This window comes from Pseudochrobactrum lubricantis, assembly GCF_041929865.1.
Taxonomy (GTDB): Bacteria; Pseudomonadota; Alphaproteobacteria; order Rhizobiales; family Rhizobiaceae; genus Pseudochrobactrum; species Pseudochrobactrum saccharolyticum.
Genome location: NZ_JBHEEE010000005.1, coordinates 57,672 through 115,342, shown reverse-complemented (window position 1 = coordinate 115,342; position 57,671 = coordinate 57,672). Strand labels below are relative to the sequence as shown.

Genomic DNA, 57,671 nt, shown 5'->3' with positions numbered 1-57,671 from the left:
TCGGTGCGGAAGGGACAATGGGGGTTGTGACCCGTGCCGTGCTGCGTCTGCGTCCGGGGATCGGCGGTGCCAATGCCGCAGTCGTTGCGCTTGAGAATTTTGAGAATGCCCTGAATTTGCTGAATTATGCGCAAAAGCGTCTTTCCGGTCGCGTCAGCGCTTTTGAAGCCATGTGGGGCGACTATTACAACATGGCTGCGAAATATGCCCGCGCACCACTCGAAGGCAGCTATCCGCTTTATGTGTTGATGGATATGCAGGGCGCTGAACCGGATGCGGAAGCGGATTTGTTCCAGTCGGTTCTGGAACATGCCTTGGAAGAGGGCTGGATTGCCGATGCTGCCATTGCTCAATCCCATCGTGAGGCCGAAGAATTCTGGACAATGCGCGATGCCATTGCGGAAATCATGACCCATGAAGGCCCGTGCATCGGTTTTGACGTGTCAGTCCCGCAAACACAGATCGGTGCAACGGTAGATGCTATTCAGGCAGCATTGCAGAACCGCTATCCGGGCATGACCAGCCTGTTTTTCGGCCATGTCGGTGATTGTAATTTCCATATTGATATTACAAAATACACGGATTTTACCGAAGATGACCGTGCGGTTGAAGATATTGTCTATGACATTATCCGCACATTTAAAGGCTCGGTTTCAGCGGAACACGGTATCGGCCTGCATAAAAAACCGTGGCTGCATTACAGCCGCAGCGCTGCCGAATTGCAGACTTTGAAAACACTGAAAGCGGCGCTTGATCCGCATAATATTCTCAATCCCGGTAAAGTTCTGGACTGATAATGAAAAAGGCCGGAGCTTCAACTCCGGCCTTTAAAATTTTACGCTCCGAAGCGTTTCTCACTCATTGAGGCCTGCATCAGCGCTTTGGTATAATCCTCACGCGGTGCATCAAAAATCTGCTCGGTCTGACCTTCTTCAACCACTTTTCCGGTTTTCATCACCAGAATATAATCGGAGAGGGCGCGTACCACTGCCAGATCATGGCTGATGAACAGATAGGACAGGCCGTATTTTTCCTGCAAATCTCGCAGCAAAGTGACGACTTGTTTTTGCACTGAGCGGTCAAGTGCACTGGTCGGCTCATCCAGCACAATCACTTTCGGCTTCAGGATCATCGTACGTGCAATCGCAATACGCTGACGCTGGCCACCGGAAAATTCATGCGGATAGCGGTTGCGCATTGAAGGCTCAAGGCCAACCTCTTTCAGCGCTTCACCCGCACGGATATCCCGCTCTTTGGCGGACAGTTCTGGCTCATGGATCAGCAGTCCTTCGGTGATAATCCGCCCTACTGTCATACGCGGGCTGAGCGAGCCGAACGGATCCTGAAACACCAGCTGCAATTCGCGGCGTTTCGGGCGCATTTCCTGCGGGTCTGTCGGTAGCTCTTTGCCGAGATAAGCAATACGCCCGTCTGATTTCAGCAGGCGCAGAATAGCACGGCCGAGTGTGGATTTGCCGGAGCCGGATTCTCCCACAATGCCGATGGTCTGCCCCTGTTTGAGATTGAGCGAAATACCATCCACCGCCCGCAGAACAGTTTGCGGTTTCAGCCAGCCTTTTGCCAGATTGAAAGTGACAGACACATCATCTGCCTCAATCAGCAAAGGGGCTGCTTCCGGTGGTGCGGCTTTGGTGCCTTCCGGCTCTGCATCAAGCAGCATTTTTGTATAGGCATGCTCGGGAGAAGAGAAAATTTTCTCCGTTGCACCGCTTTCAACCACTTCACCGGAGCGCATGACGCAGACCTGATCGGCAAAACGTTTCACAATCCCCAGATCATGGGTAATGAAAACGATGGCCATGCCAAGACGCTTCTGCAAATCGGCCAGCAGTTCCAGAATTTGCGCCTGAATGGTTACATCCAGCGCCGTTGTCGGCTCATCGGCTATCAAAATATCCGGATCATTCGCCAATGCCATGGCAATCATCACACGCTGGCGCTGACCACCTGACAACTCATAAGGATAGCTGTCGATGCGACGTTCCGGTTCGGGAATGCCGACCAGTTTCAGCAGTTCCAGAATGCGCGGACGTGCCTGCGCTTTGCTCATCCCGCGATGGAAACGCAAAGGCTCGGCCAGCTGGTCGCCGATTTTATACAGCGGATCAAGCGAAGTCATCGGCTCCTGAAAAATCATGGTGATTTTGGCACCACGGATTTTATTCAGCTCTTTGTCGGACATGCCGACCAGATCCTGACCACGATAGAGTGCCTGACCGGTCGCTTTACCATTCGACGATAGCAATCCCATGATCGCCATGGTTGTCTGGCTTTTGCCGGAACCGGATTCACCAACAATTGCGACGGTCTCGCCGGATTTCACATCAAGGCTGATACCGCGTACCGCATGAACCGGCCCGTCATTGGTTTCAAATGTTACGCGCAGATCGCGTACAGATAAGACTGTTTCTGCTGTCATCTTAACGGTCCTTCGGATCAAGGCTGTCACGCAGGCCGTCGCCCAGGAAGTTCAGCGCAAAGAGAATGAGTGTCAGGGTGACCGCAGGGAAAATCAGCTGCCATGAAGCGCCGCGCATGTTCTGCGCCCCTTCAGAGATCAGCAGGCCGAGCGATGTCATCGGGTCCTGAACACCAAGACCGAGGAAGGACAACAAGCTTTCAAGCAGAATGGCTTTCGGTACCAGCAGGGTAACGAAAACAATCACCGGCCCCAGCGCGTTCGGAATAATATGACGGGTAATAATACCGCGTCGTGTTGCACCGAGCGCTTCTGCCGCCTGCACAAATTCCTGCCGTTTGAGGCTCAGGGTCTGACCACGCACAATTCGTGCCATATCCAGCCATTCCGTTGCACCGATGGCAATGAAGATGATGATAATCGACCGCCCGAAAAACACCAGCATCAGAATGACGAAGAAGATGAAGGGCAGAGAATAGAGAATATCGACAATACGCATCATGATATTGTCGGCACGTCCGCCGAGATAACCGGAAATAGCGCCATAGCTGACGCCGAGAACAAGCGCCATAACGGAAGCCAGCAGACCGATAGCCAATGAGATACGCACCCCGATAAAGGTACGGGTCATCATATCGCGACCGAGATTATCGGTGCCGAAGAAGAAGTAATTCCGTGCCACATCCAGCGAGAGCTTGCCGCTCAGCTTGTCGGCTGCCAGTTCAAGGCTCGGATTGCTGAACAGATCGGAACGTTCGAAATAACGCAGAACGCGCTGATCCAGTTCACGTCCTGCACTTGAGGTCACGTCAATAGTGAGTTTCGAACCGGCAAGTTCCGGTTCTCCGCCTTTCAGGCGCGCGCGCGCCATTTCCCGCTCAAGGCCGGGAATAATCGTATCCGCACGCGGGTAAGCCTCAAGGCTTGGTGCCACGCGTACAAATTGCGGATAGATTTTTTCATAAGGATGCGGGCTGATCATCGGCCCGAAAATCCCGACGAGTGACAGAAAAATCAGTACAATGGCACTGGCAACAGCGGCGCGGTTGCGGCGCAGTCTGATCCATGCATCCTGCCAGAGGGAACGGCCGGCAACAGCTGTGTTGCCTTCCGGTGCACCGTGAGACGGCATATTTGTTGAGATATCAGTCATAGCGCACCCGCGGATCAAGATAAGCATAGATCAGGTCAACAACGAGGTTGAACAGCACGACAAAGACCGAGATGACGACAACAGTGCCCATCACCAATGTATAGTCGCGCCCCAATGCGCCTTGTACGAAATAGCGGCCGATACCCGGAATACCGAAAATGGTTTCCACAACGACGGAACCGGTGAGCAAAGCTGCGGCTGTCGGCCCTAGATAGGAAACAGCGGGAAGCAAAGCGGCACGCAATGCGTGAACACCAACAACAATGCGGGCAGGCAGACCATAGGCACGGGCGGTGCGCACATGATTGGCACGCAGGGCTTCAATGGTTGAGCCGCGCACTAAGCGGGCAATCACCGCCACTTGCGGCAGTGCCAGTGTGGTGATCGGCAAAATCCAATAGGTGAAATTGGCGGAAGACCAGCCACCGGCAGGCACCCAGCCGAGAATAACGCCGAAGAACAGGCTGAGCAGCGGTGCGACAACGAAATTGGGGGTGGTGATGCCGAATGTTGCAACGGCAACAATGGTATAATCCAGCCATGAATTCTGGCGCAAGGCGGCAAGCGCGCCGAGCAATGTGCCGAGAATGGCGGCAAGTGTGAGAGCCAGACCACCGAGCATGATGGAAACCGGCAAGCCGGAAGCGAACAGATCATTGACCGTAAAATCACGGCGGGCAAAGCTCGGGCCCAGATCACCTTGAAGCAGATTGCCTAAATAAATCAGATATTGCTGCCATAAAGGCGCATCCATATTATAGGCTTTTTTCAGGTTTTCGAGGATCAGCGGATCAATCGGGCGCTCAAGATCAAACGGGCCGCCCGGAACAAGCCGGATCATGAAGAAGGTCAGCGTGATGATGATAAATATCGTCGGGATCGCGCTGGCCAGCCGCCGCAGCGTATAGCTCAACATATAATTTTCCTGACTGCAACCTTCATAAAAATAATGGCTGCGGCAAAGTTAAAATAGTTTGATATGCAACAGGCTGCATAGGTGAATATGCAGCCTGCCAGTAAAAATACTTACTGTTTGAGCGACAGCCAGCGGGTTGCGTGTGCATCCATCAGATTGTCATACCAGCCTTCGATATTTTCGGAGACCAGAGCGCGTGATGAATAATACAGCACCGGAATAACGGCTGTTTCTTTGAGCAACAGACGTTCCGCATCGGCAAGAATTTCCGCGCGGGCTTTAAGATCTGTTGTGGCTTCAGCTTTAGCCATCAGAGCATCGTAGTCTTTGTTCTTCCACTTGGAATAGTTAAAGCTGACGTCACTCTGGGTCAGGAACAGGAAGTTCTGCGGATCATTATAATCGCCGATCCAGCCTGCGCGGGCGATGTCAAAAGGACCATCTTCACGCAGGAAGTTGAAATAGGTAGCACCTTCGGTTTCATTGAGCGTGGCTTTGATGCCGATATTGCTCAGCATATCCGCAATCGCGGCCATTGTGTTCTTGTGGTTCTCGGATGTGTTATAGAGCAGTTCGATTGACAGGCTGCCCGGCTCAACACCGGCTTCTTTCAAAAGCTCTTTAGCTTTATCTTCACGTTCCAACATGTCTTTGTCGGCATATTCAGCCTTCACACCGCCTTCAACATAATTGGCAATGCCCGGAGGAACCACGGAATAGGCCGGAAGCATTGTGCCCTGCCAGACCTGTTCTGCCATGAATTCACGGTCAATCGCCATGGAGATGGCTTCACGAACACGCGGGTCTTTCAGTTTACTGTCGGCAACTTTACCTTTAACCGGCAGATAATAGGAGCCGAGATAAGGGGCAATACGGAATTCTTTAGCCAGTTTGCTCTTCACATAGTCCATCTGTTCGGATGGAACGTCGGAGCAGACCTGCACTTCTTTGGCTTCAAAGCGGCGCATGCAGCTGGCGCGGTCTTCGAAAGGAATCCAGTTAACAACATCGATCTTGACCTGATCGGCGTCATAGAAGTTCGGATTCTTCTTCATGACGATTTTGTCGTTTGGTGTAAAGCTGACCAGCTGATAGGCACCATTGGTGACCATTTTGCCCGGTGTTGTGAATTTATCACCGTTTTCTTCAACGCTTTTCTTGTTCATCGGCAGACCGGTCTGGTGGGTCAGCAGCTCAAGAAAATACGGTGTCGGGCCTTTCAGCGTAATTTTGAGGGTCAGATCATCGACCGCTTCAACGCCCAGATCTTCAAGTGGTTTCTTACCACCAACCACATCTTCAGCATTTTTAATCGGGAACAGCATGCTGGCATAACCGGCAGCAGTTTTAGGATCCATAATGCGGCGGAATGTGAACAGGAAATCACCGGCAGTTACCGGATCGCCATTCGACCATTTGGCATCGTCACGCAGGTGGAATGTGTAAACCAGACCGTCTTCGGAAATATCCCAGGACTTGGCGGTGGCAGCAACAGCTTCGCCTTTGGCGCTCTGACGGACAAGGCCGTCATAGAGATCGGCCATGATGCGGCCTTCGGAAACGGTGGATGTGCGGTGATGATCCAATGTTGCCGGATCTGTGTCGTTACCACGGTTCAGAACGACTTCAGCAGATGCCGCACCGGCAAAAGCGCCGGTCAGTGTGAGTGCGCAGACACCTGCGAGCAAAATTTTACGATACATATAACCCTCCCTGTTAAAGTACTGAGACGGATTCTAGTATGAGTTTTTCAGGCAGAGTCAAACATCTATTTTCAGTTCTCAGCCGTGCGCCTTTAGTCGAAGGAGAATATTTTAAAACAAAAGAGAAACTTTGTTATTAATCGCAATATTATTGGCTAATTCTAAAATTTTATTACAAAGAACGAAACTAAAACAAATTGCCAGAAAATCATATTATTCAATGGGATAAAATATTTTATCAACACTGATAATTTAAGTAAAATACAATAAATATGGCTGATGAAAAAAAATTGCCTTTATGTGGATAAAAACCCCGCCATTTTAGCGGACAAGACCTTCATTCTGCAGGCAAATCAGCCAAATCACGAGTCAGTTTTGTAACAGCAATATGCCGGCATCTGGTTTATCGGACGATCAGCCAATAAAAAGGCCGCTGAAAGCGGCCTTCTGAAGTGCTGGTTTTGGTTATTTTTCAGAGTTCAATTCTGCCAGAATTTCCTCTGTATGCTCACCTAAACGCGGGGAGCGCAGACCTGTTTTAAGCTCTGCATTGGAGAATTTCAGCGGCGTGCGCAGTCCCGGAACACCTTGATTGTCCACTCGCATCTGGCGGGCAATAAATTGCGGATCGCTGAATACATCGGCAATGGTATTGATCGGCCCTGCCGGTACAGCGAGCTTTTCCAGTGCGGCCAACAGATCATCGCGCAGCCATGCAGATGTTTTTGCTTCAAGCTGAGCTGTCAGTTCGTCACGGTTTTGTACGCGAGCCGCATTGGTGCGGAATTTCTCATCCTCAGCCAGTTCCGACAGCTCCAGCAAACCTGCCAGTTTGGCGAATTGGCCATCATTACCGCAGGCGATGATGAAATAGCCGTCTTTCACCGGCAATGTCTGATAAGGCGCAATATTCGGATGCGCATTGCCGAGACGTTTCGGCGCTATACCGGAAGCGAGGAAATTCATTGCCTGATTGGCGAGAACGCCGGTCATGCAATCAAACAGCGACATATCAATATGCTGACCGAGACCTGTTACCTGACGATGCAGCAGCGCGGACTGAATACCGATGACACCGTAAAGACCGGTGATAATATCGACCAGTGCCACGCCGATTTTCTGCGGCTCGCCTTTCGGGTCGCCGGTAATATCCATAATGCCGCTCATGCCCTGAATCATGAAATCATAACCGGCACGCGCTGCATAAGGCCCGTCATGACCGAAACCGGTGACGGAGCAATAGATCAGACGCGGATTGACTTCCTTCAGGGTTTCATAATCAAGGCCGTATTTTTTCAGGCCGCCGAGTTTGAAATTCTCGATGACAATATCGGCATCTTTGATGAGTTTGAGAACGGTTTCACGCCCTGCATCTTCACGAAAATCGCAGATGATCGAGCGTTTACCGCGATTGCAGGCATGATAATAGGCGGCTGACTGTTCCGCACCGTCGTCAATATAAGGCGGACCCCATTTGCGGGTATCATCGCCCTCAGGGCTTTCTACTTTAATGACATCGGCACCGAGATCAGCCAATGTCTGGCCGATCCACGGCCCTGCAAGAATACGTGCCAGTTCAACGACTTTAATGCCTTCCAACGGCGCCTGCATCAGATTTGCTCCGGATATGAAAAACCCGCTTCCATCAGTTATGCCGCTGAAAAATCAGCGTCATACAGAGAGAAGCGGGCGATTATCAGTTATTAAAAGAATGCCTGAAGACCGGTCTGCGCACGGCCGAGGATCAGCGCGTGAACATCATGGGTACCTTCATAGGTATTCACTGTTTCCAGATTCTGCGAATGACGCATCACGTGATATTCGATCTGAATACCGTTGCCGCCATGCATGTCGCGAGCCTGACGGGCGATGTCGAGCGCTTTACCGCAATTGTTGCGCTTCATCAGCGAAATCATTTCCGGTGCGAATTTGTGATCGTCCATCAGACGGCCAACGCGCAGCGAGCCCTGAAGGCCGAGCGTGATTTCTGTCTGCATATCAGCCAGCTTTTTCTGGAAAAGCTGTGTCTGCGCCAGCGGGCGATTGAACTGCTTGCGATCCAGACCATATTGCAGCGCACGGTGCCAGCAATCTTCTGCCGCACCGAGAACACCCCAGGAAATACCATAGCGGGCGCGGTTGAGGCAGCCGAACGGACCTTTGAGGCCGGAAACATTTGGCAGCAGGGCATCTTCGCCGACTTCCACGCCGTCCATCACGATTTCACCGGTGACGGAAGCACGCAGGGAAAGCTTGCCGCCGATTTTCGGTGCGCTCAGACCTTTCATGCCTTTTTCAAGCACAAAACCGCGGATTTGATTGTCATGGGCAACAGATTTCGCCCAGACAACGAACACATCGGCGATCGGGGAGTTGGAAATCCACATTTTCGAGCCATGCAGCTTGTAACCGGTCGCGGTTTTTTCCGCGCGGGTTTTCATGCCTGCAGGATCGGAACCGGCATCAGGCTCGGTCAGACCAAAGCAGCCGATCAGCTCACCGGACACCAGACCCGGCAGATATTTGTCTTTCTGCTCTTCCGAACCATAGGCAAAAATCGGGTAGATCACGAGTGAGGACTGCACGCTCATCATCGAACGATAGCCGGAGTCAATGCGCTCTACTTCGCGGGCAACAAGACCGTAGGAAACATAATTGGCTTCCGCCGCGCCGTATTTTTCCGGCAATGTCACACCGAGCAGACCGGCCTGACCCATCAGGCGGAACAGTTCAGGCTGCACAGCTTCTTCAAGATAGGCTTCTTCAATGCGCGGCAGCAGTTCGCTCTTGGCAAAAGCCGCAGCGGAATCGCGGATCATGCGTTCATCATCAGACAACTGATCATCGAGCAGGAACGGATCGCTCCATGAAAATTTTGTCATGTCACTCATTTACTATCTCCCGAAAAATTTGGCTCATTCTCAGACGACTACCCCAAAACTGCAAACCCTTATTTGCACTTTAGTCATGAATTCTACGCATCAACTCGGCAATACTTAGCTTGGATATGTGCGGTTTTATCAGGCGGTTCGGGAGAAACGAGCCTGAATTTCCTGACAATAATGTCTGCCAACCCTTATCAGTGCTGAAAACGTGCGGCCAGTTCCAACCATGCACGCGCCGCATGAGGCAGATAAGCGCCGCGCCGCCAGACCCATGCCATGTCCCATGAAAGATCCGGCTCAGTGAGGGTAATATGGCGGACACCGTCGCGCACCCGTTGTTCAGCAATCAGACGCGGAAGAAAGCCGATACCAAGCCCTGCATAAACCAGCTCGATGATGAAATTAATCTGGCTGGAACGTGCGGCAATGGATGGTGTGAAACCCTGACTACGGCAGGCATTGAGAATGATCGGATTGAGCGCAAAGGCACTGTCAAACAGGATAAACGGCATATCCTGTAATTGTTTTAAGGGAATAAACGGTTGATCGGCCAGCGGGTGCGAAGCAGGGATCAGCACATCAATCGGCTCTTTGCGGACATTTTGCCAGTCAAATTCATCCGGCGCAGGCAAGAGGGATGCACCGAGATCCACTTCACCGTCGCGCACCATATCTTCGAGTTTTTTACTGCCATGTTCAACAAGATGAATATCAATGCCGGGATAAAGACGACGGTAAATCGCAAACATTGGTGCAAATAGTGCGTCACTGCCGATCGGCGGCAGCCCAAGCCGTAGCACGCCCTTGGTCAGCCCCTGTAATTCTGCCAGTTCGGTTTTCAGATCATCCTGTTCTGCCAGCATACGTAAGGCGCGTTGGAATACCACTTCACCGGCATCGGTCATCACCGATTTATGACCGTTGCGGTCGAGCAGGGTCACGCCAAGTTCGTCTTCAAGCTGACGCACGGCTTTGCTGACAGCTGATTGCGTGAGGAAAACAGTCTTGGCAGCCTGTGTGAAACCGCCTTGGCGGACAACCTCGGCGAATATCCGTAATGTGCGCAGTTCCATTGGTATTCCATTTGGGACTTAACTCTATTCAATCAATTCATTTTTATCATGAATGGGTTTGGCGTATAAAGGGGAAAATAATTTACATGAAAAGAGTGCCATAAAATGTCTCCAGCTCAAATGTCGGGAGGAGTCCGTCATTGGGTACAAAACAGCCGGATCGGCCAGATCGCTTTGATCGCCGGTTTCTGGGCTTTGGGGGAGGGTATCGCCAGAATAACGCATTTGCCTGTGCCGGGCAGTGTCATCGGCTTGTTCCTGTTATTCATACTGTTGATGACCGGCGGTATGAACCTGCTGACTGTGCGCCGTGGTGCGCAATGGTATCTGGCAGAGATGCTGCTGTTCTTTATCCCTGCAGTTCTTGCCGTACTCGATCACCATGAGTTTTTCGGTCTGCTGGGTCTGAAAATTCTCGCGGTTATTCTGCTCGGCACGGTCATTGTTATGATCTCCACCGCATTGGCGGTTGAAGCGGGTTTGCGTCTGAGCCGCTATTTGCAAAAGATGAGACATTCATCATGAGCGGGATCATGGACTATCTCACCCCCGCACTCGGAATGATGGTGCTGTGGTCTGCGGCAACGATCCTGTTCTATCTGCTGGCGAAAAAGCTTTACCGCCGCTGGCCGCGTGTCTGGTTTTCACCGCTTATTGCCGCGCCGGTTTTGCTGATTGCGGCGGTGCTGCTGATGCGCACCAGCTATGCGGAATATAATAGCGCAACACATTGGCTGGTGATGCTGCTCGGCCCTGCAACCGTTGCTTTTGCGGTGCCGATTTATGAACAACGGGCAGTGATCCGGCAATATTGGCCGGTTTTGTTGTTCGGTGTGCTGGTCGGCAGTTCTGTTGCCATTCTCTCGGCATGGGGGCTGGCTTCGCTGCTCAGTCTTGACGGCAGTTTGCGGCTCAGTCTGATCCCGCGTTCTGTGACTTCGCCTTTTGCCATGGCTTTGTCGGAAGATATTGGCGGTATTCCTAATCTGACCGCTTTGTTTGTGGTCGTGACCGGTGTGATTGGCGCAGCACTGGGCGATACAATCCTGCGTTTTCTGCCATTGAAATCCGGCCTTGCCCGGGGTGCTCTGTTCGGCATGGGCGCGCATGGTGCAGGTGTGGCCAAAGCTCAGCAACTGGGTAAAGAAGAAGGTACCATTGCCGGTCTGGTGATGGTGCTGGTCGGTCTGGTCAATGTTTTTGCCGCACCGCTGATACGCTGGATTTTGCTGTAATAAAAAAGGCCACTCTGACGAGTGGCCTTTTTAGTTTTTATACGCTTTTCTTGCGCATGAAGAAATAAATCACGCCGAGCAGGACAAACCATACCGGTGTAATCAGCAGTGCCTGTGCCGTGTCAGCCTGCTGTGCCAATGCCCAGAGGATGAAAGCAAAGAACGCAAACACCATAATGATGGCTGCATAACCGCCCGGCATTTTGAAGTTTGATTTTGCATGGAGATCAGGACGCTTACGGCGATATTGCACATAAGATGCCAGAATGATCGACCAGACAAAGATAAACAGCAGAGCCGAAATTGTGGTCACAATGGTGAAAGCTTCAATAATGCTCTGTCCTGCGTAAAGCAGCACAACACCTGCCAGCAGGAATGTGCAGGAGAAGAACAGCGCATTGACCGGCACATGACGGTGGTTCAGCTTGCCCAGTGTTTTTGGTGCCAGAGCATAGCTTGCCAGACCAAAAATCATACGCGATGTCGAGTAAATACCGGAATTGGCGCTGGAAGCCGCAGAGGTCAGTACCACGAAATTCACCACATGCGCGGCAATGCCGAGGCCTGCGAGCGAGAACATGGCGACAAACGGACTGCTCGACGGGTCAACCTGGTTCCAAGGCATCACAGTCATGATGACAAAGAGCGAACCGAGATAGAACAGCACAATACGCACAGGGATCGAGTTGATCGCCTTTGGCAGATTGCGCTCCGGATTTTCGGTTTCAGCGGCGGCGGTACCAACAAGCTCAATACCGACAAAAGCGAAAACCGCGATCTGGAAACCGGCAACAAAACCGAAGAAACCATTCGGGAAGAAGCCGCCCTGATCCCACAAATGGGTAATGGAAGCCGCAGTACCGTTTGGTGACACATAGCCGGAACTGAGCATGACAACGCCGGTAATAATCAGCGCAACAATGGCAACAATCTTAATCAGCGCGAACCAGAATTCGATTTCACCAAAATTGCGCACATTCGGCAAGTTCAGCGCAACCAGAACCACGATCAGGCCGAGTGCGGGAATCCACAAAGCCAGTTCAGGGAACCAGAACGACATATAACCGGCAACGGCTACAACATCGGCAATACCGGTAACAATCCAGCACAGCCAATAGGTCCAACCGGTAAAAAACTGCGCCCATGATCCGAGATAATCACCGGCAAAATCAGCAAAAGAGCGATAATTCAGATTGGACAGTAACAGCTCGCCTAAAGCGCGCATCACGAAAAACAGCATGAAGCCGATAATCGCATAGACCAGCAGGATTGACGGGCCTGCGAGCGAAATTGTTTTGCCCGAGCCCATGAAAAGGCCGGTACCAATAGCACCGCCGATGGCGATCAGCTGCAAATGGCGGTTTTTGAGATTACGGGCAAGATGCGGCTCTTCCTCTTGGGAATGCGGGTGCCCCGATGCAGTATCCATTCAGTATGCCTCACAATTCATCTGCCAGCGGATTTTCCCTCCTGAAATCCAAGAAAATACACTGGTTAGTTTTCTGCATGCTTCGCCGGTGCGGGATGATTCCACAGCACTGGCAAACACCCTGAGCGATTACTCCTGTGTGCTTTCAAGGGAAAGCAAAATTTGCATGAGGTTAGACTAATGTCGCATAAGGCGGTGCCGTGGTTTGTCGGACAAAAGAAAAGGCCCTGATTTTCATCAGGGCCTTTCTGATTGTTTTAGTCTGTATAAGCATCCATCGGCGGGCAGGAGCAAACCAGATTGCGGTCGCCGCCTACGTTGTCGATGCGCGATACCGGAGCCCAATATTTGGAAGCCGGATCCATATTTTTCGCAGGGAAGGCTGCTTCCTTACGGGAATACGGATGTTTCCAGTCGTCGAGCATGGTGTCTGCAACGGTGTGCGGTGCATTGGCCAGCGGATTGTCATCCTGCGGCCACTCACCGGCTTCGACCTTAGCCGCTTCCTTGGCGATGGAGATCATAGCGTCGCAAAGACGATCCACTTCAGCCTTGGATTCGGATTCGGTCGGTTCAACCATCAGCGTACCGGCAACCGGCCATGACATGGTCGGGGCGTGGAAACCGTAATCGATCAGACGCTTGGCAACATCTTCAACGGTCACACCGGCTTTGTCTTTCAACACGCGGGTGTCAACGATGCACTCATGCGCAACGCGATTGTTCGCACCGGTATAAAGGATCGGATAATGATCCTTCAGGCGCTCAGCAATGTAGTTGGCATTGAGAATGGCCACTTCCGTTGCATTTTTCAAACCGGCGCCGCCCATCATACGGATATACATCCATGTGATAACGAGGATAGACGCACTGCCGAATGGTGCAGCGGAAACCGCATTGTCGCTGCCTGCGTTCACGTGACCTGGCAGGAATGGTGTCAGATGTGCGCCAACGCCGATCGGGCCGATGCCCGGGCCGCCGCCGCCATGCGGAATGCAGAAAGTTTTATGCAGGTTCATGTGGCAAACGTCGGCACCGATATCGGCCGGACGTGCCAGACCAACGAGCGCATTGAGGTTCGCACCGTCGAAGTAAACCTGACCGCCATTCGCGTGAATGATTGTGCAGATCTCACGGATGGTTTCTTCAAACACACCGTGTGTGGACGGATAGGTGATCATCAGCGCGGACAGCGTATCGCGATACTGCTCTGCCTTGGCTTTCAGATCGGCCACATCAATGTCACCGTCTTCGAGACAGTTGACGACAACCACTTTCATGCCTGCCATCTGCGCACTGGCCGGATTGGTACCGTGTGCGGAAGACGGGATAAGGCAGATATTGCGGTTTTCGTCGCCATTGGCGCGGTGATAACGGCGGATTGCCAGAAGACCGGCATATTCGCCCTGACTACCGGCATTCGGCTGCAGGGATACAGCGTCAAAACCGGTTACTTCGCAAAGCCATGCTTCGAGATTGTCGGTCAGAACCTTGTAGCCTTCCAGATGCGCCTGTGGTGCAAAAGGATGCAGACCACCGACGGTCGGCCATGAGACGGGCATCATTTCAGCAGCAGCATTCAGCTTCATGGTGCAGGAGCCGAGCGGGATCATCGCACGGTCAAGCGCCAGATCCTTGTCTGCCAATTTGCGCAGGAAACGCATCATTTCGGTTTCTGAACGATAGCTGTGGAATGCAGCCTGTGTCAGGAAATGTTCGTCACGCGGCGCATCCGGCAACAGACGAGCCGCTTTTTCAACAGGCTGCGCACCGAACAATGCAACCAGAGCCAGATAATCATCTTCCAGCGAGGTTTCATCGAAAGTGACAGACACAGTATCAGCATCAATGACGCGGATCAGGCGATCGCCTGCCAACGCCTTGTCAGCATAATCCTGTGCTTTGCCTTTAACCGTTACAGTCACTGTATCAAACAGCTGCCCGCCAAATTTGTCACTGGCCAGTTCAAAGCCGGCAGCTTTCAGCGAGGCTGCAAAGCGGGCAGTGATCGCATGAACGGCATCAGCAATAGCCTGAAGGCCTTTCGGGCCGTGCCAGATTGCATAAGATGCAGCCATGTTGGCCAACAGTGCCTGAGCGGTACAGATATTCGATGTCGCTTTATCACGACGAATATGCTGTTCGCGGGTCTGCAGTGCCAGACGATAGGCCGGGCGGCCATGCGCATCGAGCGACTGACCAACGATACGGCCCGGAATGATACGGGTGAGGTTTTCTTTCACACCGAGATAAGCAGCGTGAGGACCACCATTACCCATTGGCACGCCGTAGCGCTGCATGGAACCGACAGCAATATCGGCACCCCATGAGCCCGGAGACTGGGTAATGGTCAGCGCCAGAGGATCGGCAACGGCGACAACCAGAGCGCCGGTCTGTTTGGCGCTGGCGATAATACGGGTGAAATCACCGTAAACGCCGCGTGTATCCGGCCAAGGAATGATCACAGCAGCGGTTGTGGTATCCACTTCGCCGCCAACTTCAATGATCATGCCATGCGGTTCTGCACGGGTGTTCAGAACATCCAGTGTCTGCGGGTGCAATTCACCGGCAATCACCATTTTCGGACGTTTTTCACGGTGATGGCGGTAAGCAATGCCAACAGCTTCAGCAACGGCGGTTGCTTCATCCAGAAGCGATGCACAGGCAACCGGCAGGCCGGTCAGTTCTGTCACCAATGTCTGGAAATTGAACAGCAGCTCAAGGCGACCCTGACTGATTTCAGCCTGATACGGTGTATAGGCTGTGTACCATGCCGGATTTTCAAAAAGGTTGCGCTGAATAACCGGCGGCACATGGGTGCCGTGATAGCCCGCACCGTAGAAGCTTTTGGCAACCACGTTGCGACCCATAATGCCGGACAGTTCACTCAGAGCTGCGGCTTCATCAAGCGGAGCAGGCAGGTTGAGTGCGCGGTCAAGACGAATTGACTGCGGCACTGCCTGACTGATGAGAGCGTCCAGCGACGGCAGACCAAGCGCCGACAGCATTTCCTGCTGTTCACTGGCGCGAGGGCCGATATGGCGCTCTACAAAAGGAAGAGATGATGATGCCATGATTTAGCCAACCAGTGCCTGATAACCGGCAGCGTCGAGCAGACCTTCGAGCTGAGCTGCATCGGAGATTTTCATCTTCCACAGCCAGCCTTCGCCTTCTGCCGCGCTGTTGACGAGCGCAGGGTTGCCATTGAGTTCTTCGTTGATTTCAATGACTTCACCGTTAAGCGGTGCATACACATCGGATGCAGCTTTTACAGACTCAACCACAACAATGGCTTCGCCTTTTTCCACAACGCGTTCAACTTCAGGCAGTTCTACGAAAACGAGGTCGCCGAGCTGTTCCTGAGCGTGGTTGGTGATGCCGACAGTTGCAATGTCGCCTTCAACGCTGAGCCATTCATGATCTTCGGTAAAAAAGATTTTAGGCATGCGATTATCCTTTGTGATAGCGAGGTTGGGTAAATGGAAGTGTATGGACGTCTACAGGCACTTTATTGCCGCGGACTTCCGCAAAAAGACGTGTGCCCGGTTCCTTCAGATCGGCTCTGACATAACCCATGGCAACAGGAAAACCGGCTGAAGGGCCGAAGCCGCCGGACGTGATTTCACCGACTTCGCTGCCGGCTTCATCAAACAGTTTGGTGCCGGCGCGAACCGGCTGACGGCCTTCAGGCTTGATGCCGACGCGGCGCTTTTCAGGGCCGTTAGCAATCAGTTCCAGAACTTTAGCGGCGGCAGGGAAAGCGGCGGTTTCACGCACAGCTTTGGTGATCGCCCATGTCAGACCCGCGGAAACCGGATCGATGGTTTCAGTGATGTCCTGACCATGCAGGCAAAGACCGGCTTCAAGGCGCAGGCTGTCGCGGGCGGCAAGGCCGATCCATGCAACGCGGGAATCGCCCAGCAGAGATTTCGCCAGTGCCTGTGCATCGCTGAGCGGTGCGGCAATTTCAAAACCATCTTCACCGGTATAACCGGAGCGGGTAACGAACCAGCCCTGTTTTGGCTCAAAACCATGCATGAATTTCAGCTCGTCAGTGCTGAAACCTAGAACAGATGCGAGGCTTTTCATAACATCAGCAGCCTGCGGGCCCTGAATGGCAAGCAGAACGCGGTCAAGCGGGGTTACTGTGCAGTTGAGATCTGCAGCACCTTTTTGGAAATGCGCAATATCAATATCGGCATTACCGGCATTGGCAACGATCATGAAACGCTCGTCACCCAGACGGGTCACGATCAGGTCATCAATGATGCCTGCGTCATTATTCATCAGGAATGTATATTTCGACTGGCCTTCATTGAGTTTGGTGACATCAATCGGGCACAGCTTTGCAAACAAAGCGGCAGCATCGCTGCCTGAAACTTCGATGAGTTTCATATGCGAGATGTCGAACAGACCAGCCTGTTCACGTGTATGAACATGCTCTTTCATCACGCCAAGCGGATAAGTCAGCGGCATGTTCCAACCGGCAAAGCCGCCGAAACGGGCACCGGATGCAATATGTAGTTCTTCCAGCGGAAGCGTTTTTAAAGAAGATGTATCGCCCATTTTTCACTCCAGAGACACACGTCCGCCTTCCGCAAAAGCGGAAAGCCATGATGTACCCCTCTGTCGGAAGCCTGAGAGACTCGCAAGCCTGTTGAGGCTTACTTACACCTTCGGCGCGGGGTTTCCCCCGACTTTCCAGAGTTGCCTTGCTTTTCTGCGGTTCTTGGTACCTGAGAGATTTCGGGCGATTTCCCCTTCGGTGGCCGTTACCGGCACTCTCCCGCAGACAAACAGGAATCAGGATATGATCCTCTCCTCGACATGCGTGCCTTTTATCGCAGCTGGCTGGTGAAGTCATCTGGAATTATTATAATGCGGCTCTTTGCGCAGTGATTGAATGTCGCGTCTTTTGAAAAAGCGGTTTTGGCAGCGACACAGAATGCACAATATAAGACGTATGGAATTTTCTGCACTGTCAAAACCACGGCTGAGAATTTTCAACAGGTGGATTCGGGTGATTCACATCTGTTTTTCATCTGCGAGGCAGCGGATTTGTGTGATTTTGAGTTGAGTGCGGGAGTTTTCAAAAGAAAATATCCTTTAAAAATCAAGGAAAATCGGGCTTTTTGAAAATAATTGCCGGTTCGCTGCATAATTTCTGTTCAGGGTGCTGGACAGGCAAAAATTTAATGCTATAAAGCGCTCACATCAGACGGACACCAACACCGTCACGCTGGCCAGATAGGCTTGCAGGGATGCCCGGATAGCTCAGTTGGTAGAGCAGCGGATTGAAAATCCGCGTGTCGGCGGTTCAAATCCGTCTCCGGGCACCACTTTAATTCTCCACTGCCTAGCTTTGAACTTGTTTAATTACCGCTTTGCCGTTCGTTTTGGCGTTCTGTGAAATCAGTGCGGTATTTTTCCGCTGAGTGCTGTGTAACACGCGATCAGCTCATGCATGGCCGCTTCCGGCTGTGCAGATGCAAAATAATAAGGGCCGATTTGCAGTTTTTTTGCTGTCGAGATCAGTTTGATCCAGTCCGCTTCCCCGCTCAGCTCAACCGTTAATGTACCAGCGAGGGGTATGGCTTCGGCTTCGATTTCGCGGCCATTGATAAAAACCGGATAGCGGCCGGTATTTTCTGGAAATTCCTGAGCAACCGACAGCATAACCGATAAACGCGGTTGTTTCTGGTCCGGTGTTGCTTTGACAACCACCATTGAAAACTCGCTCTGCTGTGTGCCTTTCAGAGAGATAAAACAGGAGCATTGTGCGGTCTGCAACGTCCATGCTTCTATCTGCTTTTCAGACAAAGCATGATCCCCGTCTTCCGCATTGCACATTTCCGGTTCTGGCGGTTTGGGAACCGAGAAATATAATGTCCACAGAATGATGACGGAGAATGTTGAGAGCATCACTTATCCGAAAATATCCCGCTGATGTGTTTGAAGCGGCAGGAACACTTCAAGCCGTCAGCAGCAGCGTAATCATCGCAATTGCGGCCAGAGGAATAATCGCCCAATAATATTCCCTGCGCAATTTTCCTGTACTGACCGACAGGGCAATAAGCATCGCGGCAACAATCGGAATAACGATAAACACAATATCAGTCAGTGACATGAGACACTCTTCAAAGGATTTGCAATTGCCGGAGCAAGCCAATCCGTAACATAAAAAAATGACAAAGCCTTATGAAAATGAAGAGGGGGAGCAAATCTGCTCCCCCTCTTGTTGTTCTGCGGCTGTGTAATCAGGCGACTTCGGCAGCAAGGCGTTTTTTCTGACGTGCCCTGCGGGCAAGTACCGCCGGAATAATTGCCACGGCAGCGGCCAGTATCCAGAGGATCAGCGAAATTTTACTCTGGAACAGGATGGAGATATCTCCGCCGCTGATGGCCAGTGCATTGCGCAGATTCACTTCCATCATATTGCCGAGCACAAAGCCCAGAATAATCGGCGCCATATCGAAGCCCGCTTTACGCAGCAGCCAGCCGACCATGCCGATGGCAAGCATCAGCAGCACTGCAAAGACAGATGCATGACTGGAATAGACACCGATAATTGAGAGGATGAGGATACCCGGCACCAGAATCCAGTTCGGCAAAGTCAGAAGACGCGCAAATATATTGACGAGCGGCAGGTTGAGCAACAGCAGCAGAATATTACCGATGAACAGGGAAGCAATCAGCCCGCCCACAATTTCAGGGCGTTCGGCAATCAGCATCGGGCCCGGCTGAATATTATAGAGCATCAACGCACCAAGCATAACGGCAGTGGTGCCTGATCCCGGTACACCCAGCGTCAGCATTGGCACAAAGGCACCGCAGGCTGTTGCATTATTCGCCGCTTCCGGTGCCGCAAGGCCGCGGACATCGCCTTTGCCGAAAGTACCCTCCGTGTCGGAGATACGTTTTTCAGTTGTATAGGAGACAGCACTGGAAACGGATGCGCCGGTGCCGGGCAAAACGCCGACGATGAAGCCGATGAAAGAACCACGCAATGTTGCGCCGGTTGAGCGCACAACATCACTCCAGCGGGCAAACATACGTCCCATATTGCGGATAACAGTATGGCCTTTGGCCTGATTTTCCAGAATGAGTAATGCTTCCGAGATTGAGAAGAGACCAATCACCAGCACAACAAATTCAATACCATCGCCGAGTTCCGGTTCATTGAAAGTGAAGCGACAGGCGCCGGAGGTGGCATCAAGGCCGACAGTTGCCAGCATCAGACCGAGTACACAGCCGATCAGTGTTTTGGCAGGTTGTGAACCGACCATGGAGCCGAGTGTGGCAAAGGCAAACACCATCAGTACAAAATATTCGGCCGGACCAAAGCCGATCGCAATGCCGGACAGCAGTGGCGCAAAAAGTGCCAGCCCTGTTGCGCCGATCATGCCGCCGACGAATGAGGCCAGTCCGGACAGCATCAGCGCTTCACCGGCACGTCCCTGACGCGCCATCGGATTTCCGTCCAGCGCAGTCATCACCGCACCGGCATCACCCGGTACATTGAGCAGGATTGAGGAAATACGACCGCCATATTCGGCACCGCAATAAATGGCTGCCAGCAGGATCATTGTGCTTTCCGGCGGCAGACCCATTGTATAGGCAATCGGCAGCAGCAGAGCGATGCCGTTAATGGGGCCGATGGCGGGCAGGGCGCCGACCATAGTGCCGATAAAAGCGCCGATCAGGCCGATGAGAAGATTTTGAGTTGTGAGGGCAACGGCAAAACCGTTCCAGAGATAATCAAGATTCATGTGAGAAATTCCTTTCGGCGGAAAAATGGCCGGCTGAGATACGGCCAATCAGCCAAAAACAATGCCCTTGGGCAGATAGACTTCGAGCAAATAGGAAAACACAAACCACCAGAGCAGGGCTTGTACTGCGCCACCTGCCAGTGCGAATTTCAGCGGTGCGCCAAACAGGGCTGCAATTACGGTAACGATGAAGAAAACAGTCAGCAGAAACCCTGCGGTTTCAAGCATGAGCACGGCCACAACCAGTGTCAGGGGTACGGCGAGTACCCGCAGCAATGTGGCTCCGCGCGGAAAATCTTCAGCCTCGCCCGGATTTCTGAGATAAAAGAAACATAGCAACCCGAGAATGATTGCCAGCATCACCGGCACGACCCTTGGTCCGAGCGGATCTGACGCAAAAGCATAGTCAATGCGACTGCCACCGATGCCGTAAACCACGGCCAGCACCAAAAAACAGGCCGCATAAATCAGTCCTGTACGTTTTGAATTGACTGAGTTTTCGGACATAAATTGCCTCCTGCATCGCCGCCGGTAAGGCGGTTGCCGCATAATTTGTTCATGGCTTTGCGAAGATGCTGATGCATATCCGGACACAGCCAGAGAAGTGTAGAAGTGAAACGGATTGATCCTGCTATACTGGCAAAAGCACAGAATGCGGGATTAGTCAGGGCCGAGAGCACCATGCAGGCGGCACGGAATGGAGGTCGCGCCACCTGCAAAGCTGCGCTTACATACCTGCTTCTTTGGCCAGTGTTTTAAAGCGTGCTACATCAGCTTTAACCTGATCGTCAAAAGCCTGCCCGATCTGAGTATAGGCATAAAGGCCGCGCGCTTCACGCTCCTGCGCAAATTCCGGTGTTTCTGCCATTTTGGCAAAAGCATCGACCCACCATTTATAATCGGTATCAGAAACGTCCTTGCCGACATAGTAACCGCGCCAGACCGGCCAGTCGATTTCAACGCCCTGTTCGCGGGCAGTTGCCACATCTTTGAGATCACCCGGCAGACGCTCCGGTGCCATCACCGCAAGAATACGCACTTTGCCTGCGGCATGATGCTTTGACATTTCTGCTGCATCACCGGCGCCGACTTTGACATGACCGCCTTCCAGAGCTGTCAGTACCGCGCCGCCGCCTTCAAGCGCGACATAGCGCATTTGTTTCGGATCCTGACCGGCATTTTTGGCCAACAGCGAACCCTTCATCCAGTCCTGCGAGCCGACTGCGCCACCGCCTGCAATGGCGAAGTCAGATGGGTTTTCTTTATAGGCGGCAATCAGTTCCTGAAGGTTTTTGTAAGGGGAATCTGCCGCCACAACCAGCACGCCGTAATCTGTACCGAGCGCACCAAGCCAGCGGACGGCACTTTCATCATATTTACCAAATTTGCCCTGTGCGATCAGCAGTGCCGAGCCGGTGGAGGCTGCTGCGATCATATTATTATCGGCTGCGCGTTTGCCGATGACATGATTATAAGCAACTGCGCCGACGCCGCCTTCCATATAGGTGACAGCCATTGGTTTATTGATTGTTTTTGTCGCCAGCAGTGCATTTGCTGCCAGACGGCAGGTCAGATCAAAACCGCCGCCTGGCTTCGCCCCCGCGAGACATTCCGGTTTTGACGGTTCAGCCTGAGCACCTGCTCCCGCAGTGAAAGTCACTCCGGCAACGGCCAATACACCGATAAATAGATGTTTCATATGCGCTCCCTCTCATCCGCTCTGCTGGCGGTTCCTCGCAATATCTGAACGACAACCGGCAGTTTTACATTGCGGTATGAAGACCGCAGCAGCCGGCATCACAGACATTCCTCCCAGTCTGTGATCGGGCGAAACTTCCATATGAACCTGTCATGAGACTGTCACCGAAAATAGATTTTCTCGTTCTTGTGCGCTGCGCTTTTCTCATGTTAACTCGGCACCATGCGCATTCTTTTGGTGGAAGACACAACTGATGTCGGGGAGGCAATCAGCCAGCGCCTGCAAAAAACCGGTCACCTGATTGACTGGCAAACAGACGGCGCTGTGGCTGCGGAAATTCTCGGCTTTACCGAATATGATCTGGTTATTCTCGACGTTATGCTGCCCGGCATGAACGGTTTCGAGATACTGAAACATATCCGTAAGACCGGTAATATGACGCCGGTGCTGATTTTGACGGCGCGTTCCGAAGTTGAAGACCGTGTAGGTGCGCTGGATATCGGCGCGGATGATTATCTGGTGAAGCCCTTTGATTTCCGCGAGCTTGAGGCGCGTATCAGGGTGCTGTTACGCCGCAAAAACGGTGGTGCCACCAATCTTATCACCTGCGGCGACCTTATTCTTGACCGGCAAAGCCGCTCGGTCTCGGTGGGTACAAAAGAAATTCAGCTGAAAAGGCGTGAAATCGCAATATTGGAATTGCTGCTCTCAAGGCCGGGACGGTTGTTCAGCAAGGGTGAGCTGATGGATCATCTCTACGGTTTTGATGAAGAGGTGAACAGCAATGCTGTTGAGCTTTATATCAGCCGTCTGAGAAAAAAGATTGAGGGCGCGCGCGTCAGGATCATTACACAGCGTGGCATCGGCTACCAGATGGTTGCAGATAATGGCACGTGAGCATTCGCTTTTTGGCAGGCTGGTTCTACGGGTCACGATCATTCTGACTATCGGCGCGGCATTGCTTATCACCGCTGCGTGGTATTATGGGCGCAGTGCTGCCAGTCAGACCTATGACCGGTTGCTGCTCGGTGCTGCTTTGCAAATGGCCGGCAGCCTGTCCATCGAAGATGGCAAGCTGAATGCCAGTCTGCCGGTTTCGGCCTTTGAATTGCTGGGATTCTCACAGGAAGACCGTATTTTTTACCGCCTGATTGATACGGAAGGGCAAACCCTGACAGGTTATCGCGATCTGGCCGGTTATATTGATTATACTGCGGCGCGGACGGGGCCGGTTTTTCTCAATGATGTTTATCGCGACACGCCTGTGCGTCTGGTGGTTGTCTCCCGTGTTTTGTCGGATCCGCCTTTATCCGGATGGGCCTATGTGCTGGTGGCGCAAACAACCGAGGCCAGAAATGCGCTGACACAGGAAATTACCAGCCGTGCTATTCTGCTCGTTATTCTGATGAGTTTTCTGGCGCTGATCGCGGGTATTCTGGCAATACGCTATTCGCTGCAACCCGTGGCGGCGCTTGGCAGCGCGCTGCATAAACGTGATCCGCAGGATCTGACCCCGCTTGATCTTGATATTCCGACCGAAATGAAGCCGTTTATCGGCTCAATCAATCATTTTATGAACCGGCTTGACCAGAGGGTAATGCTGCTGCAGCGCTTTATTGCCGATGCGGCACATCAAATACGCACGCCGCTGACAGCTTTGGCTGCACAGGCAGATATGTTGGAAACCGAAACCCTGCCGGCAAATGCACAACATTCCCTGCAACGTATGCGCGTTCGTATCACGGAATTATCAAGACTGACGGGGCAGTTGCTCAATCATGCCATGGTCATTCACAGGGCAGGAACTGTTCATCTGGAAAAGACAGATCTGGTTATTGTCGCCAGACAGGCTTTCCGCATGGCTGTGCCGGTGACAGTTAACCCTGATATTGTTGTGTCATTTGAGGCCGCGCAAAAACAAGTGCCGGTAGCGGGGGATATTGTCAGTCTGCGCGAGGCAATTGCCAATATTATCGATAATGCCCTGCGCCATGGCAGCAAGGCTGAACTTGCGGTCAGGGTTTCCGCAGAAAACAACCGTGCTCTGGTGGAGGTTTCTGATGACGGGGAGGGTATCCCGCCTGAAAAATGGCCACATGTTGTTGAGCGCTTCATGACATCGAAGCCGCATGAGGGTAATTCCGGTCTGGGTTTTGCCATCGCCTCGGAAGTCGCAACTGCCCATAGTGGTCTGATCCGCTTCAGGGAAAAAACTGCGCATAGCAATTTCTGTGTCATTCTGGATATTCCGCTGGGGCAGGACACATGATGAGCAAAGATCAGGCCGTGAGATTATCTGTGCTGGCAGTTTGGTTTGTGACTGGTTTTGCATCTCCTGTCAGCGCTTCCGAGGGGACATTCAGTCTGTTTCCTGCCCTGAAACCAGAAACAGAGCGTCTGCAAATCAGCGGGGCGATGGATACAGCGGCGATTGCGCCTTTAATCAGGGACTTTCAAAAGCAAAGACCGGATATAGCTGTTGCCTATAATGATCGTGTAACCAATGATCTTTACGAAGATGCGGATGCGGCCTGCATGGCTAAAACATCTTTTGCTGATGTTATTTTATCATCCTCTGTCGATCATCTGGTCAAACTCGCCAATGACGGATGCGCCCGATCCTATCAGTCGCAATATACGGTCAATGTTCCTGAGTGGACGCAGTGGCGCAATGAAGTTTACGGCTTCACTTTTGAACCGGCCGTTCTGGTCTATAACAGCGATTATGTGGCACCGGATGAAATGGCCGCAACACATGGCGAACTGGCTGATCTGCTGCGCAGGAAAAATGATTATTATTTCCGCCGTGTCGGAACCTATGATTTGCGGACATCCGGCATAGGCTATTTGCTTGCTTTTCTTGATGCCCAGCAGGCATCCGCGACCTACGGGCGGTTGCTGGAAAGCATGAGCCGGACAGAGAGTGCATTATATTGCTGCAATAATGATGTGCTCAGCAGGCTGGAAAGCGGCGAACTCTATATCGGCTATAATATTCTGGGCTCTTATGCCTATGCCGCGCAAAAGCGGAATCCCAAATTACGCATAACGATGATGCGGGATTATACGCATATTCTCAGCAGGGGTGTTTTATTGCCGCGTTATGCAAAAAACTACCGCCTCGGGGAAAGTTTTCTGGATTATCTGCTTTCACCGCAAGGGAAGGCGGTTGCTTTGCAGGAAGAGATTTCATTTCCGTGGGATGGTGTGCCGCCGTCAGACATTAATGCACCGGGATCTTTGCTGACATCGGGCATTGGCAGGCCGATACGGATCGGTCCTTCCTTGCTGGCGGCGCAGGATCAGATGCGCAGACAGCGCTTTATCAGTGACTGGCAGGACGCAATGCTGCCAGCCTCGCTGGAGCCGTGAGGGTAGCAGAATAATAAAGCTCCGGAATATTGATTGAGTATTCCGGAGATGCTGTTTTAAGAACTGGGGGGCTTAGAATTTATAGGCTATACCCAGCCGTATATTATTGGTGGTGAGTTTTGCCTCCACCAGATCATTATCGTCGATGCCTTTTTTGCCATAGTCGCTGTAGCGATATTCCGCACGCAGCAACAGATTATTGGTCAGCGCATAATCAACACCCGCGCCGAGTGTGAAGCCGACATTGGTATTGGATGTTGTACCGAGATCGGTGTTTCCGGTTGTCAGATTATGTTTAATACCTGCAAAAGCCACGCCACCGGCGACATAAGGCAGCCAGCGTTCATAATTGATACCAAAACGAGCGCGGAGCGCACCTTCCCATTCCACTCTGCTGTTCCAGACATAATTACGTGTGCCGATGAGAATATCGCTATCTTTGCTCAAATCAGAATAATTAATGTCGCCTTCAAGGCCGAATAAATAAGCGTTTGAAAACTCCCAGTTATAACCGGCATAAAGACCGCCCATAAAGCCGTTTGAGTTTGCAGACAGATCGCTATTATAGCCGTATAGCTTTGTCTTCGCCCAATTATACCCGACCTGACCGCCGATATAGGCACCACCCCAGATTGAGGATTCATCATAGGCAGGTGCTTCAGGGCTATTGTAAACGACATCAGCCGCATGAGAAATATTGATATTTGAAATAAAAAACGCAACAGTTAAAAGTAAAAATTTATTTTTCACACAATGACTCCTTATTAAAGCATGAGTAATCAGTATATTTAAATTTAATCAAAATGATGTAGTAAAAATACAACTAGAATCAATGTTATTTTTTCTTATGTAAAACGAAAATTATTAAAGTATAAGCGATTTTATAAGGCAATATAATTTTAAAATTATTTATAATTTATATAATTTATATAATTTGTTTAAATTGTATTTTAATTAAAATTGTTAGTGTAATGATTTACGCTTGCACGTGTGGGGCAGGGGCGATACGCAAAGCCTTGCCCTTGTTATTTATACAAACGCAGTTTCATTTCCCAGCGGTCTAGACCGTCTGCAAAGCCGTTCGGGATTACTTTTACAGCTGTGAAACCAAAACCCTCATAAAATCTGCGGGTATGTTGACTAGTCTCTAATACTACCTCATCAATATTCGGTGTAACCCGCGCCAGAGCCAGTCTTGCCTCTGTTAGGCTGGTTCCTAATCCATGCCCATGAAAATTTCTGTCTACCATACCCCAGGATAATCCGGTCTGACGTTTTGTTGTCTCAATCACTAGACCGCCGCAGGCAATGATGGAATCTTTGTGCGTCAGCACCAGATAGGGCTTGTCTGCATGATTGACGCACTCCAAATGTTGACAAAAATCTGCATATTCTTCCGGTGCAAAATAGAGTGGCACATTGCTGGTGAATACTGCCAGACATGCGGCAAAGTCACTGGATTGGTAAGGTCTGATAATGATATCAATCATATTATGATTATAGCGGGATCAGCATTTGGTTGCTATATGTGGTATCAAAGCAGCGTTAAGAATATATCTAAACACTGATTGCAACATCTAACATAATCAGTCGCGGGCAAGAGCTGCCACAGGGTCAAGCTTGGAGGCATTGCGCGCGGGCAGGAAGCCGAAACAAATCCCGATCAGGCTTGAGCAGATAAATGCGGCGATGATTGAGAATGGTGAATAGATCAGTTCAAATGGTGTATTGAATTGTCTGAACAGCCAGCCGAAGCCCATTGCCACCATAATACCGAGAAAGCCGCCGATCAGACAGACAAGCACGGCTTCGATCAAGAATTGCTGCAATATATCGCTGCGTCTTGCACCGACAGCCATCCGCACACCGATTTCATTGATCCGCTCGGAAACGGAAACCAGCATAATATTCATCACGCCGATACCACCGACCAGCAGCGAAATCAGCGCGATGGCTGAGACCAGCAGGGTGAGTGCCTGCGTTGTGCTGGTGATGGTTTTGCGGATATCATCAGTGTTCAGGATGGTGAAATCCTGCTCACCATGTCGCTGGATCAGGAAAGCGGTGACAGCTTTTTCTGCCAGCTCAGGAGACGTATCATCGCTGATGCGCAAAGTGAGGCTGCGCAAAACGCGTGAACCGGTCATGCGGGTCTGCACTGTGGTATAGGGCAGATAGATGGACAGGTTTTCACTGGAGCCGAACCCGCCTTGCTCCGGCTGCATGATGCCGACAATTCTGACCGGCACATTTTTGAGAATGATAATCTGGCCGACCGGACTGCCGTGGAAATTCGCGAACAGGGTTTTGCGCGTATTCTCGTCAATCACCGCATCCAGCGCGATATCCTGAACGCTTTGCTCGTCAAAAAAGCGTCCTTCAGCAATTTTACTGCCGCGGGTGACAAAATACTGGTCGCTGACGCCGTTAATCAGGGCATTTGCTTCTACGCCGCCAAAACGCGCTGTCGCCGGTGTGGAAACCGTCGGCGTTGCAGCCATAATATAGGGCTGTTTGGCAAGCTGATTGGCATCATCAATCGTCAAAGTGGTGATGCGGGCAGACATTCGGTCGCCAAAGCCGCGTCCGGGGAAAATCTCCAGCGTATTGGTACCGAGACTGCTGATCTGGTCGAGCACCTGTTTTTGTGAGCCTTTGCCGAGTGCCACAACACAGACAACCGAAGCAATGCCGATAATAATACCGAGCATTGTCAGAAAAGTGCGCAGCCGGTGCGCATTCATCGAGCGCAGCGCCATCAGAAAAGCCTCGCCGAAACGATCAGCCAATGTGCCGAGTGATGAGTGCCCGCCTTTGCCTGCACCTGTAGTGGTGGCAATGTCGCTCTCAGGTGCCTGCGCTGTTGCAGCCTTCTCGTCGCGGGTGGTGTCGGAGATGATTTCCCCGTCGCTGATCTCAATGATCCGTTGCGCCCGCTCGGCGACATTGCGGTCATGCGTCACGATGATGATCGTTTTGCCTTCGCGGTGCAGCTCTTCAAGGATTTTCAGAACTTCTTCACCGCTATGGCTATCCAGAGCACCGGTCGGCTCATCGGCCAGAATAACATCGGCATTATTGATCAGCGCACGGGCAATGGAGACACGTTGTTGCTGACCACCGGAAAGCTGACCGGGACGGTGATGAGTCCGGTCTCCCATGCCGAGCCGGTCAAGTATATGAACGGCCTGTTGCTGCCTGTCTTCGCGGTTTTGACCGGCATAAATTGCGGGGATTTCAACATTGCCGACAGCCGACAGTTCATTGAGTAGGTGATAGCGCTGAAAAATGAAACCGAAATGCTCGCGCCGCAGCTGGGCGAGTTCATCAGCATCAAGGTCGGAAGTTTCTCGTCCCGAGATGAAATATTTGCCCTCAGAAGGTCTGTCGAGACAGCCCAGAATATTCATCAGAGTGGACTTGCCGGAGCCGGAAGCGCCGACAATCGCTACCATTTCACCATGGCCGATCGTCAGATTGACATCTTTCAGCACAGTGGTGAAACCGTCTCCTGAAGGATAATGGCGATAAAGATGCTCAAGGGTAATCAGCGGCTTATCCATCATCAGAACCTTATGGAACGGCCACGGCGGCTGCGCGGAACTGCCGGTCCGCCGGCACTGTCGCCGGTGACGATTTTTTCGCCTTCTTTCAGGCCGGAGACAATCTCAACCAGAACCTTGTCATTCAGGCCGGTTTCGACCGGTTTTTCGCTGATAGTCCCGTTTGGCTCCATCACCCGCACCGTGACTTTACCTTTTTCATCAGGCTCAGACAGCGCGGTGGAAGGGATCAGCAAAACATTATCAGCCTGCCCCAAAATGATATGAATTTCAGCAGTCATATAGGTTTTCAGCACACCGTCAGGATTGGCAATGTCAAAAATACCCTTGTAGTAAATGGCTGAGGCTGTGCTGGTGCTGCTGCTCGCCGCACTGGTGCCGCCAAAACTCTTATCGCTGACGATGGATTGCGGCGCGGGTTCCAGAATCTGCAATTTGGCTGTGTAGCGCTTGTTACTTTGGCCGGGAATTGTGAAATAAAGATCCTGCCCTTCTTTGACATTCACCACATCGGCTTCAGAAATATCGGCCTCAACTGTCATGGTGTCGAGCTGGCCGATAATGGCAATGGTTGGTGCCGATTGCACAGCGTTAACAGTCTGGCCTTCCTGTACAACAGTGGCCAGAATTGTGCCGTCAATCGGCGCACGGATTTGCGTATAGCCGAGATTGGCTTCAGCCGTTTCAACGGCGATTTTAGACACTACAATTTGTGCATCGCTTAATGCGATCTGCGCTTCGGCGGATTTAACGGCTTTAACGGCCTTGTCATAATCGGCGCGCGAAATGGCATTGCGCGATACCATCTGCTGCTGACGGGTCAGATCCTGTTTGGCCAGTTCCAGCTGGGCAATTTTATCTTCACGGTCTGCCTGATTGCGAACTTCTTCCGCTTTCGCCTTCCGCAGATCATTCTGCTGGGTGGTGGCATCAATCTGGGCAATCAGATCGTCTTTTTTCACCAACTGTCCGGCTTTGACATTGAGGCTCAGCACACGGCCGGAAGCCTGTGCACCCACAGCCACCAGTCGTGCAGGCTTGAGAATGCCTGTGGCAAGGACTGTGGTTTCAATATCGCCCTTGCGCACCGTATAAGTCATAATCTGCGGGGTTTCAGTCTTGAAATAATCCGCAGTGAAGTAATAGAGAACAGCAGCCAGTCCTGCGATTGCAAGCAACCAGAAGAGCCATTTTTTAGCAAAACCGCGTTTCTTTTTGGAACTACCGTTCATCTATACCTCATCAGCCTGAAACTTCATTTCAGGGTATTCTTTTTTGGGTTACCAGATGCGGCCCTGTATAGCCGTCCTGAATTTCAGCTTTGTCTGTTATAATGGTACCGTCCCAGCCGCCACCCAGTGCCTTTTGCAGGTTGATATAATCCTGCAACAAGCTGACCCTGAGTTGAATCAGGCTGCCTTCATTCGAATAGAGTGAACGCTCGGATGTCAGCAGATCAAGGAAACTCGTGGAGCCGCTCTCATAGAGCGCACGGGAAAGCTCTGTTGCCCGCCGGTAAGACTGTACAGCTTTTTGTGTCTTGGCATATTGAATACGCCGTTGATTAAGCGACACGCTGGCATTCTCAACTTCTTCCAAAGCGGTCAGAATAGCTTTGCGATAGCTGATAAAGGCCTGATCGCGGCTGGCTTTCGCAGCATCGACTGCGGCATTGAGTTGTCCGCCTTTAAACAGCGGAACGGTCAGGCTCGGGCCAAAACCCCAGCTGATTGTGGAGCCTTTTCCAAGATCGCCGATCCGCGCACCGGCAGTGCTGATATTACCGGTGAGGCTGACACTCGGATAGAGAGCCGCCTGTCTCTGGCCGATGACTGCGGTGGAGCGTGCATAATTGCGCTCTGCAACACGCAAATCAGGACGGTTTAGCAATAAATCGGCGGGGATACCGGCCGTCACGATTGCCGGAACCGCAGGAACCGGCTTCGTTTTTTCAAGCGTAGCGGTCAGTGCAGTCGGCGCTTGACCGGTCAATACCGACAGGCGATGCAGGCTCTTGGCATAGGCGGTCTTCAGTTCCGGAATTTGCGCTTCCGTACTGCTGGTCTGCCCTTCCGCATTGGCCAGATCAACTTCGGAAATATCACCGGCATTAAACCGTGCACGGGTCAGTTCAGCGGTTTTACGCTGAGATTTTATGGTGCGTTCTGTCAGCGCAATGCGTGCCTGCAAGCCGCGCAACTCCGCATAATTGCTGGCAATGTCACCGATCATGGTCACCAGAACCGCATGCATATTTTCCTGCTCGGCATCCAGACCATAGCGCGCGGCTTCCACGGAGCGGAGATTGGCGCCGAAAAGATCAAGCTCCCAGCTGGTATTCAGACCGGCAGTGAGACCGGTGCTTTCACCGCTGTCGCCGCTCTTGGAACGCTTTGCGCTGCCTGAGCCGTCAAGCACAGGATATAACGCACCGCCTGCTTGCTGATAGGAGGCACGGGCTTCGCGGATTTTGGCTTTTGCCAGCGCAACATCATTATTGCCTTGCACAGCCTGACCGATCAGATTGTCCAGCACCGGATCATTGAAACGTTTCCACCATTGTGCAAGCTGCGCCGGTTTGGCCGGAGCAGATTTTTGTCCGCTCCAGGAAGCGGGCAATAAAGTGGATGGAGTCTGATAGTCGGGGCCGACAGCGACACAAGACGCGAGAGCCGGAAGCGTTATGCTCAACGTTGCCAGACGCAAAAACAGCACAGTCATGAAATGGCAATATCCCTGAAATATAAATAACAGCCGGAGCATTGCCGCACCCGCCCGGTATTCTCACCGGATGTGCGCAACAATGCGATAAAATCAAGACACCGGAGAGATAAAACATACTCCTGACAAACACCGGCTGTCATGCCGTGTTTGCAGTCTTGTCACAGCTTGGCGATGAAAAAAAGCAAGAAAACTGTTTTTTTACCAAGCTTAACGATTTGTAATGATAAATCCGCTGACTGTGCATAACGGGCAAATGAATTGTCGGGATTTTGTCAGGGCAAACCGTTCAGCCTGAAAAAGATTGTGGATCAGCTGTCCGGACTGTGCAAGCGGATGCGACTGATAATCAGATCGCTGGCTGTCAGAATATCATGAGCGATTGCTGCTTCCGCAGCATCCGCATCGCGATTTTCAATCGCCTCCACGATTTTATAATGGTCATCAATCATTGCCCGTCCGCCATGTTTATAGGCATCGGCAATCAGTGGTCCCATTTGCAGCCATAGCCGGTTGATGATGGAATTGAGCACCGGCATGTCGGCTACTTCCACCAAGGCCGAATGAAAAATATGGTTCATCGCCAAGGCATCGCCCCAGAGCTGTTTTTTCATAGCCTTGTCATTATCTTCGACCAGTTTCCAGAGGCGGGCTATGTCTTTTTTACTGGCCTGTTGAGCTGCCTGTCTGGCGGCAAGTCCTTCAAGACGCACACGGATGGCGCGGATTTCTTCATATTTTTTCTGATCCAGCACCGGTACGCGAATATCCCGCGGTGTTTTCTGAATCAGCGCTTCATCCTGAATGAGCCGCAGCAATGCATCGCGCACTGGCGTAACACTGGTACCCAGTGATGCTGCCAATTCGCGGATTGTCAGCCTTGTGTCCGGCGCGAATTGTCCGCGCATCAGCGCCTGAGAGAGTTTGCGATAGACGATTTCGCCGAGATTATGGTGTTCAAGCGTCTGAAGTTCTGAAATGCCATTCATGCAAGATATGTCCCCCGCAGTGAGCGAACTGTTCTGTTTTTATGATCTCACCCCATATCCGGCCCTGTTTTGCCGGAAATGTTCCGAATAAAATGACTCATCATAACCATGAATAAAATCACGGCAATGTTATTGATTACGCTGTTTATCAGGCCTGTCGCAACAATAAATTGGGCGCTGCGATATGCTTGACAAACTATTATATAAAAAACATGATGCATCAAATGGGAGGCGGGATTTTATTTCAGATCATCGCTTCAGCGGAGAAATTTCAGAGCAGTTTTAAGCCAAAAGCGGAACCGGTTTTAGCTTAGAACTGCGCCGAGCAAAGCGATGAACGGTTTCCGGTTCGGAAAACAAAGACCGTTCTGAAATAAACCAGGTAGGGAACTATGGATAAGCAGCCGAATTCACCTGAAGCGCGTGATATTCAGTATCACCTTCATTCCTATACGAATGCGCGTCGTCATCAGGAAATCGGACCGATGATCCTTGAAAAAGGTGACGGGATCTATGTCGAGGACAATAACGGCAAGCGCTATATTGAAGGTCTGGCCGGTCTGTGGAGTGTGGGCGTAGGCTTCTCGGAACAGCGTCTCGTGGATGCTGCCACCAAACAGATGCAGAAACTGCCTTATTATCACAATTTCGGCCATAAATCCCACGGCCCTGTGATTGATCTGGCGGAGAAGCTGGTGACCATGGCGCCGGTGCCGATGAGCAAGGCGTTTTTCACTAATTCCGGCTCCGAGGCCAATGATACCGCGATTAAAATGCTGTGGTACCGTTCCAATGCACTCGGCCAGCCGCAGCGCAAAAAGATCATCAGCCGCAAGCGCGGTTACCATGGTGTGACCATTGCTGCTGCAAGCCTCACCGGCCTGCCTGCAAACCAGATGTCTTTCGATCTGCCGATTGCCAATATTCTGCACACATCCTGCCCGCATTATTGGCGCGAGGCACTGCCGGGTGAAACGGAAGAACAGTTCACCGACCGTATGGCTGCTGATCTTGAAGCAATGATTCTGGCAGAAGGTCCTGATACTATTGCTGCATTCATCGGCGAGCCGATCATGGGTGCCGGTGGTGTTGTGGTGCCGCCGGACAGCTATTGGGGTAAGATTCAGGCTGTTCTGAAGAAATATGACATTCTGCTGATTGCGGATGAAGTGATCTGCGGTTTCGGCCGTACCGGTAATATGTTCGGTTCCGAGACCTTCAAAATGCAGCCGGATATTATGGTCTTCTCCAAGCAGCTTTCATCCTCTTATCTGCCGATCTCGGCACTTGTAGTGAATGAAAAAGTCTTCGCACCACTGGCTGACGAGAGCAACCGTATCGGTACTTTCGGCCATGGTTATACCGGCGGTGCGCATCCGGTTGCCGCAGCTGTTGCCAATGAAAATATCAAGATTATTGAAGAAAATAATCTGGTCGATAATGCCCGCGAAGTCGGCGCGCATATGCAGAAGCGTCTGCGTGAACTGGCAGACCATCCGCTTGTGGGTGAAGTACGCGGCAAGGGCCTGATCGCAGCGGTTGAACTGGTTGCTGACAAACAGACCAAAGAACCGCTTGAAAAAGCCGGTAATCTCGGCCTGATGGCAAATGCTGCGCTGCTGAACAATGGCGTTATCTGCCGCAATATGCTGGACACTGTTGCATTCTGCCCGCCGCTGATCATCAATGAAAAACAGGTTGATGAAATGGTTGGCGCTTTTGCCAAGGCACTGGATACAGTGGCTGCTGAAGTGAAGAAATAATTTCTTCTGAAAATTGGAATGAAACGGCGCATGTGAGCAATCATATGCGCCGTTTTTATTTATACTCTTTCAAACGACTGCAATATGTGCTTAATCTCGCGCATCCACAGGGGGGCTCCGTAGTGCCGGGGCTGAGATGCTAGTGTCAAACTGGCGGACTCTAAAGCTGATCTGGGTAATACTAGCGGAGCGAGGCGGACCATGTTTTCTGGCGCACAAATTTCCCTTAATACTGTCACGGTAATTCCGGCGGGCTATTTCCGGCTGACCTGAAGAATTTCGCTGCAAGTTTTACCCGTATTCTTGTCATCGGAATTCTGTCATGTCTGTTTATCAAGCTGCCGCTGCAGATTGCCCGCAATCTGCACGCAAATCGTCTGATTATATCGCTACATTTCTGCCTGCCATCTTGTCAGTCAGTGCGGTTTTTCTGTTTTGGGAAAGCTATGTCGCGCTGTCAGGCATCGCACCTTCCGTATTGCCTGCGCCAAGCCGGATTCTTCAGCAGATGTTTCTGCATCGTCAGGCTTTGTGGGATAATACGCTGCCGACAATCCGCGCAACGCTGATCGGTTTCAGTTGCTCGGTCATCACCGCCTGTCTGCTCTCTGTGCTGATTGACCGGTATATTCTGTTGCGGCGGGCGCTGTTTCCGGTTTTTATTATCAGTCAGACCCTGCCGCTGATCGCCATTGCGCCTTTGATTGTGCTGTGGTTCGGCTTTGGCCTGTTGCCGAAAATTCTGCTGGTCTCTCTGGTCACCTTTTTCCCGATGCTGGTAGCACTGGTGCAGGGCTATGCCGCGACGGACAAAGAAATTGAGCATTTGCTGGCCTCAATGGGCGCAGGCAGATGGACGATTTTCCGCTTAGCGCGCATTCCTTCGGCTTTGCCTTACTTCTTCGCCGGCTTACGCATCTCAATTACCTATGCGGTTGTCGGTGCGATATTTGCTGAATATGCGGGCGCGCTGAAAGGGTTGGGCATCTATATTCTCAATGCCAAAAACAACTTCCGGCCTGATCTGGTGCTGGCTGCCGTATTCATCAGTGCTACGCTGACTTTGAGCCTGTTTGGTCTGACATTGTTGGTGCAAAAATGGGTCGCTCCGTGGCTGAAAACAGAGCGGGGGACGGGGCAATGACACGTCTGCAATTGCAATCTGTCGCCAAGTCCTTTGGCGCATTGGAAGTTCTGCGCAATATTTCGCTGCATGTGGCTGAAGGGGAATTTGTCTCGGTTTTGGGGCCGTCCGGTGCGGGTAAATCGACGATTTTCAACCTGCTGACCGGCGCGGAACAGCTTTCGCAAGGGCGCATCATGTTTGACGGTGCACCATTGGCACAGGCACGCGATGCTTTCGCTTTCATGCCGCAGCGCGATGCGCTGATGCCGTGGCGGCGGATGATTGATAATGCCACGCTGGGGCTGGAAGTGCAGGGCATGAGCCGCAAGGATGCCCGCAAATTAGCTGAGCCGCTGTTTGAGGAATTCGGCCTTGCCGGTTTTGAGCAGGCCTATCCGGCGGAATTATCAGGCGGTATGCGCCAGCGGGCAGCCTTGCTGCGCACAGTTGTTCAGCAACGCAAAATGCTGCTGCTGGACGAGCCTTTCGGTGCGCTGGATGCTCTGACCCGCGCTTCGATGCAGCACTGGCTGGAGAGCATGTGGCAGAGCCATCGCTGGACGGCTTTGCTGATTACCCATGATGTGCGGGAAGCCGTTTATCTCTCAGACCGGATTTATGTGTTGTCGGCACGACCGAGCAGGATTGTGCATGAGGTGACTGTCGATCTTCCACGTCCGAGACGAGACTCTATGCACAAAACCGCATTGGAAAAAGCTGCCGCGCTGGAAGCTGAAATTCTAGATCTCCTGCTAAGAGCGGTTCCAGCTATGACTTAAATGTTGGAACCGCTCTAACTATTTGTTTTTACGCATTATCCTGCGCAAAACCGGTTTCCACTTTTGCTGGAAATGCTGTATTTATAAGGAAATAATCATGGCAATTCTCAATCGCCGCCGCCTGTTATCCGCACTGGCTCTGTCCGGTGCAATGAGCCTGCTGCCGGTCACATCTTTCGCCAAAGATCCGGCGAAAGTCACTGTCGCCCTCGACTGGACAGTGAACACCAATCATATCGGCATGTTCATTGCCCGCGATCAGGGTTTTTATAAAGAGGCGGGTCTGGATGTAACGATCCTACCTTATTCAGACACATCAGCGGGGGTGCTGGTCGCCAGTGGCGCTGCGGATTTCGGTATTGTCGGTTCTACCGGCCTGTTCGCGCAGCGCACTGCGGGTGCTGATCTTGTTGGCACCTATGCCGTGGTGCAGCATGAAACCGGTCGTCTGGTCTTTATGGATGACCGGCAGGATATTCAGTCACCGAAAGACCTCGACGGCAAAACCTATGCCGGTTTTGGTTCCAATTGGGAGCGCAGGATGATTGCCAGTATGATCCGCGCTGACGGTGGCAAAGGTGAGTTTGAGATTGTGACACTCGGCACCTCGGCCTATGAGGCATTGGCCAATGGTGCGGTGGATTTCACGTTGGAAATCGTGACATGGGAAGGTGTGAAAAACGAGCTTGAAGGCGTGAAACAGCGGGCATTCCGCTATTCTGATTATGGTGTGCCGGATCAGCATACGACATTGCTGGTCTCATCAGGCAAATATCTCAGTGAAAATTCGGATGCGGCAAAAGCCTTCCTGAGTGCCACACAACGTGGCTATGCTTTCGCTGCCGATCATCCGGATGAGGCGGCCGATATTCTCATTCGCGGTAATCAGGATGTGCTGACCGATGACACGCTGATCCGCGCCTCGCTGAAGGCTCTTAATGACGGGCACTTCCTGCGCGACAGTGATGGTACAATCGGCAAAATGCGCCCTGAAACCATGAATGCTATGGGCGAGTTTTTATTTAAAGCGCAAATTCTCTATGATAAAGAAGGTGCTGTTGTGCAGGAAAAACCGGATTTCTCCGCGTATTTTACCAATGATTTCCTGCCGTAAATAACGGAACAATGAATGAGCAAGCAGGAACCGGTGCGTATTATTGTGATGGGCGTCTCCGGTTCCGGCAAGTCTACTCTGGCCGGTATTCTGGCGCAGACATTGGCACTGGTTTTTATTGAAGGCGATGATCTGCACCCGACTGCCAATATAGCGAAAATGCAGGCGGGTGAGCCGTTGGATGATGCTGATCGCCTGCCTTGGCTTCAGGCGATTTCCGAGCAGATTTTAGCACTGCCTGAAGGTGCGGTGGCGAGTTGCTCAGCGCTTAAAAAATCCTATCGGGATTTGCTGCGTGAGCAGACCGGCGAGCCTTTATATTTCATCTGTCTGACCTGCGATCCCGCCATGATTGCTGCGCGTTTGCAGGCGAGACACGGGCACTTCATGCCCGCATCTTTGCTCGCCTCGCAACTGGCAAGCTTTGAAAACCCGCAAGGCGAGCCGGCAACGCTGATGCTGTCCTGCGACCAGCCTGTTAGCACCATGATTGCGACCTGCAAAACATGGCTGGCTGATCAGGCTGGATTAAGCGCAATCACAAAGACTGTGCCGCTGCCGGAAAGCTGAAGCTCTGTATTGCTACATTGCTCACACCGCAGACAATCATTGACCTCAAGCTGTGTATCTCCGGTTTGCACCGCACCTTTGCTGCAGAAGACCAGCACGGTTGCTCCGTTCAGAGACAGACTGACAGGTTTTGTCACTACATGGCGGCTGACCTGATGCGTAAAGCGCCCGCGTCGTGTCATCACATTCAGATCAGTGATGGCAGAGCCGAGCAATTTCGCACTGGTTGGACTGTCGGCAGGGAAGGAAAACGGCGGCGTTTCGCCCTTCAGTTCCTGATCGTCCAGCCCTTCAACAGACAGGATAATCCCGTCGCCTTCCAGTACGGATAGAGTGCGGTCGATGCCGGTAAAAACCGAAAACGGCCCGTCACTGGCCACAGTTGCGGTGCTGATACGCCAGTCGAAATTATCGACGGACGCATCTGCAGGGAAAACCGCGATTTCAACGGTTACACCGCCGCCGTTTTTCCACGGCATCCGGCGATGCTGATGATTTTTGAGAAGCTGCATTTACTGTAACCAGCCGTTGGAAACTGCCCAGAGCGCCACAGGCGCTGTCAGCAGAATGCTGAGTGCCGTGCGGATATACCAGATCACAATCAGATCACGGAATTTGAGCGGGATTGAAGTTGCAAGAACACAAGGGATAGAGGCCGAGAGAAACAATACCTGCGAGACGGAAACCACTGCAGCTACGAATTTCAGCGTCACATCTGCATCTTTCAGTAGGATGGCAGGCAGGAACATTTCAGCCAGACCTGACGCCATGGATTTCGCCGCCAGCATTGGTTCTGACAATTGGGCAATCCATGTAAACGGGTAGAGCGCGAGACCCAGCACATCAAAGACCGGTGTATATTTGGAGGCCAGCAGGCCGAGCAGACCAACGGCCATAATGCTTGGCAGGATCATCGAGGCCATACGCAAGCCGTCGAGGAAAGTCGCACGCAGCATCGGCAGAATGTGAGGCGCTTTTTCTGCCTGTTCCAGACCGGCATCAATCGCGGTTGCGATGCGGGATTTACCCTCCGGCAGCGGTGTGTCGCGGGTGGCCGGATGATCCATTTTGGCCAGCGGCCACAGGCGCGCGACAATCGCCGAAGCGATGAAAGTCACGAAGAAAGTTGTCCAGAAATATAGGTTCCATACATCCATCAGATTAAGTGTCTTGGCGACAATAATCATGAAAGTTGCTGAAACAGTCGAGAAGCCGGTGGCAACAATCGCCGCTTCACGCGCGGTATATTTGCCCTCGCGGTAAACGCGGTCGGTAATCAGCAAAGCCAGCGAATAACTGCCGACAAAAGAGGCCACCGCATCAATCGCTGACCAGCCTGGTGTGCGCCAGATCGGGCGCATTACCGGCTGCACAATCACGCCGGTAAATTCCAGCAATCCGTAGCCGATCAGAAATGCCAGTGCCAAGGCACCAATCGGCACAATCAGGCCGACGGAGAGGACAAGCTTGTCAAAAAGAAACGGCAGCATATCCGGCGTGAACAGCAATGCCGGTCCGACACCGGCGAGATACATGATTGTGAGCACCAGACCCAGCACACGCAAAACGGAGAAGATCGTCTCGGTCAGGTTTTTGTTCCATGTCCCGCGGACAAACGGACTGAGCGCGCCATAGGCAATCAGCAGGCAGACAAAAGTCAGCGCTGCAGGTCGTAATTGTGTGGCGATAGCGGTCGCTGCATGGTCGAGCAGAATGGTGGATTTGCCGCCGATCGTCACCGGTACAAAGAAAAAGAAGATGCCGATAAAACTGATGAAGATGAGTTTGAGAGCAGCCCCGCCGCGTGAGCCGCCGCTGCTGCCGATTGTTGTATCTGTCATGATTACCCCTGATTATTGTTATTCATGCAGAAGGAGATTCCGTGATCCTAAATGCTTTTTTGTCCTTGTGTGATATGGCCTCTCCCAAAGCCGGAACTAGAAATTTGAAAGGCAGCCCCCTCAAAGGCTGCCTTTCATTCAGTGTTTAGTTGCCGAGAATACCCGGCAGGCGCAGGCCCTGTTCTTTGGCGCAGTCGACTGCAATGTCATAACCGGCATCGGCATGACGCATCACGCCAGTGGCAGGGTCATTCCACAGCACGCGCTCAAGGCGGCGGGCGGCATCTTCAGTACCGTCAGCGCAGATCACCATGCCCGCATGCTGGCTGAAGCCCATGCCAACGCCGCCACCGTGATGCAGCGATACCCATGTGGCACCGGATGCGGTGTTGAGCAGGGCATTGAGCAGCGGCCAGTCGGACACGGCATCAGAGCCATCTTTCATCGCTTCGGTTTCGCGGTTTGGCGAAGCCACCGAGCCGGAATCCAGATGGTCACGGCCGATCACAACCGGTGCTTTCAGCTCGCCGTTCTTGACCATTTCGTTGAAGGCAAGACCGAGACGATGGCGGTCACCCAGACCAACCCAGCAAATACGGGCTGGCAGACCCTGAAACTCAATGCGCTCACGCGCCATATCCAGCCAGTTATGCAGGTGCTTATTGTCCGGCAGCAGTTCCTTGACCTTGGCATCAGTCTTGTAAATATCTTCCGGATCGCCGGAAAGTGCTGCCCAACGGAACGGACCGATACCACGGCAGAATAGGGGGCGGATATAGGCAGGCACAAAGCCCGGGAAGGCAAATGCGTCTTCCAGACCTTCTTCCAGCGCCATCTGACGGATATTATTGCCGTAATCGAGGGTCGGAATGCCCATATTCCAGAAATCAACCATCGCGGCGACCTGAATTTTCATCGAAGCGCGCGCTGCCTTTGCAACGCCTTTCGGATCGCTTTCCTGTTTTGCACGCCATTCAGCAACGCTCCAGCCGATCGGCAGATAACCGTGTACCGGATCATGCGCGGAAGTCTGGTCGGTGACGATATCCGGCTTAACGCCGCGCTTCACCAGTTCAGGGAAAATCTCTGCCGCATTGCCGATCAGGGCGATGGATTTGGCTTCACCGGCTTTTGTCCATGCATCAATACGTGCCAGCGCTTCATCAAGGCTGTGTGTTTTTTCATCGACATAGCGGGTACGCAGGCGGAAGTCCGCACGGGTTTCATCGCACTCAACCGCGAGACAGCAGGCACCGGCCATCACAGCCGCCAGCGGCTGCGCGCCGCCCATACCACCTAAGCCACCGGTGAGAATCCATTTGCCTTTGAGATTGCCGCCGAAATGCTGGCGACCGGCTTCGACAAAGGTTTCATAGGTGCCCTGCACAATGCCCTGTGCACCGATATAAATCCACGAACCGGCGGTCATCTGGCCATACATAGCCAGTCCCTTTTTATCCAGTTCGTTGAAATGATCCCAGTTTGCCCAATGCGGCACCAGATTGGAATTGGCAATCAGGACGCGCGGCGCATCTTTATGGGTGCGGAAAATACCGACCGGCTTGCCGGACTGTACGAGCAATGTTTCATCGCCTTCCAGATCTTTCAGGCTGGCAACAATCTTGTCAAAATCCGCCCATGTACGGGCAGCACGGCCGATACCGCCATAGACCACCAGCTCATGCGGGCGCTCGGCAACATCAGGATGCAGATTGTTCATCAGCATGCGCATCGGCGCTTCGGTGAGCCAGCTTTTGGCGGTGATTTCTGTGCCGGTTGCAGGGCGGATTTCACGTTCATTATGGCGCGGATTAGTCATCGAATGTTCCCTTATTTAGATTTGAGATTGGCAGCGGCGGCTTCAAGCTGCTGCAAAATGTCTTTGAGATGGCTGCGCAATTCGGCTGCCTTGGCCTCGTCATAGGCAAAAGGCACGGCTTCTGTTGCCAGATGCGTTGATTGCGCGAGTTCCATCTGAATGGCATGCACGCCCGTTTCCGGCTGGCCGTAATGGCGCGTTGTCCAGCCGCCTTTGAAACGGCCGTTGAGGATGGACGTGTAACCTTCTGCCCGTTTCGCTACACCGAAGGCTGCTGCTTCAATGGCCGGTGCGCAGGTCTTGCCATTATCCGTTCCGATGTTGAAATCCGGTAATGTGCCTTCAAACAAAAACGGAATATGCGAGCGGATCGAGTGGCAGTCATAGAGAATGGCTATGCCGTGAATGGCTTTAACGCGCTCGATTTCAGCCGCAAGCGCTTCATGATAAGGCTTGTGAAACCGGCTGATGCAATCTGCAATATCAGCCTCAGCCGGTTGCTCACCGTCTTTCCAGATTGCCAGACCATCAAAATCCGTTTCCGGTATCAGTGTCGTTGTGTTCTGCCCCGGATAGAGGCTCACACCCGCCGGATCACGATTGGCATCAATGCAATAGCGGTGGAAAGTGGCGCGCACTGTCGTCACATTATCCAGCAGCCCGTCATAGAGCTTGTGAATATGCCAGTCCGTATCGGCAAGAATCCGGCCATTGTCATTAAGGCGTGCCCAGATATCCTCCGGCACTTCCGTGCCGGTATGGGGCAGGCCGAGAATGACCGGCGAGGTTCCCTGATGAACGTCAACGACCATTTATGCCTCCAGACCCGAGTATTTCCCGCAAAAGTGGGAGCCGGTTTTGCGTAAGGACAATGCGGCTAAAAAAACTGAAGTATTTCTAATATTAGTCATCATGACGGGAATACTTCAGGGAGAATACCGCTCGTGATAGCTGCATTCAGCGAGCCGTCAGCCACGATTTTCGCAGCGGCAGCCAGATCATCAGCCATATAACGGTCAACCTCGAGCGTCGGCACTTTGGTACGCAGCACGGCGATTGCCGCTTTCAGTTCCGGGCTGGTTTCCAGAGGGCCGCGTAGTTCCACGCCGAGGGCACCGGTCAGGGCTTCAATGCCGATAATGGCATTGAGATTGTCGGTCATGTGCAGCAGACGGCGGGCGCCGTGGCAGGCCATAGACACATGGTCTTCCTGATTGGCGGAAGTCGGGGTTGAATCGACCGAGGCCGGATGGGACATTTGTTTGTTTTCCGACATCAGAGCTGCGGAAGTGACTTCTGCAATCATCAGACCGGAATTGAGACCCGGCTTTTTCGCCAGAAACGCAGGCAGGCCGAAGGAGAGGGCAGGGTCAACCAGCAGTGCAATACGACGCTGGGCAATGGCACCGATTTCACAAATTGCCAGCGCAATTTGGTCTGCGGCAAAAGCCACCGGTTCGGCATGGAAATTACCGCCGGAGACCACTGTATCATCGGAAAGCACCAGCGGATTATCGGTGACCGCATTGGCTTCAATTTCAAGCGTAACCGCGACCTGACGCAGCAGATCAAGACAGGCTCCATCGACCTGTGGTTGGCAGCGGATGCAATACGGATCCTGCACGCGCTGATCGCCTTCCAGATGGCTGTCACGGATAATCGAGCCTTCGAGCAATTTGCGCAGGGCTGCGCCGGTATCGATCTGGCCTTTATGGCCGCGCAGCGTGTGAATATCAGCGTGGAACGGTGCGGTGGAGCCCATGGCAGCATCGGTCGACAGAGCGCCGGTAATCAGCGCTGCCTGCAAGGCTGTATGAGCGCGGAACAGACCGGCCAGTGCCAGAGCGGTAGAAGTCTGCGTGCCGTTGATCAGTGCCAGGCCTTCTTTGGCGGCCAGAACAACCGGTGTCAGACCGGCTTTGCTCAATGCGGAAGCAGCGGAAACACGTGCACCCTGATAGAAAACCTCACCTTCGCCGATCATGGCCGCAGCCATATGTGCCAGCGGTGCCAGATCGCCGGATGCACCAACGGAACCTTTTTCCGGAATAACCGGAATGACACCTTTTTCAAGCATGGCTTCGATCAGCGCGATGATCTCAGGGCGCACACCGGAGGCACCGCGACCAAGCGAAATCAGCTTGAGCGACATGATGAGGCGCACAATATTTTCAGCCAGAGGCGCACCCACGCCGCAGCAATGGGACAGGATCAGATTACGCTGGAGTGTTGCCACATCTTCCGGTGCAATGCGGATGGAAGCCAGTTTGCCGAAGCCGGTATTGATGCCGTAGACCGGCGCATCGCCTGCGGCGATTTCCGCAATGCGGGCGGCGGATTTGGCAATGCCCGCATGGAATGACGGATCAAGATGAGCAACTGTGCCGTTGCGATAAATATCTTCAAGTGTGGCGAGTGATACAGAACCTGGTTTCAGAATAATGCTCATGGCGGGTACTTTCTTCAAAGCGCATTCATCACATGCGCAGATATTCGGATCTTTTAGTTGCCGCGGAAAACCCGCTTCCAGAGCGGGTTAAAGCCGATGCGATAGACAAGCTCTGCAGGGCGCTGCACATCCCAGATCGCCAGATCAGCATATTTGCCGACTTCAATCGTGCCGGTTTCAGCCAGAATGCCGAGTGCACGGGCGGCCTCGCGGGTCACACCGGCAATGCATTCATCGACGGTGAGACGGAACAGGGTTGCACCCATATTCATGGTCAAAAGCAGGGAGGTCAGCGGGGATGTACCCGGATTATTATCGGTCGCCAGCGCCATTTTTGTGCCTGCCTGACGGAAGGCTTCAACCGGCGGTTTTTGTGTTTCGCGGATGAAATAATAGGCGCCGGGCAACAGCACTGCGACTGTGCCGGCCTTGGCCATGGCCTGTGCGCCTTCACTGTCGGTATATTCCACATGATCGGCGGACAGTGCATTATAAGAGGCGGCTAATTTGGCACCATGCAGGTTGGAAAGCTGATCTGCATGGAGTTTGACCGGCAGGTCATGCACCTTTGCAGCATCAAAAACACGGGCAATCTCATCGGGCAGAAAGGCAATCCCTTCACAGAAACCATCGACTGCATCGGCGAGCTTATCAGCGGCAATGGCAGGCAGCATCTCATTGATAACCACATCAATATAGGCTGACTTGTCGCCGTTCATTTCCGGCGGCAGCGCATGAGCGCCGAGGAAAGTGGTGCGGATCGCAACATTACGTTCCTGTGCCAGACGTCTGGCTGCTTTCAGCGATTTGATTTCATTTTCCGTATCGAGACCGTAACCGGATTTAACCTCAACACTTGTTACGCCTTCAGAAATCAGGGCATCGAGGCGCGGCAGGCTCTCACGTACCAGATCATCTTCACTGGCCGCACGCAGCGCTTTGACGGAAGAAACAATACCGCCGCCAGCCTTGGCCACTTCCTCATAGGAAGCGCCTTCGAGGCGCAGTTCAAATTCATGGGCGCGGTTGCCCGCATGAATCAGATGTGTGTGGCAATCAATCAGGCCGGGGGTAATCAGCCGGTTTTCACAATTGGTTGCGGGATAATCCGCATAGAGCACAGGCATTTCAGCCTGCGGGCCGACATAGGCGATTCTGCCCTGTTCAACCACAATTGCCGCATCTTCAATCAGGCCGAGACCATCTGCATTTTCAATCAGCGTCGCAACACGCGCATGGGTGAAAATATGGCCTTTGTCGTTCAGCGTATCTTTTGTCATGAATGTTTTCCCGCTTCCCCTCTCCGGCTATAATGTATATACATATTAAAAAATGGCAAAGGAAATTTTTAGCCGGATATTTCAGGAGGAGAGAACCGTGCTTCAGCAAAAACATGTCATCCATGCGCAACAGGCTTTATTGGAAAGCGGCTGGGCTGAGAATGTCCGCCTGACGGTTGAAGCGGGAACAATCACGGCGATTGAAAGTGGTGCAGACGCACAATCCGGCGATGAGCGCTATGAGGTTATCATTGCGGGGATGCCCAATCTGCACAGCCATGCGTTCCAATATGGCATGGCGGGTCTGGCAGAAAAGCGCGGCCCTTCGGCCGATAGTTTCTGGAGCTGGCGCGATGTGATGTATCGTTTTGCCCTGACCATGTCGCCGGAACAGGCGGAAGCCGTGGCGCTGCGGCTCTATGTGGATATGCTGGAAAATGGCTTCACCCGCGTAGGTGAGTTCCATTATTTGCATCATGACCGCGATGGTGCGCCTTATGCAGATGTGGCCGAAATGGGCAAACGTATTGCATCGGCGGCCAATAAAAGTGGCATCGGCCTGACACTGTTGCCGGTCTTCTATGCGCATTCAACTTTTGGCGGTGCTGCGCCTAATGAAGGCCAGCGTCGTTTTATCAATAGCATAGATCAATATCAGCGCTTGCTGGACGGATGCGGCACTGCACTGAAAAATATGGACGGCGCGGTGCTGGGCGTTGCCCCGCATAGTCTGCGTGCTGTGACGCCGGATGAGCTGAAAATTGTTACACAAATGCTGCCGGAGACACCGGTACATATTCATGTGGCTGAGCAGGTTAAAGAAGTAGAAGACTGCATTGCATGGTCCGATAAGCGACCTGTTGAATGGCTGTTGGACAATGCCAATCTGAGTGATCGCTGGTGCCTGATCCACGCCACCCACATGACCGATGACGAGACAACAGGCATGGCAAAAGCCGGTGCGATCGCCGGTCTTTGTCCGGTGACTGAGGCCAATCTCGGCGATGGTACGTTCAATGCCGGTATTTTCACACAGGCAGGCGGCAAGTTTGGTGTCGGCTCGGACTCCAATGTGCTGATCGGTTTGGGGGATGAATTGCGCCAGCTTGAATATTCGCAGCGTCTGCAACATCGCGCACGTAATGTGATGGCAGTTGCGGAAGGTTCAACCGGTCGTGCGCTGTTTGATGGTGCACTTGAAGGTGGCAATTTCGCTATGGGTGTGCGCGGGCAGGGGCTGAAAACCGGTGCATCAGCAGATTTCGTGGCACTGGATGTCAGCCGTATCCCCCATGCAAAAGGCGACATGGTGCTGGATGGCATGATCTTTGCCAACCGCGCCAAACCGGCGCATGTCTGGGTGCGCGGTGTAAAACAGGTTGAAAACGGCCGTCATCACCTGCATGAACAGGCAGAGACCGGTTTCCGTAAAGTTTTACATGAACTTCTGGAAAGCTGAGCCAGTCAATATTGACGAAAAGCGGGTAAAACTGAGTATGCAGGATATTTCTTCCGGAGACAGTGAACAGGCTTCATCCCTGCATCAGCGGATTCTGGATGATATTGAGAGCCGCATTCTCTCCGGCGAGTGGCAGCCCGGCTATCGTATTCCTTTTGAGCACGAGCTGACCGAGCAATATTCCTGCTCCCGCATGACTGTGAATAAGGCGCTGACGCAACTGGCCAAGGCCGGAATGATTGAGCGGAAACGCCGTTCCGGCAGTTTTGTTTCCAAGCCGCAATCACAGGCGGCAATCTTGGAAATTCACGATATACGCGATGAGGTGGAGCAGTTGGGTCTGCCTTATCGCTATGAGTTGCAAAAATCGATTAATCGTAAAAGCACAGCAGCAGACGGCAAAAAGCTTGATATCGAGCGCAATACGCCGCTGATAGAGCTGACCTGCCGCCATTATGCAGGAAAACGGGTTTTTGCACTGGAAGAGCGTATCATTAATCTGCGTGCTGTTCCTGATGCTGCGCAGACGGATTTCTCCAAACAATCGCCCAGTCCGTGGCTGGTTGCCTATGTGCCGTGGAGTAATGCGCAACATGCAATCCGTGCGGTAGCAGCGGATGAGAATGTAGCCGCTATTCTTGGTATTCCGGCAGGCGCGGCATGTCTGGTAATCGAGCGCCAGACCTGGAATGCCGGACTGCCGGTGACCTATGTACGCCTGACCTATAGCGGTGACAGTCATGCATTGGTTGCCCGTTTTGCACCATCACAGGGCTAAACTGTCACAATAAAACGGCGGGCTTTCGCCCGCCGTCTGCCTTGAAATGCCTGGAAGTCAGAGTGTCATTGTAATAACGCAGTCCTTCTACGTTATAAAAGGCAGTTCATCTAAGCACTCTTATGAATACCCTGCAATATGCTGAAATATACCGGCAAAATATTGCAGGGCTTGTAAGATTTATCAGAAACTGCGCTGGAAACGGATCATACCCTGAACTGCATCTTTGCCGTTCTGGATGGATTTTTCATCCTTCCATTTGGTGTAAGAGAGCTCCGGTGTGACCGCAAAGCCCGGCACCAGTTCGTAAGACACGTTTGCTGTTGCGGCAAAGGTCTTGGATGCATCATAGGCAAGCTGGGCATTCAAAACGGCCTGTGGTGTCAGCTTATAGGCTGCACCACCCCATACAGCCCAATCACCGCCCCATGTGCCGTAGAAACTGCTGACAGCGCGGATCTGGCCGATGACCTGATTATTATCATTCAGGACATTGATATAATTATCCTTGTTGGATTTATAGCCACCCATCGCCCATACGGAGAACTGGTCGGTAACATTGAGATCGCCACGGACTTTCCCTGCCCATTCTTTATTGCGGGCATCATAGGCGGCAACTGCGGTGAGCGAACCCCAGCCTTGTGCGTAGCGCAGGCCACCAACGACATGCGGCGTGTAGTTCTGGATGGTGGCACCCCATTTTTTACCGGTCCAGTCAGATGGCACGTCATCAATGTCACCGTTACCGCCCTGTTCCACGGACAGGATGGCTGACAGGCCGTTGTCACCCGCATAAGTGTAGCTGATCAGGCCGGTACGATAACCACCGGCAAGGATTACATCATCATTCATGACATTGCCGAGATAGCCGGGGAAGGTGACGAACGCGGATTCATCAAGACCGACACGCAAACCGCCAAGCTCCATATAACCAAAGCGCAATGTACCTGAGGACTTGTCGTCTTTGCCATCTTTCCACTGAAAGCGCAGATCTGCATAGGTTTTCAATGTACCAAGTTCAGTTTCAGATGCGGTGCTGAATTTCAGGCTGAAACGAGCCATGCCTTCATAGGTGTCACGTTTATTGCTTTTGGCATAGAGTTTGCTGTCACGGGCTTCAAAACCGCGACCATAAACATCATCGCCACCGGTGATGTCATAGCGGACATAACCGTGAATACGCAGGCAGGTTTCAGTGCCAGGAATGTAGAAATAGCCTGCGCCATAAGCATCGCAGACGCGGACATATTCAACGGCTTCAGGTTCCGGTGCAATAATCGGATCAGCAGCAAATGCTGCTGCGCTTGTGAAAAGAGTTGCAGCGGAACTGAGTAAAATTAATTTTGTTTTCATTTTTATCTCCAGAATTAGACCTGAAGATATTCATCGAAACCGCCCCTGTTCCCAACGCAAAAATAGGGAGATTAGTTTATAAAAATCAATATGTTGTATAATTGTATCAAGGCAATTTATTGCCGGATATTTCGGGTTCAAAACTTTGTAAGGAGGCTGAAAGTCAACGCTATCAATCTATGCCTGTATACAGGAATAAAAAGAGCCTGATACAGATTTCACTATATCAGGCTCTTTTGAGTGAGCTTCAGTTAAGCGTGCTCTTTACAATTACCACTTCATCTTAAAGCCGACAGTGCCTTTGACAATATAGCTGTCTGCAAAGTGGTTGAGGGAGGTATTGACTGAGCCTTCACCATAGACCGCATAGGCATTATCGCCCCAGGCATAGGTACCGCCGGCACCAAGGCCTGCCCATGTTCTGTCTTCATCATTGGCAAGCTTCACATCCGCAACATTGATTTTGCTGCTGCCGGAGAGTTCCTGATAGAGATTGGCAATGCCATAGAACTGCGTGTTGACAGTGCGTCCGTCATTGCCTTTCCAGTCATTGCGGTAGTTCGCAGCAAGACCGAGGCGTGCAGTCAGATTGTCGCCATCGTTTTTGTCGACCTGTGTGCCATAGCTGTCGCTGAAGCTTTTAAAGTCGAGCGAAGACCACATCAGCTGTGCCTGCGGTGTCAGCGACCAGTTGTTATTCACGGCATAGTTCTGGCCGGCTTCAACACTCAGTGCATAACCGAAAGCATTATGACCGTTGGTAAGACTGTTGGCATTGTCAATTTTCAGGTCACTGTCATACCAGTTAGCCTGTGCCTGTCCGTCAACATAGAAACCGCTATTGCCATACCATGTGAGCGTGCCGCCCAGACCCCAGCTCTGTGTTTTGATCGTACCGTCACCGGCAAAAGCTGTGACATTGTTCTGTGCATTGCCATATTGACCGGTGATGCCGCCGATCAGCTTGCCATTGTCACTTTCATAGAACTGACCATCAACGCCGCTTTGCATGACATATGTATTGATATCCTGCTGCAGGCGACCTGATGAGCTGTTGTTTTTGAGATGGCTGTGCGCGCCTTCAATACGACCCCAGATAGCACGGTTTTCGCCACTGTTTTGGCCTTGGGCTGTATTTGATGAACCATCCTGATAACGCTCGCCGACACGCTGCTGCAAAGTCGGCAGTTTATTCAGCGATTGCAGGGTGCTCATATAGCCCTGATAGACGGGAACGGCGGCACTGTAACGCGGTGTAGTTTCGTTGCCACCAGTATTATTGCCGTTACCGCTGTCGACAGGGTCGGTCTTGTAAATCTCGCTGACCAGATACCAGTCGCCATCGGCAGGGTCGCTTTTGGCATTCTTAAGTAGCTCATAGGCATAGGCACCGCCGATGACGACCTTTTTGCCGTCTTTCGACGTATAATCGCTGACGAGCGAGAAAGTACCGTCGGATTGACCGCCGATCTCAATGATTTTGATGCCTTTGTCTGTCTGTGCACCAAGACCGTTGCGGTTGATAACTTTTACATCAGTGTCACCGGAACTGTTGCCGGTAATAACAAGCTTGTCGGTCGCAGATGTATCGTCGCCAAGTACCGTTTCAATTTCAAGCAAGCCGCCTTGACCAGTGTAATCGCCGTCAATTGTCAGTGTGCCGAGAGATGCATTACCCGCTGCAATCACGCCACCTTTGGACAGAACAGTATTACCGATTGTGCCGATACCCTGCAAACGCCCGCCGGAAACATCCATCGTGCCACCGAGGGTGTGATCCACAGCAAGAATACCCGATTTTACAAGAGTTTTACCGGTGAAAGCTGTCTGGTCGGTTGTCAATGTGGTTTTACCGGAGCCGATCTGGCTGATGGTGCCATTGCCTTCCAGCGCTGTGCTGAAGTCATAGCTGCTGTCTGTATGATTGAAGTTGAGTGCACCATTGCCTGCACCGAACTTGATTTTACCGGCACTTAAAGTTCCGGCCTTTTCGGCTGCTTGTCCTGTAGCACCGCCAATATTGATGACGCCTTCGCTGCCTGCGGTTGTCGCAATATCAATGGTACCGGTGCCACCAGCAGCAATGACAGCGCCGCCATTATTGATGGTAAGCGTGCCTTTCTTGACAAAATTACCGGTACCGCCGCCAAGAACAAAACCATTGACCTGATTGTTTGTCGTAATCAGCTGCGATCCTGCACCTGAAACTACAACGTCAGCGACGGCATCTTCTGTGATACGTGCATCAAAAAAACCTGCACGCATGCTGCCAGCCTGCACAACGCCGCCATTAAGAATATTCAGCGAACCACGCAGCATTATGAATGGATTAGTGACATCCCAGCGTGACCCGGCATCGGATACAATAATCTCTGCAGAGCCGCCGCGATCAAACTGTCCTTTACCATCAGGAGATGTAAAATTGGCCAGAACACCAATATGTGTAGCAGAACCTGAAATATGGCCACCATCGCGTATATTAATAATGGCATTCCCTTGATCAACACGTAAGGCGCTGTTTAGCAAACTATCTTTACCGGTAACATTAAGAATAGCTGTATTAGAACGGGCAATGGTTGAGATTGTTGAAGAATTGAAGGTGCCGCCATTTTCAATATTCAGTACGGCACCGTTTGCGCTATCCAAAATCAGGTTGCCCTGACTTGTGACGACTGTACCTGCACCGGTGATTGTGACGCTACCTGCTCCGCTCGAAAGAGATGGGTTTGTATTGGCACCATTATGGAATGTAACCTGAGCTCCATCACGGATAACCATGTTGCCGTTGTCATTAGCAAGATTCCAGCTATAGCTGCCTGTTCCGCCGGTAATATTCAAAGTACCATCGCCGGTTTTGATAAGGCTGCCGTTAAAGCCGTATACACCGGTCGTTTTGATTGCTCCGCTGTAATCCAAATTAGCACCGGCTGCGATATCCAGAACAATATTTCTCGCGGATGTGAGTTCGTGTCCTGCACCATCAATTTTCAGATTTTTTGTTACCTGAGGTAGCGGGGCACCGCTCAAGGTAAAGCCGCCGGTCAGGGTAATTGTGGAGCTCGTATCCCCGCTGGCATTGGCCTGATTGATCGCCGCCACCAGCTCAGCCTCGTTCGATGCAGTGAAATTAGCTGCATTCGCGGTGCCGGTCAGGCCGAGAGCAAGAGCCGCGCCTGCCAAAGCCAGAGTGCGGTAAGAGACACTGGATCGGAAATGACCCGACCATGTGCAAAGCGATGCGCGAGACAGATTTGAGAACACAAAACCTCCTTCCGGCGCTTCATAAAAACGCCGGTTCCTGACCATTAAGAATGAGCTTCGCAATTGAGATGAATGGCAGCGTGACGCTGCTGATTTCCCCGTTTTTGAATTGTCTAAATTTATAATATTATGAGATTAAAAATATCAACTTAAATTATTGATTTAACGTCATGTTTCAAAAAAATTTCATGTCTTTATTACGAATATCATTAATATAAATGTACGAATTACATTTGCTTTTAGATCAAAGGGATTTTTGTGCTTGATGAGCCGATTGAAAGCTCCAAAAAACAAACAGCAATGAATGCCGCCGTCGGAGCTTATGCCAGCCGGTTTGGATAAATAAATTGAGGATGGCTCAACGCGCAGAAGCGGAGAAAATGGTCATCAGCTTGTATGACGGAGCCAGCAAAAAAATCGTTTTTGAAATATTCCGGAGAAGCAAAATGAGTTTGGCTTCTCCGGAGCAGAATTTTAAAACGCTTCTTTCGACAGGGTCACTGTTTCGAGGAAATCATAGTCCAGAGTAACGCCGATACCCGCACCGTTAGACGGAACCGGCATAATACCATTTTCGGTTTCCAGCTTCTCACAAACAATATCCCGCTCGAAATAGCGCGAGGAAGAGGATGTATCACCCGGACGCTTGAACTGTTCCAGCGTTGAGAGATGAATATTATGAGCGCGGCCGATACCGGATTCCAGCATGCCGCCGCACCAGACCGGCACATCATGCGCCTGACAAATATCATGAATCTGGCGTGCATAGGCATGACCGCCGACACGACCGACCTTAATATTGATAACGCGGCCTGCATCAATGGCGAGTGCTTTGCGGCAAAGCTCCGGTGTGCGGATACATTCGTCCAGACAAATGGCTGTGCGCATCATGGATTGCAGTTTTGCGTGATCCTGTAAGTCATCCCATGCCAGCGGCTGTTCGATATAGTCCAGACCGAAATCATCGAACTGACGCAGCAGAGCGAGGTCGGCCAGCGTATAGGCGCAATTGGCATCAACGGTCAGATGAATATCAGGGAAGCGGTTGCGCACTTTTTCCAGCAGCTTCAGATCATGACCCGGCATGACTTTCAGCTTAATGCGGCGATAGCCCTGCTGTACATGACGTTCAACATCCAGCAAGGATTCCGGAATTTCCTTGATGCCAAGAGAGACTCCAACTTCAACTTCTTTGCGGGTACCGCCAAGCGCATGGGACAAGGACAGGCCGAGCGATTTCGACCACAAATCCCAATAGGCCATTTCCAAGCAGGCTTTGGCCATCTGGTGATCACGCCAATGGCGCATCATCTGGCTCAGTTCATAAGGCGTTGAGAATTCCTTGCCGATTATCTGCGGCAGGAAAACATCCCGCATCATCATCATGGATGAAACCGTGGTTTCCGGCAGATAATCGGGCAGGGTATCGCATACACCTTCCGCGTAACCTTCAATATTGCCGCTGCGCAAGATGAGCAGCGGGAAAGTCTTTTTCGTAGCCACACCGGTAGAAATGCGAAACGGATTGAGAAGTTTCAGCTCTACAAGACGTAATTCTGCGCTATCAATCCGGAGTTTCGGACGGAGTTGCGACGGGGCTTGGAACAACATGATTGATCTCTGTAATTTCTGTATGCGGTAAAACGGAAAGTGCCGGTGAGGTCGCAGCACAGGCTGCGACCTCATAAAGATTAATTCCAGCTCATGTCGTAAAAGCGCACGAACTCATCCGGTGTCGGAGTGAAGTTCAGGTCTTTCGCCATCACATAATTGGTTGTGTAGGTCCAGAGCGGTACCCAATAGGCCTGATCGGCGATCTGGCGCAGAGCCTTGCTGTAAAATTCTTTGCGCTTTTCCGGATCGGTGGTGGTGTCAGCCTGTTTGAGGGTGGCGGTCAGGTCGGCATTCTTGACATCATCAATGTCTGAACCGTCAAAGAATTTGGATGTCGAGGCAGAGGCATCAGCCACCGAGCCGGAGCCCCATGTGACAAAGCCCATCGGGATTTCACCTTTGAGCTGTTTGTCTGCGAGTGCTGCATATTTCAGCATTTGCAGATCAACCTTTACGCCGACATTGCCCAGCATCTGTGCCATAGCTTCGGTGGCTGCTTTATCACGATAGAAATACATCGTGGTGGTAAAGCCGTTTTCATAGCCTGCTTCTTTCAGCAGTTCTTTGGCCTTGGCCGGGTCAAAGTTGTAGGATGTCACATCCTGCTCACAACCAAATTGCAGCGGGCTGCAGATGGAATTGATGATTTGCGAGGAAGGCGCGAAGAAAGCATCGCGCACGGCTTTACGGTCAATCGCATGATTGATTGCCTGACGCACGCGCACATCTTTCAGCGGAGTGTCAGCACTGGAGCGGCCGGATACATCCATAGAAATGTAGCCGAAGCGCAATGTTTCGCCCTGAACCACGTTGAAACTGTCGCGTGTTTTGAGCTTCTGGGTCAGATCTTCTGGCACCTGCCAGATAAAGTCCACGGAACCGGACATCATTTCCGCGATTTGCGTATTGGTATCCGGAATGCTGCGGACTTCCACATTTTTGATCTGTGGTTTCTGGCGCGGGCCGCCATCGTGATAGTCAGGAAAAGCTTTCAGCGTATAGCCGCTGCCCGGCTCGATCTTATCCACCATGTAAGGGCCGGTGCCGACCGGATTTTTGGAGAAGCCTGCATCGCCGACTTCCTGATAATATTTTGCCGGATAAATCTGAATGGCGCTTTCGAGGAAATCGAGCGCAGCAGGGAATGGTGCTTTCAGATGCACGAGAACGGTCTGGTCATCAACCTTCTCGGCATTTTTGATCCATGCCACTGTATTCGGCATAGCAACCGGAGTTTTCGGATCGGAGAAATGATTGAGTGTGAACACAACATCATCCGCACCGAAAGCATCGCCGTTATGGAACTTCACGCCCTGACGCAGCTTGAATTCAAGGGTCAGATCATCAACCCATTTGAAGCTCTCAGCCAGATTGCCGACCCATTCACGGGTTTTCGGGTCGCGCTCAACCAGTGTGTCCCAGACGGCATAACCGAAAATGGTGCTTTCGCGGGCTGAACTGAAATAGGTGTTCGGATTGTCCAGTTCTTTGGCAAAGGCGATATTGACGGTGTCATCTGACTTATCGGCCAATGCCGCACCGGATACGCCCAGATACAGGCTGGCGGTAAGGGTAGCCAGAATTGCAAAATTCTTACGAAAGCTCATGTGTCGCTCCACTTCGACGCAAGGTTAAAAAGGGTCAGGCAGTTTTCTTTGTTGTTATCGGGTTGAAGGCTGCGGGCTTTTGCCCTCAGCAATATCGGCAAATATCCCTGCCATGCAGCGCAATGCATCACGGCAGGTGCTTTTCAGCACATGTTCATCCGGTGCATGTTGCGAACAGGCGCGGTAGGAATGTGGTACCCAGACGGTTGGCAGGCCCAGTGTCTCCGAGAAACACTCATTGGGCAGCGAGCCGCCGAGATTAGGCAGAATATGCGGTGGGTTACCGGAGGTATCTGTCAGTGATTGCGTGACAAAACGTGCCCACGGATGGTCAGGATCAAGGCGGGTCGCGGTAAAATCATCATCCTCGCGGCGGGTGATTTTAACATCCGCATAACCGTGCTGATCGAGATGACGGCGCAGTGCCGGTATAATGTCGTTCGCATTCGTGCCGACAACATAACGCAGCTGACAGGTAGCCCGTGCCTTGCCGGAGATGGCATTAACGGGTGCCTCCGGCACACCGGATGTCATGGCGAGAATGGCAAAGCTGTTCCAGCCATAGACGCGCTCGGCGGGGGTCAGATTGGCTTCGCCCCAGTCTTTATCAACACTCGGGCCGGTTTCCATATCCACCGGCAAATCACGGAGTGCCGCGCGGATATTATCGGTCAGGCTGGTTGGCCGCCATTCCGGAATACGGATCTGACCGCGTTCATCGGTGATTGTCGCAAGCGCCTGTACGAGCCGCATCGCCGGATCAGCGAGCAAGCCGCCCCAATTACCGGAATGATGTGCACCCTCTCGTTTTTCTACAATCAGATCGACCGTGACTGCACCGCGTGCGCCCATGAAAACCGTGGCTCTGTCCGGTTGCAGTCGCGGGCCGTCAGAGGCAATCAGCACATCGGCAGCGAGTTCCTGTTTGTGTGATGCGCAGAAGGCCTGCAAACCCGGAGAGCCGTTTTCTTCGGCCATTTCCAGCAGAATAGTGGCGTTGAAGCCGAGTTTGCCATGCACAGTAATCAGCGCTTCAAGTGCAGCAATATTGATCAGATGCTGTACTTTATTATCGGCTGTACCGCGTCCGTACCAACGATCACCTTCTTCGGTCAAAACGAAGGGTGACAGGCCTACGCGCCATTGCTCGGTCTGCGCATGAATGACATCGCCATGGCCATAGATCAGCACAGTCGGCAGAGCAGGGTTTTCCATGCGGCGGGCAATCATCAGCGGGCCGCCTTCCGCCACCGGATTGTCATAGATTTTGATTTCAAATCCCGCAGCCTGCAAACGTGGGGAGATAGCCGTATTCAGATAATCTGCCAGTACAGGTTTTCTTTCCGGTACCTGACTTTCCGTTGGATAGCTCACCAAAGCGGCCAGTTCGGATTTCATCGTGCCGCTGTCGAAATAGGTTTCGATCCGGCTGATAACAGTTTCACGCAAAGTCATGGCTGTCCTCCTCGGTCACCGCATCACCCCATGGCGACATAATCTCGGTGCAGCCGGAGTTCAGATCACCTTCACGCATCACACCGGCAGGGCAGGCAAAGGCGAAAGGCCAGACGGTGCGGCGGGTGGTGACGGTGCGCGCGACTTTATTCAGTTCCGCAATTGTATCCGCTGGCAGGCTGTCATCAGCGATAATGACATCGGCGGCAGACATATCGAGACGCGGCTGATGGAAAGCACCTTCAATATTCATGCCTGAATCGACGATGAAAGAAGAGAGCTGAGCAACGGCAGAGACAATCTTACGTCCGCCTGATGCACCAATGGCGAAGCGGCGCTCGCCTTGTTCACCAAGGGCAGGGCAGACATTCATCAGGCACTGGCGTCCCGGTTGCAGGGAGTTCGGTTTGCCCTGTACCGGATCGAACCACATAATGCCGTTATTGAGCAAAAAGC

At 52.2% G+C, this 57,671-nt stretch carries 47 protein-coding genes, 1 tRNA gene and 1 riboswitch (2 of these 49 cut by a window edge); of the genes, 14 read left to right on the top strand and 34 right to left on the bottom strand.

Annotation, left to right across the window (positions count from 1 at the left end; all coding sequences use genetic code 11):
* A protein-coding gene (locus JNC80_RS11850; protein ID WP_376710452.1) for an FAD-binding oxidoreductase crosses the window boundary here: on the top strand, nt 1-794 show its 3' portion. Its footprint begins 598 nt before the window's first position; 794 of the gene's 1,392 nt are visible here — the last part of the coding sequence; its start codon lies off the left edge, out of view; it ends in the stop codon at nt 792-794.
* Between the two features lie 41 nt (nt 795-835).
* On the opposite strand, the gene JNC80_RS11845 is transcribed toward JNC80_RS11850, so the two are convergent.
* The 7 genes from JNC80_RS11845 to JNC80_RS11815 form a co-directional block, all read right to left on the bottom strand.
* Nucleotides 836-2,440, bottom strand: coding sequence for an ABC transporter ATP-binding protein (locus JNC80_RS11845; RefSeq protein WP_376710451.1), 1,605 nt, complete (start codon nt 2,438-2,440; stop codon nt 836-838).
* A gap of 1 nt (nt 2,441) precedes the next feature.
* Nucleotides 2,442-3,572 (bottom strand): ABC transporter permease, encoded by a 1,131-nt coding sequence (locus tag JNC80_RS11840; RefSeq protein ID WP_376710593.1) that lies wholly within the window; start codon nt 3,570-3,572, stop codon nt 2,442-2,444.
* A 13-nt stretch (nt 3,573-3,585) separates the two neighbouring features.
* The gene (locus JNC80_RS11835; protein WP_022711586.1) at nt 3,586-4,509 is read right to left on the bottom strand and encodes an ABC transporter permease subunit; all 924 of its coding nucleotides are present in this window, start codon (nt 4,507-4,509) and stop codon (nt 3,586-3,588) included.
* A gap of 110 nt (nt 4,510-4,619) precedes the next feature.
* Nucleotides 4,620-6,212 carry a peptide ABC transporter substrate-binding protein gene (locus JNC80_RS11830; protein WP_022711587.1) on the bottom strand — a complete coding sequence of 531 codons (1,593 nt, stop codon included), beginning with the start codon at nt 6,210-6,212 and terminating at the stop codon, nt 4,620-4,622.
* Nucleotides 6,213-6,677: 465 nt separating this feature from the next.
* Nucleotides 6,678-7,823 carry a CaiB/BaiF CoA transferase family protein gene (locus JNC80_RS11825; RefSeq protein WP_376710450.1) on the bottom strand — a complete coding sequence of 382 codons (1,146 nt, stop codon included), beginning with the start codon at nt 7,821-7,823 and terminating at the stop codon, nt 6,678-6,680.
* A gap of 92 nt (nt 7,824-7,915) precedes the next feature.
* Nucleotides 7,916-9,094, bottom strand: a complete 1,179-nt coding sequence (locus JNC80_RS11820; protein WP_370637861.1) for an acyl-CoA dehydrogenase — start codon at nt 9,092-9,094, stop codon at nt 7,916-7,918.
* Between the two features lie 197 nt (nt 9,095-9,291).
* Nucleotides 9,292-10,170, bottom strand: a complete 879-nt coding sequence (locus JNC80_RS11815; protein ID WP_225689066.1) for a LysR family transcriptional regulator — start codon at nt 10,168-10,170, stop codon at nt 9,292-9,294.
* Between the two features lie 105 nt (nt 10,171-10,275).
* Between JNC80_RS11815 and JNC80_RS11810 the strand changes: the two genes are divergently transcribed.
* Both JNC80_RS11810 and JNC80_RS11805 read left to right on the top strand, forming a co-directional pair.
* Nucleotides 10,276-10,695 carry a CidA/LrgA family protein gene (locus tag JNC80_RS11810; protein ID WP_151159473.1) on the top strand — a complete coding sequence of 140 codons (420 nt, stop codon included), beginning with the start codon at nt 10,276-10,278 and terminating at the stop codon, nt 10,693-10,695.
* Between the two features lie 8 nt (nt 10,696-10,703).
* Nucleotides 10,704-11,405, top strand: a complete 702-nt coding sequence (locus JNC80_RS11805) for an LrgB family protein (protein WP_151159474.1) — start codon at nt 10,704-10,706, stop codon at nt 11,403-11,405.
* A 37-nt stretch (nt 11,406-11,442) separates the two neighbouring features.
* Here the strand turns inward: JNC80_RS11805 and JNC80_RS11800 are convergent, their stop codons facing one another.
* The 4 genes from JNC80_RS11800 to gcvT form a co-directional block, all read right to left on the bottom strand.
* The gene (locus JNC80_RS11800) at nt 11,443-12,834 is read right to left on the bottom strand and encodes an amino acid permease (protein ID WP_225689064.1); all 1,392 of its coding nucleotides are present in this window, start codon (nt 12,832-12,834) and stop codon (nt 11,443-11,445) included.
* A gap of 257 nt (nt 12,835-13,091) precedes the next feature.
* Complete coding sequence (gene gcvP / locus JNC80_RS11795; RefSeq protein ID WP_376710449.1) at nt 13,092-15,908, bottom strand: aminomethyl-transferring glycine dehydrogenase; 2,817 nt, start codon at nt 15,906-15,908, stop codon at nt 13,092-13,094.
* Nucleotides 15,909-15,911: 3 nt separating this feature from the next.
* Nucleotides 15,912-16,280, bottom strand: coding sequence for a glycine cleavage system protein GcvH (gene gcvH, locus JNC80_RS11790; protein WP_022711596.1), 369 nt, complete (start codon nt 16,278-16,280; stop codon nt 15,912-15,914).
* Between the two features lie 4 nt (nt 16,281-16,284).
* Nucleotides 16,285-17,400, bottom strand: a complete 1,116-nt coding sequence (gcvT, locus tag JNC80_RS11785; RefSeq protein ID WP_376710448.1) for a glycine cleavage system aminomethyltransferase GcvT — start codon at nt 17,398-17,400, stop codon at nt 16,285-16,287.
* 147 nt (nt 17,401-17,547) lie between these two features.
* A riboswitch (glycine riboswitch) is annotated at nt 17,548-17,633 on the bottom strand.
* Nucleotides 17,634-18,097: 464 nt separating this feature from the next.
* Here gcvT and JNC80_RS11780 point away from each other — a divergent pair.
* Nucleotides 18,098-18,173 (top strand) — tRNA-Phe (locus JNC80_RS11780).
* 73 nt (nt 18,174-18,246) lie between these two features.
* On the opposite strand, the gene JNC80_RS11775 is transcribed toward JNC80_RS11780, so the two are convergent.
* The 5 genes from JNC80_RS11775 to JNC80_RS11755 form a co-directional block, all read right to left on the bottom strand.
* Entirely contained in the window at nt 18,247-18,756 is a 510-nt protein-coding gene (locus JNC80_RS11775; RefSeq protein WP_376710447.1) for a hypothetical protein, read from the bottom strand.
* Nucleotides 18,757-18,805: 49 nt separating this feature from the next.
* Nucleotides 18,806-18,961: a hypothetical protein gene (locus JNC80_RS11770; protein WP_225688946.1), complete on the bottom strand. Its 156-nt coding sequence runs from the start codon at nt 18,959-18,961 to the stop codon at nt 18,806-18,808.
* Between the two features lie 130 nt (nt 18,962-19,091).
* Nucleotides 19,092-20,603 carry a tripartite tricarboxylate transporter permease gene (locus tag JNC80_RS11765; RefSeq protein WP_376710446.1) on the bottom strand — a complete coding sequence of 504 codons (1,512 nt, stop codon included), beginning with the start codon at nt 20,601-20,603 and terminating at the stop codon, nt 19,092-19,094.
* 48 nt (nt 20,604-20,651) lie between these two features.
* Complete coding sequence (locus tag JNC80_RS11760) at nt 20,652-21,110, bottom strand: tripartite tricarboxylate transporter TctB family protein (protein ID WP_022709606.1); 459 nt, start codon at nt 21,108-21,110, stop codon at nt 20,652-20,654.
* Nucleotides 21,111-21,330: 220 nt separating this feature from the next.
* The gene (locus JNC80_RS11755) at nt 21,331-22,302 is read right to left on the bottom strand and encodes a Bug family tripartite tricarboxylate transporter substrate binding protein (protein ID WP_376710445.1); all 972 of its coding nucleotides are present in this window, start codon (nt 22,300-22,302) and stop codon (nt 21,331-21,333) included.
* A 222-nt stretch (nt 22,303-22,524) separates the two neighbouring features.
* Between JNC80_RS11755 and JNC80_RS11750 the strand changes: the two genes are divergently transcribed.
* The 3 genes from JNC80_RS11750 to JNC80_RS11740 are packed head-to-tail and all read left to right on the top strand — an operon-like array spanning nt 22,525 to nt 25,674.
* Complete coding sequence (locus tag JNC80_RS11750; RefSeq protein ID WP_151159535.1) at nt 22,525-23,199, top strand: response regulator transcription factor; 675 nt, start codon at nt 22,525-22,527, stop codon at nt 23,197-23,199.
* Nucleotides 23,189-24,571, top strand: a complete 1,383-nt coding sequence (locus JNC80_RS11745; protein ID WP_376710444.1) for a sensor histidine kinase — start codon at nt 23,189-23,191, stop codon at nt 24,569-24,571. Before JNC80_RS11750 ends, JNC80_RS11745 begins: the two co-directional genes overlap by 11 nt.
* On the top strand, nt 24,568-25,674 hold the full coding sequence (locus JNC80_RS11740) for an ABC transporter substrate-binding protein (protein ID WP_376710443.1): 1,107 nt from the start codon (nt 24,568-24,570) through the stop codon (nt 25,672-25,674). The genes JNC80_RS11745 and JNC80_RS11740 overlap by 4 nt, the downstream gene beginning before the upstream one ends.
* A gap of 72 nt (nt 25,675-25,746) precedes the next feature.
* On the opposite strand, the gene JNC80_RS11735 is transcribed toward JNC80_RS11740, so the two are convergent.
* The 6 genes from JNC80_RS11735 to JNC80_RS11710 all read right to left on the bottom strand — a co-directional run bounded on the left by JNC80_RS11735 (nt 25,747) and on the right by JNC80_RS11710 (nt 32,938).
* Nucleotides 25,747-26,424, bottom strand: a complete 678-nt coding sequence (locus JNC80_RS11735; protein WP_225688938.1) for an outer membrane protein — start codon at nt 26,422-26,424, stop codon at nt 25,747-25,749.
* A gap of 275 nt (nt 26,425-26,699) precedes the next feature.
* Entirely contained in the window at nt 26,700-27,164 is a 465-nt protein-coding gene (locus tag JNC80_RS11730; RefSeq protein WP_376710442.1) for a GNAT family N-acetyltransferase, read from the bottom strand.
* 96 nt (nt 27,165-27,260) lie between these two features.
* Nucleotides 27,261-29,237 carry a MacB family efflux pump subunit gene (locus JNC80_RS11725; RefSeq protein ID WP_376710592.1) on the bottom strand — a complete coding sequence of 659 codons (1,977 nt, stop codon included), beginning with the start codon at nt 29,235-29,237 and terminating at the stop codon, nt 27,261-27,263.
* Nucleotides 29,238-29,239: 2 nt separating this feature from the next.
* Nucleotides 29,240-30,469, bottom strand: a complete 1,230-nt coding sequence (locus JNC80_RS11720) for an efflux RND transporter periplasmic adaptor subunit (RefSeq protein ID WP_376710441.1) — start codon at nt 30,467-30,469, stop codon at nt 29,240-29,242.
* 28 nt (nt 30,470-30,497) lie between these two features.
* A complete protein-coding gene (locus JNC80_RS11715; RefSeq protein WP_376710440.1) occupies nt 30,498-31,958 on the bottom strand; it encodes an efflux transporter outer membrane subunit in 1,461 nt (486 codons plus the stop codon).
* 311 nt (nt 31,959-32,269) lie between these two features.
* Nucleotides 32,270-32,938, bottom strand: a complete 669-nt coding sequence (locus JNC80_RS11710) for a GntR family transcriptional regulator (protein ID WP_028233297.1) — start codon at nt 32,936-32,938, stop codon at nt 32,270-32,272.
* A gap of 401 nt (nt 32,939-33,339) precedes the next feature.
* Here JNC80_RS11710 and JNC80_RS11705 point away from each other — a divergent pair, with 401 nt between their 5' ends.
* From JNC80_RS11705 to JNC80_RS11685, 5 genes are all read left to right on the top strand, one after another.
* Nucleotides 33,340-34,710 (top strand): aspartate aminotransferase family protein, encoded by a 1,371-nt coding sequence (locus JNC80_RS11705; RefSeq protein WP_213600195.1) that lies wholly within the window; start codon nt 33,340-33,342, stop codon nt 34,708-34,710.
* 322 nt (nt 34,711-35,032) lie between these two features.
* Complete coding sequence (locus JNC80_RS11700; protein WP_376710439.1) at nt 35,033-35,854, top strand: ABC transporter permease; 822 nt, start codon at nt 35,033-35,035, stop codon at nt 35,852-35,854.
* Nucleotides 35,851-36,615: an ABC transporter ATP-binding protein gene (locus tag JNC80_RS11695; protein ID WP_376710438.1), complete on the top strand. Its 765-nt coding sequence runs from the start codon at nt 35,851-35,853 to the stop codon at nt 36,613-36,615. The genes JNC80_RS11700 and JNC80_RS11695 overlap by 4 nt, the downstream gene beginning before the upstream one ends.
* Nucleotides 36,616-36,712: 97 nt before the next feature.
* Nucleotides 36,713-37,729, top strand: coding sequence for an ABC transporter substrate-binding protein (locus tag JNC80_RS11690; protein ID WP_376710437.1), 1,017 nt, complete (start codon nt 36,713-36,715; stop codon nt 37,727-37,729).
* A 15-nt stretch (nt 37,730-37,744) separates the two neighbouring features.
* Nucleotides 37,745-38,299: a gluconokinase gene (locus JNC80_RS11685; protein WP_376710436.1), complete on the top strand. Its 555-nt coding sequence runs from the start codon at nt 37,745-37,747 to the stop codon at nt 38,297-38,299.
* On the opposite strand, the gene JNC80_RS11680 is transcribed toward JNC80_RS11685, so the two are convergent.
* The 6 genes from JNC80_RS11680 to hutI all read right to left on the bottom strand — a co-directional run bounded on the left by JNC80_RS11680 (nt 38,248) and on the right by hutI (nt 45,688).
* The gene (locus tag JNC80_RS11680) at nt 38,248-38,811 is read right to left on the bottom strand and encodes a HutD/Ves family protein (protein WP_376710435.1); all 564 of its coding nucleotides are present in this window, start codon (nt 38,809-38,811) and stop codon (nt 38,248-38,250) included. The genes JNC80_RS11685 and JNC80_RS11680 overlap by 52 nt on opposite strands.
* On the bottom strand, nt 38,812-40,140 hold the full coding sequence (locus JNC80_RS11675; protein WP_376710434.1) for a YjiH family protein: 1,329 nt from the start codon (nt 40,138-40,140) through the stop codon (nt 38,812-38,814).
* Nucleotides 40,141-40,285: 145 nt separating this feature from the next.
* Nucleotides 40,286-41,959 (bottom strand): urocanate hydratase, encoded by a 1,674-nt coding sequence (hutU, locus tag JNC80_RS11670; protein WP_376710433.1) that lies wholly within the window; start codon nt 41,957-41,959, stop codon nt 40,286-40,288.
* A gap of 11 nt (nt 41,960-41,970) precedes the next feature.
* Nucleotides 41,971-42,771, bottom strand: a complete 801-nt coding sequence (hutG, locus tag JNC80_RS11665) for an N-formylglutamate deformylase (protein ID WP_376710432.1) — start codon at nt 42,769-42,771, stop codon at nt 41,971-41,973.
* 98 nt (nt 42,772-42,869) lie between these two features.
* Nucleotides 42,870-44,408 carry a histidine ammonia-lyase gene (hutH, locus tag JNC80_RS11660; RefSeq protein ID WP_376710591.1) on the bottom strand — a complete coding sequence of 513 codons (1,539 nt, stop codon included), beginning with the start codon at nt 44,406-44,408 and terminating at the stop codon, nt 42,870-42,872.
* Between the two features lie 53 nt (nt 44,409-44,461).
* Nucleotides 44,462-45,688 (bottom strand): imidazolonepropionase, encoded by a 1,227-nt coding sequence (hutI, locus tag JNC80_RS11655; RefSeq protein WP_376710431.1) that lies wholly within the window; start codon nt 45,686-45,688, stop codon nt 44,462-44,464.
* A 97-nt stretch (nt 45,689-45,785) separates the two neighbouring features.
* Here hutI and JNC80_RS11650 point away from each other — a divergent pair, with 97 nt between their 5' ends.
* Nucleotides 45,786-47,147: a formimidoylglutamate deiminase gene (locus JNC80_RS11650; protein ID WP_376710430.1), complete on the top strand. Its 1,362-nt coding sequence runs from the start codon at nt 45,786-45,788 to the stop codon at nt 47,145-47,147.
* A gap of 37 nt (nt 47,148-47,184) precedes the next feature.
* Complete coding sequence (gene hutC / locus JNC80_RS11645; protein ID WP_151159730.1) at nt 47,185-47,925, top strand: histidine utilization transcriptional repressor HutC; 741 nt, start codon at nt 47,185-47,187, stop codon at nt 47,923-47,925.
* Nucleotides 47,926-48,108: 183 nt separating this feature from the next.
* Here hutC and JNC80_RS11640 read toward each other — a convergent pair whose 3' ends face one another.
* The 6 genes from JNC80_RS11640 to JNC80_RS11615 all read right to left on the bottom strand — a co-directional run.
* Nucleotides 48,109-49,278 carry a porin gene (locus JNC80_RS11640; RefSeq protein WP_376710429.1) on the bottom strand — a complete coding sequence of 390 codons (1,170 nt, stop codon included), beginning with the start codon at nt 49,276-49,278 and terminating at the stop codon, nt 48,109-48,111.
* Nucleotides 49,279-49,548: 270 nt separating this feature from the next.
* Nucleotides 49,549-52,539: an autotransporter family protein gene (locus JNC80_RS11635; RefSeq protein ID WP_376710428.1), complete on the bottom strand. Its 2,991-nt coding sequence runs from the start codon at nt 52,537-52,539 to the stop codon at nt 49,549-49,551.
* 474 nt (nt 52,540-53,013) lie between these two features.
* The gene (gene menC / locus JNC80_RS11630; protein ID WP_376710427.1) at nt 53,014-54,150 is read right to left on the bottom strand and encodes an o-succinylbenzoate synthase; all 1,137 of its coding nucleotides are present in this window, start codon (nt 54,148-54,150) and stop codon (nt 53,014-53,016) included.
* Nucleotides 54,151-54,230: 80 nt separating this feature from the next.
* Nucleotides 54,231-55,760 carry an ABC transporter substrate-binding protein gene (locus JNC80_RS11625; RefSeq protein ID WP_022709581.1) on the bottom strand — a complete coding sequence of 510 codons (1,530 nt, stop codon included), beginning with the start codon at nt 55,758-55,760 and terminating at the stop codon, nt 54,231-54,233.
* A gap of 54 nt (nt 55,761-55,814) precedes the next feature.
* Entirely contained in the window at nt 55,815-57,215 is a 1,401-nt protein-coding gene (locus JNC80_RS11620) for a M20 family metallopeptidase (RefSeq protein WP_376710426.1), read from the bottom strand.
* Nucleotides 57,202-57,671, bottom strand: partial view of a gamma-glutamyltransferase gene (locus JNC80_RS11615; RefSeq protein ID WP_376710425.1) — the 3' end only. 1,114 nt of this gene lie beyond the right edge of the window; the window shows 470 of its 1,584 coding nt (coding positions 1,115-1,584); the start codon falls outside the window, past its right edge; it ends in the stop codon at nt 57,202-57,204. The genes JNC80_RS11620 and JNC80_RS11615 overlap by 14 nt, the downstream gene beginning before the upstream one ends.

Bases quoted from the DNA above. Each gene is read 5' to 3' on its own strand.
- JNC80_RS11845 (WP_376710451.1), bottom strand. From the start codon at position 2,440: ATGACAGCAGAAACAGTCTTATCTGTACGCGATCTGCGCGTAACATTT.
- JNC80_RS11840 (WP_376710593.1), bottom strand. From the start codon at position 3,572: ATGCCGTCTCACGGTGCACCGGAAGGCAACACAGCTGTTGCCGGCCGT.
- JNC80_RS11835 (WP_022711586.1), bottom strand. From the start codon at position 4,509: ATGTTGAGCTATACGCTGCGGCGGCTGGCCAGCGCGATCCCGACGATA.
- JNC80_RS11830 (WP_022711587.1), bottom strand. From the start codon at position 6,212: ATGTATCGTAAAATTTTGCTCGCAGGTGTCTGCGCACTCACACTGACC.
- JNC80_RS11825 (WP_376710450.1), bottom strand. From the start codon at position 7,823: ATGCAGGCGCCGTTGGAAGGCATTAAAGTCGTTGAACTGGCACGTATT.
- JNC80_RS11820 (WP_370637861.1), bottom strand. From the start codon at position 9,094: ATGACAAAATTTTCATGGAGCGATCCGTTCCTGCTCGATGATCAGTTG.
- JNC80_RS11815 (WP_225689066.1), bottom strand. From the start codon at position 10,170: ATGGAACTGCGCACATTACGGATATTCGCCGAGGTTGTCCGCCAAGGC.
- JNC80_RS11810 (WP_151159473.1), top strand. From the start codon at position 10,276: ATGTCTCCAGCTCAAATGTCGGGAGGAGTCCGTCATTGGGTACAAAAC.
- JNC80_RS11805 (WP_151159474.1), top strand. From the start codon at position 10,704: ATGGACTATCTCACCCCCGCACTCGGAATGATGGTGCTGTGGTCTGCG.
- JNC80_RS11800 (WP_225689064.1), bottom strand. From the start codon at position 12,834: ATGGATACTGCATCGGGGCACCCGCATTCCCAAGAGGAAGAGCCGCAT.
- gcvP (WP_376710449.1), bottom strand. From the start codon at position 15,908: ATGGCATCATCATCTCTTCCTTTTGTAGAGCGCCATATCGGCCCTCGC.
- gcvH (WP_022711596.1), bottom strand. From the start codon at position 16,280: ATGCCTAAAATCTTTTTTACCGAAGATCATGAATGGCTCAGCGTTGAA.
- gcvT (WP_376710448.1), bottom strand. From the start codon at position 17,400: ATGGGCGATACATCTTCTTTAAAAACGCTTCCGCTGGAAGAACTACAT.
- JNC80_RS11775 (WP_376710447.1), bottom strand. From the start codon at position 18,756: ATGCTCTCAACATTCTCCGTCATCATTCTGTGGACATTATATTTCTCG.
- JNC80_RS11770 (WP_225688946.1), bottom strand. From the start codon at position 18,961: ATGTCACTGACTGATATTGTGTTTATCGTTATTCCGATTGTTGCCGCG.
- JNC80_RS11765 (WP_376710446.1), bottom strand. From the start codon at position 20,603: ATGAATCTTGATTATCTCTGGAACGGTTTTGCCGTTGCCCTCACAACT.
- JNC80_RS11760 (WP_022709606.1), bottom strand. From the start codon at position 21,110: ATGTCCGAAAACTCAGTCAATTCAAAACGTACAGGACTGATTTATGCG.
- JNC80_RS11755 (WP_376710445.1), bottom strand. From the start codon at position 22,302: ATGAAACATCTATTTATCGGTGTATTGGCCGTTGCCGGAGTGACTTTC.
- JNC80_RS11750 (WP_151159535.1), top strand. From the start codon at position 22,525: ATGCGCATTCTTTTGGTGGAAGACACAACTGATGTCGGGGAGGCAATC.
- JNC80_RS11745 (WP_376710444.1), top strand. From the start codon at position 23,189: ATGGCACGTGAGCATTCGCTTTTTGGCAGGCTGGTTCTACGGGTCACG.
- JNC80_RS11740 (WP_376710443.1), top strand. From the start codon at position 24,568: ATGATGAGCAAAGATCAGGCCGTGAGATTATCTGTGCTGGCAGTTTGG.
- JNC80_RS11730 (WP_376710442.1), bottom strand. From the start codon at position 27,164: ATGATTGATATCATTATCAGACCTTACCAATCCAGTGACTTTGCCGCA.
- JNC80_RS11725 (WP_376710592.1), bottom strand. From the start codon at position 29,237: ATGGATAAGCCGCTGATTACCCTTGAGCATCTTTATCGCCATTATCCT.
- JNC80_RS11720 (WP_376710441.1), bottom strand. From the start codon at position 30,469: ATGAACGGTAGTTCCAAAAAGAAACGCGGTTTTGCTAAAAAATGGCTC.
- JNC80_RS11715 (WP_376710440.1), bottom strand. From the start codon at position 31,958: ATGACTGTGCTGTTTTTGCGTCTGGCAACGTTGAGCATAACGCTTCCG.
- JNC80_RS11705 (WP_213600195.1), top strand. From the start codon at position 33,340: ATGGATAAGCAGCCGAATTCACCTGAAGCGCGTGATATTCAGTATCAC.
- JNC80_RS11700 (WP_376710439.1), top strand. From the start codon at position 35,033: ATGTCTGTTTATCAAGCTGCCGCTGCAGATTGCCCGCAATCTGCACGC.
- JNC80_RS11695 (WP_376710438.1), top strand. From the start codon at position 35,851: ATGACACGTCTGCAATTGCAATCTGTCGCCAAGTCCTTTGGCGCATTG.
- JNC80_RS11690 (WP_376710437.1), top strand. From the start codon at position 36,713: ATGGCAATTCTCAATCGCCGCCGCCTGTTATCCGCACTGGCTCTGTCC.
- JNC80_RS11685 (WP_376710436.1), top strand. From the start codon at position 37,745: ATGAGCAAGCAGGAACCGGTGCGTATTATTGTGATGGGCGTCTCCGGT.
- JNC80_RS11680 (WP_376710435.1), bottom strand. From the start codon at position 38,811: ATGCAGCTTCTCAAAAATCATCAGCATCGCCGGATGCCGTGGAAAAAC.
- JNC80_RS11675 (WP_376710434.1), bottom strand. From the start codon at position 40,140: ATGACAGATACAACAATCGGCAGCAGCGGCGGCTCACGCGGCGGGGCT.
- hutU (WP_376710433.1), bottom strand. From the start codon at position 41,959: ATGACTAATCCGCGCCATAATGAACGTGAAATCCGCCCTGCAACCGGC.
- hutG (WP_376710432.1), bottom strand. From the start codon at position 42,771: ATGGTCGTTGACGTTCATCAGGGAACCTCGCCGGTCATTCTCGGCCTG.
- hutH (WP_376710591.1), bottom strand. From the start codon at position 44,408: ATGAGCATTATTCTGAAACCAGGTTCTGTATCACTCGCCACACTTGAA.
- hutI (WP_376710431.1), bottom strand. From the start codon at position 45,688: ATGACAAAAGATACGCTGAACGACAAAGGCCATATTTTCACCCATGCG.
- hutC (WP_151159730.1), top strand. From the start codon at position 47,185: ATGCAGGATATTTCTTCCGGAGACAGTGAACAGGCTTCATCCCTGCAT.
- JNC80_RS11640 (WP_376710429.1), bottom strand. From the start codon at position 49,278: ATGAAAACAAAATTAATTTTACTCAGTTCCGCTGCAACTCTTTTCACA.
- menC (WP_376710427.1), bottom strand. From the start codon at position 54,150: ATGTTGTTCCAAGCCCCGTCGCAACTCCGTCCGAAACTCCGGATTGAT.
- JNC80_RS11625 (WP_022709581.1), bottom strand. From the start codon at position 55,760: ATGAGCTTTCGTAAGAATTTTGCAATTCTGGCTACCCTTACCGCCAGC.
- JNC80_RS11620 (WP_376710426.1), bottom strand. From the start codon at position 57,215: ATGACTTTGCGTGAAACTGTTATCAGCCGGATCGAAACCTATTTCGAC.